Raw genomic sequence first — 57,671 nt, forward strand, 5'->3', positions numbered from 1 at the left:
TGAGGTCCTTATCAAGGGGATAGAGTGTTCTAAGATCGAGGACCTCACAGGAAATCCCTTTGTCCGCCGCTTCCCTGGCTGCTTCCTCCGCTACCTTTACCATCGCACCCCATGCAATGATCGTGACATCCTCACCCTCTGTGACCACTTTGCCCTTTCCGATTTCCACGGTGTACTTCTCTTCCGGTACTTCCTCTTTAGAAGACCTATAACATCTCATGGGCTCAAGGAACAGGACGGGATCCGGGTCCTCAATGGCAGCAATCAAGAGCCCCTTTGCATCATAAGGTGTTGCGGGACATACCACCTTGATCCCAGGCATATGAGTGAAAAGGGCCTCGGTACTGTCGGAATGGATCTCAGGCGCACGGACTCCGGCGCCATAAGGGGCCCTGATGACCAGCGGACAGCTGAAATGCCCGAGGGTACGGGCGCGGATTCTGGAGGCATGAGTCATGATTTGTTCGTAGGCAGGATAAATGAACCCTAAAAACTGAACCTCTGTCACGGGACGAAAGCCGTTCAATCCCATTCCGATGGCCGCCCCGATAAAGCCTGCTTCACTTAAGGGTGTATCAAGAACCCGGTCTTCTCCAAATTCCTGTTGCAGACCGTCAGTCGCTCGGAATACCCCACCATTCGTACCGATATCCTCACCCATCAACAGAACATCTTCGTTTTCCTGAAGCATCACCCTCATCGCATCCGTAATGGCCTGAACCATTGTCAATGTCTTCATTTTCGTTAAGGTGCTCATTCTACTCACCCTCTCAATTGCTCTAGGAGCTTTTCTTTTTGTTCCTGGATCGTCCACGTCGGGGTGGCAAATACATAATCGAAGATCACACTCGGATCTGCTGCCGGAAAGGCTTCCAGTTCCTCAACAGCCTGGTCGACTTCCTTCGCATACTCCGTCTGAACCGAGTTCATCCATTCCTCGTCGAACCAGCCTCTTTCTTTCATGAAGTTCGTTAAACGATCAAGTGGATCGTTATCCTTTCGACGATTCTCGCTTTCCTGCTGATCACGGTACTTCGTCGGATCATCGGCTGTCGTATGGGCACCGTATCTCCATGTCACGGACTCGATCAAGGTAGGTCCGTCCCCGTTTCGTGCCCGCTCCAATGCTTTCATTGTTTCAAAATAAACAGCAAAAATATCATTGCCGTCGATGCGTACGCTTGGAATGTCATAGGCAAGAGCTTTCTGGGCAATGGTTTTTGTTTTCATTTGCTTGTGAATGGGAACGGAGATGGCGTATTGATTATTTTGATTGAAAAAGACGACCGGGGCCTCCCAGACGCTTGCCAGATTCAATCCTTCATGAAAATCACCTTCAGATGTTGCACCGTCGCCAAAATACACAATGGCTGCATTCCGAGTCCCTTTCCTCTTCTCTGCGTAAGCCGCCCCCACCGCATGTGGAAGCTGGGTCGCAATCGGAATGCCTGGAGTGAAGATGTTCTTCCCTTCCGGGGGCACGCAGCCTTCATTGCGACCTTTCCAGAAAAGAAGGATGTGAAGCAGGGAGTGGCCGAACGTCATGGTGGCGCCATGATCCCGGTAGGATGGGAACAACCAGTCCTTTTCCTGCAGGGCAAGGGCGCTCCCCACCTGGGATGCCTCCTGCCCTTCATACGGGGCATATGTCCCGATCCGACCCTGACGCTGAAGGCTTACCGCTTTACGATCAAAGGTGCGGATCCTGATTAGATGCCGGTAAAAGGTTCGGACCAAGTCTTCTGAAATGTCTTTTTCATACTCGCTTTGAATGAGCTGTCCTTGTTGATCCATGACCTGGACCAGTTGAAATTCCTCGATCATTTCATCACCTCTTTGTAGCGCGTTATTGTTGGAGATTTGGGATAGATAAAAACGTGACTTAAATTTACGTTCTCACCGACCACTTCGGACGCTTCGCATGGGAGAAGAAGCTGTTTCTTCTCGTGCGTGCATGGATCCGGTCCTCGCAGAAACGGTTGGCCGCTTCCACCGTGGTCATGTGCTGATTTGCTGACTGCAGATAAATATTCTGCAGACTGTTATAGATAGCACTCGTCTTTTGAAGGACACGTTCTTTGTTCGGCTCGTATAATTCGTCCGCCACCTGGATCAGGCCGCCTGCATTGACGATGTAATCCGGAGCGTACAGGATCCCTTTTTCATGAAGCTTCATGCCGTGTGAAAGATTCAATAATTGATTATTGGCCGATCCAACGACCGCTTTTACTTTTAGCTGATCCACCGTGTGATCATTGATGATTCCACCGATGGCACAAGGAACGAAGACGTCTGCATCGACAGAATAGATCTCTTCCCCTGATACGACCTTGAGGGCCGCTCCCATGCTTTTCGCTTTTGCAACCAGCTGATCGATCGACCTTTGGCTGATATCCGTTACATAAAGATCTGCTCCCTCTTCCAACAGACGCTCGGCTACTTTAAAACCTACTTTTCCAAGACCCTGAATCGCGTAGCTTTTACCGTGAAGATCTTTCGAACCCCACACGTTTTGATTTGTCGCCTGCAAGCCATAGATGACTCCCATGGCTGTCGGGATGGAAGAATCCCCGCTTCCTCCATACTCTTCATTGACGCCCACGATACAATTCGTTTCCTTCAGGGCATAAACGAAATCTTCAGGCGTGGTCCCCATATCAGTCCCTGTATAAAATCGTCCGTTTAGGGATTCTACGAATTGACCGAAGGCACGGAACAGCTCCGGATGTTTGTCTTTTTCCGGATCTCCGATAATGACCGCTTTCCCTCCACCAAAATCCACATCGGCTGCGGCACATTTATACGTCATGCCTTTGGATAGACGAAGGACGTCTTCAAGTGCTTCATCCACTGATGCATAAGGTCTCATCCGGCACCCGCCAAGTGCTGGTCCAAGAGTGGTATTATGTATGGCGATGATGGCTTTGAGCCCTGTTTCTTCATCGTTGCAGAATACAACCTGTTCATGGTTTTGTATTTTTTGGAACATATCCATATCATTTCCCCCTGCAAGCTCTCTATTTGTAACCGCTTTCACTTTTGTCGACACGTTAGCCACTTCGCTTCCTCCTTTTACTGCTGGTTATAAAAGTGAATCTAGCTCTCTTTTATTCTTTCTTTGATTTTCTCTTTAGGGAGTACCACTTGCTTCACTTCCCCTTTACCGATGAGTCTGTCATTCTCTCTATCTCTGACAATCACTTCGGTGATGATGATGTTCCGCTCATATTTCTTGACGTTCGCTTTAATTTCAAGGAAGGAACCCGATTTCGCCGGAGCCATATGCCGGGCGGTTACCTTTGCCCCCATCCCTTCTTCGTGATCTTCCAAATAGGGCAGGATGATTTTCCTCGATGCCCATTCCATGTGATACACCATCGAAACCGTTGAATATACGGGGTGAACCACTTCTCCTTCAAACTGGGCATACATGCCGGGGGTTACTTCAGTCGTGACGACACTTGTATGTCCTACCTCTAATCCAGACTTCATTGCTTTCCCCCTTTAAACCAACGAATCATATATTTTTATATAACGTTAATTCAACGATATAATAACATTTTGTTTTATAAATAGTCAATAAATTGTTAAAATATTTAAAATATTATATTAATATAAGTTATGCAGATGTACCCTTTAGCGCAAAAAAGCAACGGAACCAAAGTCCCGTTGCTTTTTACAGAAGGTTGTTTATTCTTTTTAAGGTTCTAAGAAAGAAGCGCCCGGTCACTTGCCAGTTTACTTCCACGGATCCGCTGGAATTCGTGGAGCAGTCCTTCGACGGTGAGGTGCTTTTTCTCGTCTTCGTTCACTTCCAGAATGATCTGCCCTTTATCCATCATGATCAAGCGGTTCCCGAGATCCAGGGCCTGCTGCATATTATGGGTGACCATCAAGGTGGTGAGCTTATACTTCTCGACAATTTCTTTTGTCAGGTTCGTGATGAGGTCCGCACGCGCGGGATCAAGTGCAGCCGTATGCTCATCCAACAGGAGGATCGACGGCTCTGTGAAAGTCGCCATCAGAAGGGATAAGGCCTGCCGTTCCCCGCCTGACAACAACCCCACTTTTGCATTCAATCTGTTCTCAAGTCCCAAGTGAAGGGTTTCAAGCACTTCTTTAAAGAACACTTTCCGTTTTTTGGTGACCCCCATTTTAAAGGTCCGGGTCCGATTCCGTGAATACGCCATGGCCAGATTTTCTTCGATGGTCATGGAAGGGGCGGTCCCTGCCATGGGATCCTGGAATACGCGACCGATCAGCTTTGAACGTTTATACTCAGAAACCTTCGATACCTCGTGGTCATCGATCAACACATTTCCGATATCAGGGATCAACACCCCTGAGACGATATTCATTAGTGTCGATTTCCCGGCTCCATTACTCCCGATGACCGTCACGAAATCACCTGGTTTCAGAGAGAGCTGAATATCATCGAGGGCGATTTTCTCATCGGGTGTCCCTTCATTGAATACTTTATGAATTCGATTTAATTGTAACACCGCCATCACCCTTTCTCTCTGATATCGGAGCTTTCTTGACCCGCTCTGCCATGCGCAGGGCCTTTCGTTTCTTATCCCTGTATCGATCCATCACCTTAGGCATGACAAGGGCAAGGATGACGATGGTCGCCGTGATCAGCTTCATATCCCCTGTTTCGAGGAAATCCACTCTGAGAGCCATGGATACGACTAATCGGTAGATAATCGCTCCCCCTATGACGGCTAAGGTCGTACGGGCGATCGATTTGGTTCCGAATAACGCCTCACCGATAATGACAGAAGCAAGTCCGATGATGATCATCCCGATCCCCATTCCGACGTCGGCAAATCGGCTGTACTGTGCAATCAAAGCTCCGGACAGGGCGACCATTCCATTTGAGATCCCTAATCCAAGGATGATCATCAGATTCGTATTGGCAGAGAAGCTGCGGATCATCCGCTGATTATCCCCAGTGGCCCTAAGTGCCAGCCCGATTTCCGTTTTCAGGAATGCGTCTGTCAAAAATTTGATCACAAGTGTGATGATCGTCATGATGAATAATATGCTCCACGTTCCCGGAACGGGTTCACCGAGTCCGACGGCGACCCACACTTTATTAAGGGCGGCATCGATCCCCAGTGGGGACCAAAATCCTTCTATTCCTGTAAACGCCGTGTCCTGACTGAGCAGGGGGACATTGGATCTTCCCATGATCCTGAGATTGATGGAATAAAGGGCGATCATCATTAAGATCCCCGATAATAAGGCATTGATCTTACCAAACGTATGAAGTAATCCTGTTATACATCCTGCTGCGAATCCAATCACAATCGCTGTAAGCGTTGCGATAACGGGGTTTACGCCACTGACAATCATGGTTGCAGCGACGGCGGCCCCGGTTACGAAGCTGCCATCGACTGTTAAATCAGGAAAATCCAGTATCCGAAAGGACAGATAGACTCCGAGGGCCATAATAGCGTAAATGATTCCAGATTCAAAGGATGCGAATATTGCTGTTGGCACGAATCATCATCCCTTCCTAATTTTCTTCTAAGAATGTACCAAGGTCAGACCAGGCTTCCTGTACTTCCACTCCTTGTTCTTCAGCAGCCGCTTTATTGAACATCAGCTCAAAGTTTTCGGGAGCCTGTACAGGGATTTCAGAAGGTTTTTTCTCACCCTTCAAGATCTTCACTGCCATTAACCCCGTTTGATAACCAAGATCTTCATAGTTGAATCCACTCGCTGCAATCGCCCCTTTTTTCAACGAATCGAGTTCCCCTACAAAAAGAGGGATGTCCTTTTCATTTGCTACCGTGATGACGGATTCCAATGCTGAGACGACTGTATTATCTTTCGGGATGTAAATGGCATCGACTCTTCCAACAAGGGATTCTGTTGCCTGTTTGACATCCGCAGACGTTGAAACCGTAGCCTCAACCACTTCCACGCCTTTTTCCTTGGCAAGCTTATTCACTTCAGCTACTTGGACGACGGCATTTTGTTCACCGGAGTTATACACAATCCCGATTTTCTTCGCTTTCATTTCATCCGTAATAAAATGGAGTGTCTTTGAAATCGCTTCAGGATGAGTATCGGTCGTACCGGTAATATTCTCACCAGGCTCGTCAAATGACTTAACCAGTTCAGCCCCAACAGGATCCGTAACAGACGTAAAGACGATCGGGATATCTCTGGTTGCATTCAGTGCGTGCTGTGCACTTGGGGTTGAGTTAGCAAAGATAAGGTCGACCCCGTCCCCGACAAAGTTCTTCGCAGCACTTTGTGAGTTACTTTGATCTCCTTGGGCGATTTGAACATCATATTTTACGTTTTCGCCTTCCTTGAAACCGTTTTCTGCCAGAGCTTTCTTAAACCCTTCAAACGCTGCATCCAACGATGGATGTTCCACAATCTGCGTAACACCGATCACATATTGCTTCTCACCATCTCCATCCCCGGAGCTCTTATCACTACCACATCCAGACAGAACCAGCATTCCGAATAACATAGAGATGACAACAAGTAATAAACTATTCTTCTTCACAGAAATCCCCCTTTTTCTCTTCCTGGTATATGATAAGTAGTCTGCAAGACTAGCAAATCCAGATATGATAAAAATACCACTCAACGTAAATACAACGTTATATTATCACTCCTGTCACAAAATAGTCAATAATATTCCGAAAATTTAAAAATTAATACTAGTATAGTCGGTCTTGGGGTGAATATCCAGAGGGATCGGGGAAAATTTTATGGCGGGGTGTCCTGAAATGGTGGGTGGGGGGTTTCTTGTCGGATCGAGATGATACTCTGATTCTAGCGATTTTAATGGGTAACGTAACGGTGAAGGCATCAACGTTTTACAATTCCTGCTTGTTTAATTGTTTTTTCGCTATAGTTTTAATACTTTTTCATGAACTTATGCCACTTTTAACCAAACTCGTGCCACATTGTGAACACCATCAAAAAAAGCGCTACCCGATCAAGGGCAAGCGCATTTTAAAAACTCTATTACTATTCCACTACACTGTCAGACAGCTTTTTGAAAATCCCCCGGGCATCGCTCATCATTCTCTCCAGAAGCTCTGCTACTGTCGGAATATCCGATACGAGACCGGATACTTGCCCCCCGTTTATAAAGCCCTGATCCAGCTTTCCTTCAAGTGCACCTATCCGATGATAATCCTCTGAAGTCATCTGGCTGAACTCTTCAAGAGCGACTCCTTTCTGCTCTTTTTGCAGCAATCCAGCTGCATACGGCGTCTTCATGACCCGTCTTACCCGTCCGACAGACCGTCCTACGATGACGGTGCTATCGTCTTTTGCATCCACAAGAGTAGATTTATAGTTTTCATGAAAAGGAGCTTCCTGTGTAGCGATGAACCTGGTTCCCATTTGCACACCACTGGCACCAAGGGCAAGCATGGAAGCGAGGCCCCTTCCATCACCGATTCCTCCTGCTGCGACGACAGGAATGTCCACTGTATCGACGAGTTGTGGAATAAGGGCAAGCGTTGTCGTTTCCAGATTAGAGTTGATTCCGGCAGCTTCATAGCCTTCCGCCACGATCACATCGGCTCCGGCACCCTCCGCTTTCTTTCCCTGCTTTTTCGAAGCAACCACGCAGATCACTTTTACGTTGTGCTCGTGAAAATAGGGAATGAGGGGGGATGGATTTCCCGCTGATAGGGAAACGACCGGTATCCCATGCGTGACCACCAACCGGACCATCTCCTTCAGGTGGGGTGTGATGGAAATCGGGATGTTCAGGGCGAAAGGCTTGCTCGTTCTCTTTTTCGTTTCCAGGATGATTGCTTCGACCTCCTCCACACCCATGGTTCCGACTCCGATCGTACCAAGTGCTCCTGCTTCAGAGATTGCTGCCGTCAATGGGGCATTGCTGATGTTCCCCATGCCTCCTTGAATGATAGGATAGTTTATATGTAAGACGTTCGTTAGGTTATTCATTATAATCCCCCTTCGTTAAAGTAATGTTATACTTTTTGGAATTGTGTGACAAGTGGTTGCAGAGGTCCGTCCCTCAAAAAAACCACCTGCCGAATGAAACCTGCAGGTGATTTTGTTCAATCCAGTAATAAAGGATGGGTCATGACATTATAGCTCAGATCCTTATTTTTCAGTTCGTTGCCGTCTTCGAATACACTTTCAAAGAAGCGGGATGCCGGTTCTGCGAGTTCTTTGTAGTATTCGCCGAACAGAGTGGCCGCGTGGGCTCCGAGCCATTTTTCCGGCAGGAGTTCTTCCGGCAGGCCTGGATCGACGAAGAGGAATTTCCGGTATTCGTGGACAAGCTTCGTTCTTTCCACGAAGCATTCGGCATCTGTCATCTGCCCTTTCCCGATTTTACTTTTATCAATCATGTATTGTTGGCTATAGCGGGAAATGAATTCCTGGTAACGGTCATTGATTTCGTTCAAGTCCCAGCTTTTTTCAATCAACCGCTGATTTTCATTCGGGCCTTCGTACTCGGCGATGAAAAAGTCGACGTACTCTTTGATATCGTATTTTCCAATCAGGGACTGCACTTGTTTTTCCAGGTTATTGGGAGAAATCCACGTGCTCGTCGATAAGGTCCCGAATCCGCTCCAGACCAGTTCTTTTCTCAGTTCATCCCGTATACTCCTGATTTCTTCGGGAATCGAATACATCAGGATTCTCCATTTACCGTCCCATTGCTCGGGCTTCAACTTAAAGATCCTGTTGGCTGCCTCTTCCATTCGGGTCACACCGCGTTCTGTGAGGGAGTAATAGCTTTTGTTCCCCTGCTTCTCCGCCTGGACCCAGCCCTGCTTATTCATCCTTGAAATCGCGGCCCGAACCGCTTGATCATTATGACCGAATTCGTTCAGCAGACGGATCAAACTGCCAATCCATATTTTATTTCCGTAATGCCGAATATAATCCCCGTATAGTGTAAAGATCATGGATCTCGTATTCATAGCTGCCTCTCCTTTTTATTCATTCCGTTTCTCTATGACGTTAATTTTACGTTTAGTTAATATAATATCACAAATATTCTGTGAAAATAAATGAATATTCTTGTTTGACCGTTTTTAACACAAAAAAATCAGGCTCTAGGGGGAGCCTGATCCTCAATGATACACCCTCAACATCTCCAGCATCTTCACAAAATCATACGTGTTCACTACCTTTTCCTTGGACCAGTTCGCCTCGATCCAATGCACAAGCTCTTCCTGGCTGTTGAACACTTCCCCGCTCGTGTCGGCTTTCCTGATCATGAATCGGCCGTTATCCTCATCTGCGACGACAAGACAGGGAATCTCACTCTCTACTGTCATAATTTCGAATTCCATCTTATTCACCTCATATCTATCTTTTCTAAAAAAGAAACGAATTAATCACAAAAAGCCCTGCAAAAACAGGGCAATTACGATTCTATGTTTTCTACTAAGGTTGCGATTCCCTGGCCCACTCCGATGCACATGGTGGACAGACCGTAGCGCACCTTCCTCTTTTTCATTTCATAGAGAAGGGTGGTGAGGATACGGGCCCCGCTGGCTCCAAGTGGGTGACCAAAGGAAATGGCTCCCCCATTGACGTTGACGATCTCCTCATTCAGGCCAAGCTCCCGGATGCAGGCAATGGACTGTGCCGCGAAGGCTTCATTCAGCTCGACTAAGCCAATCTGGTCAAGGGCGAGACCGGAACGCTTCAGCACCTTCTGAGTGGCATAGATCGGGCCCAGTCCCATGACGGAAGGCTCAAGTCCTGCAGTGGCAGACGTCACGTAGCGTGCGAGTGGTGTAACGCCTAATTCTTCCGCCTTTTCCCTGCTCATGAGTAACAGGGCCGATGCACCGTCATTCACGCCGGAAGCATTCCCCGCCGTTACGGTGCCTCCCTGGAAGAGGGGCTTAAGCTTCTGCAGCTTCTCACTATTTGTTTCAGGCCTTGGGTGTTCATCCATTAAAAAGGAAGAGACATTTCCTTTGCGATCCCTTAATTCCACCGGTACAATCTCTTCTTTAAATCGTTCTTCATCCATGGCCCGTTTCGCCTTCATCTGGCTCCAGTAAGCAAAGTGATCCTGCTCTTCCCGTGAAATGCCGAATTGCTTCGCTACGTTCTCGGCTGTTTCCGGCATGGAATCGGTCCCGTATCTCTCTTTCAGACGGGAGTTGACAAAACGCCAGCCGATCGTCGTATCGAACATTTCCATATTGCCTCTTGGAAAGTCTCTCGAAGGCTTTGCCATAACGTAAGGCGCACGGGTCATGCTTTCCGTCCCCCCCGCAATGAAGACATCTCCTTCATCCGCCATGATGGCTCTCGCTGCATAGTTCACAGCGTCCAGTCCCGAGCCGCATAGACGGTTGATGGTCGTTGCCCCGACTTCAACCGGGAGGCCCGCCAGGAGAGCCGACATCCTTGCGACGTTCCGATTGTCCTCCCCGGCACCATTGGCATTTCCCAGTACCACTTCTTCAATCGTATGCACTGGTACGAGGGGATTTCGTTCTACCAGGGCTTTTATGACATGGGCCCCTAAGTCATCGGGGCGTACCTCTTTTAAGGAACCTTTGTATTTTCCGATCGGGGTACGGACGGCATCGACAATGACAACCTCTCTCATGACTGATGCTCCTTTTCTTTCGATTCGGAGTAGTCATAAACCCCTTTGCCTGTCTTTCGCCCGAGGCGCCCTGCCTTCACATATTTTTCCAACAAAGGAGCCGGACGGTATTTTTCACCAAGCTTTTCATGAAGATATTTCAGATTATTCAACCGTGTATCAAGGCCAACTAGATCTCCAAGCTCAAATGGTCCCATCGGATAATTGAGACCCAGCTTGATCGCTTTATCGATTTCCTCGGGAGATCCGAGTCCTTCCTGGAGCATATAGAAGGCTTCATTCCCGACGAGTGCCGAGATCCTGCTTGTGACAAAGCCGGGGAACTCATTGATGACCACGGTTTCTTTCCCCATCAGGCGGGCGACCTGACCGATGACCTCCGCCGTTTCATCGCTCGTCTCCAATCCCTTTACGATTTCAACGAGTGGCATTTTATGTACAGGATTGAAAAAATGCATGGCAATCACTTTGTCCGGTCGTTTCGTAAAGGAGCCGATCTCGGTCGGACTCATGGTGGACGTATTGGTCGCCAAGTAACAATACTCCGGGGCATGGGCATCCAGCACTTCAAATACGCTGCGCTTGATGTCTGTCTTCTCCGGAACGGCTTCGATCACTATGTCGGCATCCCTGACGGCAATGGATAGATTCGTGGAATAGCTCATCAACTCTTTTGCTTCTACGTACTGCTGCTGAGTGAGCTTGTTTCTTTCAATCCCCTTCTGAAATATGACCCCAATCTCATTTCTCGCATAATCCAACTGTTCTTGTTTAATGTCAACGAGTGTGGTGCGGAAGCCTCCAGTTGCGCTTACATAGGCGATTCCTCTTCCCATCACTCCCGAACCCACTACTACGATATGCTGTGTCATGTTACATTCCCCTTTCTTGCAATAAGGGGTTGACCCTGATCGGACAACCCCTTGCTTGATGATGGTTTCTTATACGCCAAATGGATTTAACGGACGGTTTCCGAAGTACGAAATGATACTCTTCGTTTCTGTGTACAGATCAAGCGTCTCCACGCAGAGCTCACGTCCGAAACCGGATTGCTTGTAGCCTCCGAACGGAGTACCCGGGAATGCAGAGAACGGACAGTTCACCATGACGATTCCTGCCTGAATCGCTTTCGATACTCTTGTTGCACGGCCATGGTTTTGCGTCCACACGGCTGAACCCAGTCCATATTCAGTGTCGTTTGCCAGTTTGATCGCTTCTTTTTCATCCTTGAACTTCATCACGACCACGACCGGTCCGAAGATCTCTTCCTTCACAACCTTCATATCATGATTCACATCTGTGATGATGGTTGGCTCATACCAGTAGCCATTTTCGAACCCTTCCACTTTGGCAGTACTTCCTCCTGCTAAGATCGTTGCCCCTTCTTCTTTGGCGGACTGAACATATCCATCGATCGTATCCAGCTGACCCTGGTTAATGATGGCCCCGATGTGAGTGCCTTTATCATGTGGGTCGGCAAGCTTCAGCTTCTTCGTTTTCTCAACGAATTTCTCCATGAACTCATCATAGATGTCTTCATGTACATATAACCTTGAACGCGCTTCACAGGATTGGCCTGTATTATAGAAGATTCCGAACAGGGAACCGTCAACGGCCGCATCCACATCGGCGTCTTCAAACACGATATTAGGGGATTTTCCGCCTAATTCGAGCGTGACCCTTTTTAAGGTTTGGGATGCTTTTTCCATAATGTTTTTACCGATCGGAGTGGAGCCAGTGAAGGCCACTTTATCCACCTTTTCGTGTTCCACTAAGTAATTACCTACTGAAGAACCCGCACCCGGGATGATGTTGACTACCCCCTCAGGGACTCCCGCTTCAATACAGATTTCACCTAGTACAATGGCCGTCAGAGGTGTAAGGGTCGCTGGTTTCACGACAACCGAGCAGCCTGCGGCAATGGCAGGGGCGATCTTCCACGCTGCCATCATCAACGGATAATTCCAAGGGATGATCTGGGCACAGACACCCACGGGCTCTTTTTCTGCGACGTTCGTAAATTGTCCCGGTACGTTATTGACCGTTCCACGGTGACCCACGATGGCACCTGCATAAAATTCAAAATCTTCGATTGCCTGCATGACTTGACCTTGTGCCGCGGATAGCGATTTCCCACTGTCCATGATTTCAAGGGAAACAAGCTCATTGAAACGGGATCTCATAATGCCGGCAATTTTATTAAGGATCCGTGAACGCTTATTGATCGGGAACTTCTTCCACTTACCGTAATCAAATGCGTTTCTGGCTGCTTCAACGGCTTTTTCAGCATCTTCCACTGATGCAAGTGAAACGGTGGCAATAGCTTCACCCGTTGCCGGATTGTACGTCGTGAACGTTTCTCCCGACGTGCTTTCCATACGCTGACCGTTGATCACCAATGAATAATGCTCTCTTTTCATTTCAAGGACTTCAAAGCTCTGCTCTTTTACTGTAGACATAATTCCATCTCCTTTTAGGTTGGTTTATTTTCCGTGAAAGGCTGGTTTTCTTTTCTCCATAAAGGCTGTCACACCTTCGCGATGATCCACAGTCATACCTGCGATCCGCTGGGCACAGGCTTCTTTTTCTAAGTATTCGTTGAAGGATAGATCCGCGCTGCCTTTTAATAAGCGCTTCATCAAACCGATTGCCTTCGTTGGCATGGAGGCGATCCTTTCGGCGAAAGCTGACGTCTCTTCCTGCCACTCATCAACTGAGATGAGTTTCGTGACAAGGCCCAGTCTTTCTGCCTCATCCGCTTTTATCTTTTCTCCAAACACGGCAAGTTCCAATGCCTTTGCGTATCCAACAATTTGAGATAAGTAATACAGATTCCCTGAATCCGGGACCAATCCCACATGGACAAATGCTTGCACAAAGCTTGCTTTCTCTGACACAAGCCTGAAATCACATGCAAGGGCCAGGCTGAACCCCGCTCCTGCCGCCACTCCGTTGACGGCGGCGATGACCGGCTTTTCACACTGCTCGATTTCCTTCACCATCGGCCCATAGTTGTTCCGCAGTACTTCACCGTGATCCATGCTTTCATCCACTTCACTCAGATCCTGTCCCGAGCAGAAAGCCCTGCCTTCCCCCGTGATGACGATGGCCCGAACGTCTTCATTTCGCGAAGAATCTTTTACCGCCTTTTGAATTTCCAGATTCAGTTGACGGATGAATGCGTTCAGCTTATCGGGACGATTCAGGGTGATCCAGGCTACGTTATTTTTCACTTCATACTTAATGGTTTCGAACATGCTGCAGCCTCCTTATTTTCCTTTGAAATCAGGTTTGCGTTTTTCCACGAAAGCCTTCATGCCTTCTTTCTGATCTTCAGAGGCAAAAAGAAGATAAAAATTCTTACGCTCATATTGCATTCCTTCATAGATTGAAGAATCCACTGCTTTATGAACGGACTCCTTGATCAGGCGAAGGGAAAGCGGTGGCTTTGCAGCTAATTTCCTCGCAAATTTCTCGGTTTCTTCTATTAATAACTCTTTCGGAATCGTCCGGTTGATGACTCCCCATTCGAGGGCATGGGTCGCAGTGAACATATCTCCCGATAACAGCCATTCCATGGCACGGGATTTCCCGATCAGCTTCGTGAGCCTTTGAGTCCCGCCAGCTCCCGGCATGACCCCAAGATTCACTTCCGGAAAACCGAAGCTCGCATCCTCCGTCGCGAATAGAAGATCGCAGCACAGGGCAAGCTCGAACCCCCCACCCAGGGCAAACCCCTGGACCGCGCCGATGATCGGTTTCTTGATCCAGGCAAGGCGGTCCCATTCGGTGAATTGATTCAGTAGTTCCAAGTCGATGGCGCCGTCCTCTGCCATTTCATCGATGTCGGCTCCAGCAGCAAACGCTCTTCCTTTTCCAGTCAGGACGATGACTCTTACGCTGTCATTTCGATCAAACGCCTCGAAAGCATGGACCAGCTCCGATACCATGGGACGATTGATGGCGTTCAGGACTTTCGGTCGGTTCAATTCAATGAAACCGAGTCCGTCCTTCTCCCTAACCTCTATATATTCGTATCCTTTACTCATTCACTTCTTCGCCGATCATAAGGGTGACAAGATCTGCGGCAAAGCCCATAAGGTCCTTCCCGGAAGCTTTTCCTTCGTCGGATTTCATGGCTGCCTTCAGTGCTTCATGGCTCTCGTAATACATTTCACACATTAAGTAATATTTGCCTTCCCCGCCCATCGGTGAACCGACGATCCGTGTGACGTCCATCTTTTTCAGACCTGGGATCTTAGATGTGATCGGACCGTGGGTATTGAAGTAATGCTCATCAAATTTCTCTTTGTTTTCAGGATGTTTATATAATGCGATCAGTTTTACCATAGTGGAATCTCTCCTTTGATTTTCAGTAGTTTACTAGATTTTTTCACATCATCGTGGATATAGGCTTCATGGCTTCGAACGGATTGCGGCACTGTTTGCAGTAGAGGATGCTTCTGCAGGCGGTCGGCCCGAACAGGTTCTCCATGGAGGTATAGGGGGAATCACAGTACGGGCACTGAATCTCCCAATTTTCTTCCCCAGTGAAGTGTTCAGGCGGCGGAGCGATGCCGAACTCCTTCAGCCTCTCCCGTCCATTTTGGGTCAATCGATCCGATGTCCATGGCGGAGAGTAGACGAAATCCACCTGTACGGATGAAATTCCAAGCTGCTCCCTGCATGCTTTTTCCACATTTCCTTTAATGATGTCCAGTGCAGGACAGCCGACAAAAGTGGGAAGAAGCTCGATTATGAGTGTTTCTTCCTGATGGCCGACCCGATTGACCATACCAAGGTCCACAATGCTGATGGAATCAATTTCAGGATCTTTCACGGTTTGAAGAACTTCTAAAACGGTTGCAGTCATATTCCCTCATCCTTTACCAGCTTGCTGCGGGATTTGTGTTATATACTTCGCTAAGTGTGGAAAGTGCCGTATCGAGTTCAGGAGTGTGTTCACCTAACCGTCCATTCCCCTTCTTCATGCTTACTTTAGGCGGAAAGGCAAGCTGAGTGGTTTGGAAGACCGGTTGAAGAGCAAGCTCCCACCGTTTCGTTAAGCTTTCCTCCCCTTCGATCAGAGCCATAAGAGACATTTCCTTCCCCATCGGCCCCAGTGTCAGGACTCCGCCGAATTCATCCAGCACCCGGTCAATTGCCTGGTTCATTCGCTGCCTTGCTTCCCCACCTGAATTCATCAACTGGATGAACCACGTTTTCCAATGGAGCAGGTGATAGTATAATTCTGTGTTGATCTTGACGGCCATATCGGCAAGGGGTCCATAGGAAGAATTCTTTAATGCATCGATCCTCACCTTTTTCGCCACGCTGTAAAAATAATGTCTCACGACAGCAAAGGCCCAATCGTAGCGGGGTTCCTCCATATAGTTTCCAGGTCCATTCACTTCTTCCAGTATGATGGCATTTCGTCTTTCTGACGCTGTCCGCCCGTGTGCAAGGTGGTCTTGATCGCCTTCACCCAATTCTTCAAGAAGCTGATAAAACATCGTGGCGTGCCCCATTGTGTCCTGGTTGATGGACGAAAATGCGACGTCTTCTTCAATATGCGGAGCGAGCCCCAGCCATTCAGAACCCCGGTAAGCAAGGATAAAATCGTCATCGGCCAGTTGATAAAGGAGGCTCAAAAGGGCTTCCTTATAATCTGCATTCGGAATGTCCTGTGGACTTTTCACATTCATTTCTTCTTCACCAACTCTCCCCATGACATGATTTCTTTCTCATCCAGCATTTCCTGTTCGTACTGTCTCCACTTCTTTTTCAAATAGCCGTAGCCTTTGGCATTCCGGTAATCTTTATTATCAAGGCGCGAGACACTTTCCCGTTCTTCGGGTGTCATCATCCGGACATCCGACCGCTTCACGACCCATATATCCGAAACAGGCTCCCGTCTCATGAAATTCTCCTGAGCCATCACCATGGCCAGTTCATGGTTGGGGGCGAGCAGGCTGAACTGATGCTGCATCTGCGCCCCATCCGATCGTTTGCTGAACACTTCAAATTCCTGATAAAAGTTCTGACTCTTATCTGACATACCTTCTCAATCCCTTCCTAGCTTACTTGGTCACCAGGGCTTAACGCTTCCCGGACCCATGCATTGTTATCATAGGATAACTCCCTCAAACGGAGGCGGTCCTTCGATTTCGGCCCGTTATTGCGGATGATTTCCTTGAAGCGGCTCCAGTCGGGCTGCTTGTAGATCCATATATCCTTTTCTTCATCGAAGTACATCGTTTCATCCGGAAGGGTGAGCCCCAGCGAGAGCATTCTCGGAACATATTTCGTGAAGAAGTCCTGACGGAGCTGTTCATTCGTTTTCGTCCTTATGTTGTATTTGATGGTGATATCCTGCTTTGAAGAACCAGTCGTCTTCGCATCACCCGGTCCAAAGAACATAAGGAGCGACTCCCACCAGCGATCCACGGCGTCCTGAACCAATGCCTTCTGGTCCGGGGTTCCTTCTGCGAGAGCCATGATGATCGCCTCCCCATGCTGAGCGTGGAATACCTCTTCCGCGCAAATCCTTTTCAGGGCCCGGGCATATGGCCCATAGGAAGCATGAAGCATATTCGTTTGCGTGATGATCGCGGCGCCATCCACGAGCCAGCCGATCAATCCTGCATCTCCCCAGGTCGGCGCTTCCATGTGAAAGACGTTATGAAACTTTAAATCTCCCGAAAACAAATCTCTCATGATATGCTCTCTCGTTTTCCCATAAGGCTTCATCAGATCTTCCGCTACACGAAGCAGCAGCTGTCCGTGGCCCATCTCGTCCTGTACCTTTGCCATGATCCCCAGTTTCCTCCTGAGTGTCGGTGCTTTCGGGACCCATTCCTTTTCGGGGAGTGCCCCCATGATTTCACTGATCCCGTGCATGGAAATCAATTTAATCAGTGCATTCCGGTACTCATCCGGCATCCAATCATCGGCTTCGATTTTTTCGTCATTCTCGATCTTTTTCATGAAATGAGCCATACGCTCATCTTCCGTCAATGGTTGATTTGTCAATACGTCACTCATTGCAGGTCCTCCTTTATCACGTCATTACCACGTTGCGGTAAATTCGTGTGATAACTATTTTTCTCAAAAAAATTTATTGAAGCATGGCTTCTCCTCTGAGATCGACAATCCGGATCGCTTTTCCCTCTGAGCGGGGAATTTCCCTCGGTCCCCTGATCTTCACATCCATGGAAACGTAGCAACGATCTTTCATCAGGCTCTTCACTTTTCCAGCCAATTCATTCAGGCGGTCATGCTGTAAGTCTTCTGATACTCCATGAAAGCATTCATCCGTGACCTCCACCTGGAGTTCCACTAGATCGAGTGCCCCCTTTTTCTTAAGATGAACCTGATAATGGGGCGCCAATTCACTTACCTGAAGCAAAAAGTGCTCCATTTCGGAAGGAAACACGTTCACACCCCTGATGATGAGCATGTCATCGACTCTCCCTTTCACCCGTGACATCTTCACCGTCGTCCGTCCACATGAACAGGTCCCATGCTGGATCGAAGCGATATCCCCGGTTCTGTAGCGGATGATCGGGAAGGCTTCCTTCGTTAAGCTCGTAAACACAAGCTCACCGACTTCCCCTTCCGGCAGAGGCTCGAGCGTATCGGGGTTTATGACTTCAACAAGGAAATGATCCTCTGCAATGTGAAGACCGTCCCGGGCCTCATGACATTCCATCGCAACCCCGGGTCCAATGACCTCACTTAAACCATAAATGTCGCAAGCTTTAATATTCATCTTACGTTCCAACGTCTTTCTCATCGTATCCGACCAGGGCTCTGCCCCGAATATCCCGTATTGCAAGGAAAGGGAAGCGGGATCCTTCCCTTGGGCCTCCATGGATTCAGCTAAATTAAGGACATAAGACGGAGTACCACAGATGATGGTCGGCTTGAAATCTTCCAATAATGTGATCTGTCTCGACATGTTCCCGCCTGACACCGGTACCGTAATCATCCCGAGCTTTTCACTTCCATAATGAAGACCCAGTCCGCCGGTAAATAATCCATATCCGTAAGCATTATGCAGGACATCCCCCTGTTTCCCGCCTGCCATGGCGATTGCACGGGCGACGATCCCTCCCCACATATCGATATCATTCTGGGTGTAGCCTACGACCGTGGGCTTCCCGCTCGTACCGCTTGATGCGTGGACCCTGACCATTTCCTCACGCTTTACCGCAAACAAGCCGAACGGATAATGATCACGAAGATCCTTCTTGATTGTAAGCGGTAACATTTTCAGGTCCGACAAAGACTTTATATCCTCAGGTCTGATGCCCCTTCTCTCAAACTGTTCCCGGTAAAAGGGAACTTTCTCATACACTACGGAAGCAACCTGCTGAAGTCTCTCTAGTTGAAGGCGTTCCATTTGCGCTCGACCGGCAGTTTCAATCTCATGCAAAATCAATGTATCGGCCTCCCTGTCATCATATAAAAATATATTTATATAACGTTATTAATTCGTTTATGTAATTATGTGTTATATTTATCTACTCAAAAGATAACGTGTCTGTTGAAAATTGTCAATATATTTTCAGAAAATTTAATAATTAGTTAATAAGGGTAAATGGGTTTCGCTGATATACCTAATGGAGCCTCCTTCATGCTACTCAGTAAGAATAGTAAGAACTCATAGCAAAAAGCCTGCTTTGAAATCATTCAAAGCAGGCTTGGTTTGCGATTATTCAGTAGCCGGCTTAAGGATTGTCTCTTCCTTCTCCGCTTCTTCCTGTAACTCTTTATCACGTTTGATCTTCCCGTTTCCAACCGACAGGGCCACTCCCACGCCGATGGCAATGAAGATCAATCCTGTTAAGAACACCGTAGTGAACGCATCGGACCACGCGGTTTCAATCGAAGAAATCACGATGCTGCCGATTTCTTTCGGCACTTCCAGTAAGCCCGGCGTCACCAGCAGTCCGAACAGGGCATCCGTTTTTTCGCTTAGTCCGCTAAGGATCTGACCGGCTGCAGGATTTTGCTGCTGTGCCGCAACATCTTTCATATTCTCTTGAAGAGATTGATTCATGACTGCGTTTAATACGGTGATCCCGATCGTACCCCCGATGGAACGGAAGAAGGTTGCTGAGGACGTGACAGCCCCGAGCCGGGATTTAGGGAACTCGTTTTGTACCGCAATCATGAGTGTCGGCATGACTAATCCCATTCCGAACCCCATGACGATCATATACATATACGCCGTATATTCCTTCGATTCAGGACCCATCGTACTCATCAGGAAGAATCCGACCACGGTGATCAGCATCCCTGCCGTCAGCACCGTACGATATCTGAGTCTTAATAATAATCTACCCCCGATGATACTGGCCACTATCAGTGAAATCATCATTGGTGTCATGGTAGATCCCGCTTGAGTCGGTGTCACGCCGAGGATTCCCTGCATGAACATCGGCACGAACATGATCGCACCGAACATTCCTAAACCGAGAAGGAATCCCAACGCATTCGTTGTGGCGAACACCCGATTCTTGAACAGGCTTAAATCAAGGATCGGTTCCTTCGCTTTGTTTTCAATGAACCCAAAGACCAGAAGTAATGCAACGGACCCGCCAAAGAGCATGAAGCTCGTTCCTGAAACCCACTCGAATTTATCCCCTCCGAAATTCAGTCCTAGCAATAAGAGGACCAGTGCCGGAATCAACGTGACGATCCCGAGGTAATCAATACTGATTTTATCCGTCGGACGACCGACATTTTCATACTTCAGACCGATGAATAATAAAAGGGCGGATAATAAACCAAAGGGTACGTTAATCAAAAAGATCCAGTGCCAGCTGATTGTGTCGACGATGAAGCCTCCTATGAACGGCCCGATCACGGAGCTCAGTCCGAATAAAGCCCCGAACACACCCTGCCATTTCGCCCGCTGCTCAGCCGTGAAGATATCCCCGATGATGGTTTGGGACAATGGCATGATCATCCCGCCCCCGATTCCCTGAAGTCCGCGATACAGGACGAGCTGCTCCATGGAAGTGGCCGTGGCACAAAGCCCCGATCCGATAATAAAGATGATGACGCCGATTAAATATAATAATCGCCTGCCATATAAATCCGATAGTTTCCCCACGATCGGTGTAACCGTAGTGGAAGTGATTAAATAAGCGGTGGTGACCCACGCAAAGATGGAAAATCCGTTCAGTTCTGCGATGATCGTCGGCATCGCCGTCCCTACCACCGTTTGTTCAAGGGCACTAAAGAACATCCCGATGATCAAACCGGTCAGGACTAAACGTCTATTGATTCCTGGTTGTACTGACATATGTTTCTCTCCTTATTCTTCTGTATAGTTCTCGATTGCTGCTGCCAGCTTTTCGTAAATCGCGACAAGCTGTTCGACATCGTCGTGATCAAGATAAGCGAGGTAACGGGAGAATATTTCTCTTCTCTTCGTTTTCGCCTTATCGAATGCCTCGCGTCCTACAGTTGTAAGCTCGAGCTTTACAATCCGGCGGTCGTTTTCGTCCCTAAGTCTTGAGACAAAATGATTCTTCAGGAGCCGATCAATCATGACGGTGATTGCACTCGGCTTCACCTCTAATTTCTCCGCCAGTTCCGTCGATTTCATCTCCCCTGCTGTCGACAAGAGATACAGGATGAAAAACTGAGGACCTGTTAGGTTCATCTCTTTCAATGCAACCGACATTTCCTGCTGAATGTGACGGTTTGAAATGTGAAAGGCGGTAAATAATCGATCGATATATGAATGTTGGATTGGTCCAGGGTTCAATTTTACCCTCCATTTCTTTTCATTCGTTTAATAAATTTAATATTTAACCTGTTTAAATATTAATCACCTGATGTAAAAAAGTCAATCACTTTTTCTCCCTGAATTTCGCGTGAAAAAATGTCAGAAAACATCCATTATAAAAACTTTTATACGTAAATGCTTTCATAAGAATTTATCATTTACATGGGATTCCTCACTCTTTATAATCGGGTTGATTGTTTTTCAAACTACCGATGAAAAAGGAGCGTGCTCCATGATGAAACAAGTTCAATCTCTATTAAATATAGCGCTTGGTGCTTTTTTGATCGCACTGAATATACATTTTTTCCTCTCTCCCAATAAAGTGGGCACGGGTGGTACGAGCGGGGCAGGCATCGTGCTGTCAAAATTTATGGACCTTCCTGTCGGGGTCATCATGTTTTCACTGGATATGTTGTTATTTCTTCTCGGATTGCTTTTGATCGGTCCAAGTTTCGGATTTAAGTCTGTATTCGCAAGCCTTTTACTCAGCGGAATGGTCTGGGGGCTCGAGGTATTTCACCCCCTCACTAACCCGATCGGGCATGATGTTCTCATTCAAATTGTCATCGGGACGCTTATCGGGGCCATCGGGGTCGCCATGATCTTTAATCAGGAAGCTTCCGCTGGAGGGACGGGGGTCCTTGCGAAAATCATTCATACATTCACGGGTCTTGAACTGGGACGTGCCGTTCTGGCGTCGGATATTCTCATTGTCCTGGCATCTGCGTGGTTGTTCGGACTTCAGGTGGGATTGTATGCATTCTTCGGACTGCTGCTGAAGGGTATGATGATCGACCGCACTCTTCAATTCTTTAATGAAAACAAAGAAGTCGTGATCATCAGCGAGCACAGTGAAGAAATAAAGGAGTTTATCGTGGATGACTTGGAAAAAGGAGCCACCCTGCATTCAGCAAAGGGGGCCTTTTCCGATGATCAAAAAGAAGTCATCACGACCATCCTTGGCCGCAAAGACTTCGCAAAACTGAAGTCATATATTCAATCAACAGACGATAAAGCCTTCATCACCGTTCACAGCATGAACGAAATATGGGGACATAATTTTAAGTCTTTCGCTTAATGGGCTGATCCGGATCAGGTGCCTTACAGCTCCTGTTTTGGATCAGCCTCTTTTTCATATATGATAGAAGATAGGAAATTTTAGATTGAATGGATGATGATCGTGAAAAAGAGACAAACCGCAGAGTTAAGAGTATATGGACGCTTGAAGGATGCCTTGCTGGCACGAAAGATCGCCCCTGGTACACAGCTTATCGAGCAGATCATATCGGAGAGAATGGAAGTGTCCAGAACCCCGATCCGTCATGCGTTGAAGCGCCTGGAAGCAGAAGGGCTCGTTCAGATCATCCCGAATCGGGGTGCCTTTGTCGTTCATCCTACCAGAGAAGAAATCATCTCTTTCTTTGAATTAAGAAAAGAACTGGAATTCCTTACCGTGAAGTACGGCCTCCCAAAGGTGAAAAAATCAGATTTATCGAGGCTTCATGCCTTTCTTGAAGATGAACAGGAAACGTATAAGCAGAAGGATTTGTTGAAATATGTAGAGTTGAATAAACAGTTTCACTTGTTCTTGGCCGAGGTCAGCGGCAATAAATTCTTGATGCGCTATATGGACGAAATGCTGACTCAATCCAATGTCTACCTATTTTTATTCGATGTTTTCTATCATGTGGAGCCGGGTGAAAATGTCCGTTTCCGTGAACACGAAGACATGGTGAAGGCCATCGAAAACAAAGACCGGCAGACCCTGCTCGAACTGATCGACCTTCATATGAAGCACAGCTTTGATGATTTACGGATGGATGATAAGGGGTATTCGTCCCTCGAATCCGTTTTGTTAAAGTAACATTATCAGAAAAGCCGATCCCCAAATGATTCGGGGATCGGCTTTTTCACATCAGAATAATTTAGTCGTCCAGTTTTCACAGTTCCAGACTTCCGTCGCCACATCCTGATAGAATTCAGGTTCGTGGCTGATCAGGAGGACGGTGCCTTTGTACTCTTTAAGGGCACGCTTTAATTCTTCTTTGGCTTCTACGTCCAGGTGATTGGTCGGTTCGTCAAATACGAGGACATTCGATTCTTTGTTCATCAATTTACACAGGCGGACCTTGGCTTTTTCCCCACCGCTCAGCACTTCCACCTTGCTTTCGATATGTTTGGTCGTCAGTCCGCATTTGGCAAGGGCTGCACGCACTTCCGCCTGGTTCATGGAAGGAAACTCATTCCACACCTCTTCGATGCAAGTATTATTGTTCTTTGTTTTGATTTCCTGTTCAAAATAACCGATATGAAGATAATCACCCAGCTCCACTGAACCTGATATCGGTTTGATTTCTCCAAGGATGCTCCGTAATAAAGTCGTCTTCCCGATTCCATTGGCTCCCGATAGAGCAATCTTCTGACCGCGTTCCATTTTGAGGTTGAGTGGTTTTGATAATGGTTCATCATAACCGATCACAAGATCTTTCGTTTCAAAGATGACCCTTCCTGCGGTTCTTGCTTGTTTAAAATGGAACTCAGGCTTCGGCTTTTCTGCAGCCAGTTCGATCATGTCCATCTTATCAAGCTTCTTCTGACGGGACATGGCCATGTTCCGGGTCGACACACGTGCTTTATTACGGGCAACGAAATCCTTCAGTTCTGAAATTTCCTGCTGCTGTCTCTTGAAGGCCGACTCCAACTGCTGCTTCTTCATTTCATGGACCCGTTTGAATTCATGATAATCTCCGGCATAGCGATTCAGCTCTTGATTTTCCATATGATAGATCAAATTAATGACACTGTTTAAAAACGGGATATCATGTGAGATTAGGATGAATGCATTTTCATATTCCTGCAGATAGCGTCTCAACCAGTTGATATGCTGCTCATCAAGATAGTTGGTAGGCTCATCGAGTAATAGGATGTCCGGTTTTTCGAGTAATAGCTTGGCGAGCAGAACTTTCGTCCGCTGTCCCCCGCTTAGGTCGTGGACATCTTTATCCAATCCGATATCGTCCAACCCAAGGCCGCGGCCGATTTCTTCCACCTTGGCATCAATGATATAAAAATCATTATTCGTCAGGGCATCCTGAAGGGTCCCTGTTTCCTCAAGCAGTTCTTCAAGCTCTTCAGGGGATGCTTCCCCCATCTTGGCAAAAAGCTCATTCATTTCCGTTTCCATATCAAACAGGTATTGAAAGGCTGTCTTTAAGACGTCACGGATCGTCATTCCCTGCTTCAACTGGGCATGCTGATCAAGGTACCCGATACGGATCCGCTTTGCCCATTCCACTTTTCCTTCATCAGGCTCAAGCTTTCCTGTAATGATGTTCATAAAGGTAGACTTTCCTTCTCCGTTGGCACCGATCAAGCCGATATGCTCGCCCTTTAACAACCGGAAGGAAACGTAATTAAAAATCGCACGGTCACCGAAGCCGTGAGTTAAATTTTTGACTGTCAATAAACTCATATTGTAAACACCTTTTCTTCCTAAACTAAATTTCGCTCCCTCTATTATAAGGGTCATTCCCCTTAGAAGATAGGGGGAAATGAGCTGGTGCATTTTTCTTCTTATCCGATCGCCCCGGCTACATCATAGTCCGACGGATCGAGTTCCGTCGGTTCACCCATGACCAATTTTGCGAGCTCTGATCCCAGATATGGACCGACCGTCAAACCCGATGCCCCGAGACCATTGGCCACCCACACACCATCCAGACCCGGCATGGCACCGAAAACCGGCAGGAATCCCGGAGTGAACGGACGAAATCCGACTCTCGTCTCCACTACCGTCCCCTCTCCGACACCTGGGGCAACTTCCATTGCCTTGTGAAGGATTTCGTGGAGGCCACCCGCTGTGACGCGATGATCAAAGCCGGCATCATTTTCATGAGTCGCTCCTGCCACAATTCTCCCCTCGGGAAAGGCAAGAAGATATTGATCATTCGGAGGCATGACGACCGGCCATTGATCCGTCTCTCTCCCCTGTGCTTCCAAATGGAGGATTTGTGCTTTTTGAGAGGAGACGAGAAAGTCAATTCCAAGGGGATAAAAGAGTTCCTTCGCCCATGCACCGGCCGTCACGATCACGCCGTCCGCCCGAAGTACTTCGTCTCCAATTTTGACACCAATGACCTGATTGTCTTCGTTTAACAACCTGGCATCCCCTTGTCGTAGTGATGCTCCGTGCTTTACGGCCCCGTTCAAAAGGGCATTTTTCATCGCTCTTCCGTCCACCCTGGCTGCACCACTGACATAAACAGACTGATACTCTTCAGAAAGAAGTGGAAAACGCTGCCTTGTTTCTTCTGCCGACAGCATGGTGAGCTCACCGATTTCCGGTGCGTCCTCCCTTCGTTTCTCCGCTCGTTCCACCATCTTATGCAGTTTCTGTTCATCCGTATGGAGGCTGATCGCCCCTACACGTTTATAACCCGTTTCCGTTTCTCCATCTGCTTCCAGCTGTCGGATGATATCCGGATAATACTTCGCTCCGCCTTTTGCCAGACGATACCAGACTTTATTCCTGCGTTGTGACAGCCAAGGACAGACGATCCCTGCCGCCGCATCCGTTGCCTGTCCTGGGTCCCTGCGGTCTACAACGGTGATATCCGCTCCCGCTTTCGCAAGATGATACGCAGTTGAAGCCCCCAGAATGCCGGCACCAATGATAATATATGATTTCATGCAAAACACCTTTTCACCTATTTTTCTTTCATTTTACTTCAGTGGAAGGATGAACTCAATGGAATGAGGCTTCTGGGTGGCGTGTGTACCAGGGACAAATTGTGTGTTCGGTTCCTGGTACACTTCGGATGTTTGGTACCAGGTACAAATGTACTTTTGGTGCCTGGTACACTTTTGGGATTTGGCGCCTGGCACTATCACTACTTTTCGTGCCCGGCACCATCCCGTACCATACCAAAAACCACCATCGATCCCAGAACATGTCCACTCCTTTTCCCGAAATAGATTGACAAGTTGTTTTGATTCATGATAAAAATTGTATAACCTAATATTGAATAAGCTTAGAAGGAAACAAGTAGCGAGCATTTCCCTGTTAAAGAGAGCCGGTGGTCGGTGTGAACCGGTACAAAGATGATGAGCGAATTTCGATTCCGGAGCTTCTTTTGACGAGATCAAAAGACGGTCAAGGCCGTTATGTGTGAAGAGTGATGAGAAAATATTTCTCATAACTAGGGTGGTACCGCGATATCCAAATCGTCCCTACGATATGTAGGGGCGATTTTTTTATTTGTCTCACCCACCACACATGAATAAAATCAGAAAGGAGAATGAGAATGAGTCAGCGTGAACAATGGTCATCGAAAATCGGCTTTATCTTAGCTGCAGCGGGATCTGCCATCGGGTTGGGGGCCATATGGAAATTCCCTTATATTGCCGGTGAAAATGGAGGCGGAGCATTCTTCCTGATCTTTATCCTATTTACTTTACTACTCGGCCTTCCATTGCTTTTGGCAGAATTCTCAATCGGACGAACCGCAGGAAGCAATGCGGTAGATTCGTACCGGAAGATCGCTCCCGGGACAAAATGGCACTGGGTCGGGATTCTTGGTATGGTCACATCCTTTATCCTGCTTTCCTTCTACAGTGTGATCGGAGGATGGATCGTCGTTTATTTATTTAAAGCCTTAACAGGTCAATTAAACGGCCTTTCATCCGATCAGTATGCCGAAGTGTTCGGGGCGACGATTTCGAACCCCATGATAAGCGTTTTCGTTCAACTCCTCTTCATCTTGATGACCATCATTGTGGTGGCCAAGGGGATTGAGAAGGGAATTGAACTGGCGAGTAAAATTATGATGCCGGCATTATTTATTCTTTTCATTTTGTTAGTCGTCCGCGCTGTCACCCTGGACGGGGCAGCTGAAGGAGTGACCTTCTTACTTCAGCCCGATTTCTCTAAAGTAACATCACAGACGATTTTAGAAGCGATGGGACAATCGTTCTTTACGTTAAGTGTCGGGGTATCGGTCATGGTGACGTACAGCTCCTACCTTCCGAAAACACAGAGTCTCCCCCGCTCGGCGATCTCGATTGTGGCGATGAATATTTTCATCGTATTATTGGCCGGACTTGCCATTTTCCCGGCAGTCTTTGCCTTTGATTTGGAGCCGGGTGCGGGTCCTGTACTGCTGTTCAATGTATTACCTACCGTATTCAGTCAGCTTCCTTTCGGGATGCTCTTCTTCATCGCATTCCTGGTGCTGTTCTTGTTCGCAGCCTTGACGTCCGCCTTCTCGATGCTTGAAATCATCGTTTCGGTCATTTCGAAAGGAGAGCCTGCAAAACGAACGAAATGGTCGTGGATCATCGGTCTTGCCATCTTCGTTTGCGGCATTCCATCAGCGTTATCGTTCGGGATTCTTGGAGATGTCACGCTGTTTGGCAAAACCATTTTCGACCTGGCTGATTTTGCTGTAAGCAATGTACTGCTTCCAATCGGATCACTGCTTATCGCCCTATTCGTTCCGATCAAAATGAAGAAAACAGCGCTATATGAAGAGTTGAAACAAGGAAGTGGATTGAAGCGGGGATTATTTGAAACCTGGTTCTTCCTGATCCGCTTTGTGGCACCAGTGTTGATACTTTTCGTGATGCTTGATGTGCTGGGTGTATTTTAAACCCACACAAAAGGGTTGACCCGCAGATTGGGTCAACCCTTTTCTTTATGATATCCCGTACCCCATGATCACTCCGCAGGCCAATCTCTTTCCGGCATCCCCTGAAGGCTGGGACCTGTAGTCATCCGGACTCTGATGGATGATGACACCCTTCCCGATCACATCTTTCACTTTGAATTTATTCGTAAAAAAGGACATTTTAGCATAGCCGTCATTCGAAAAGAGGACAGGAAAATCCCCCGCATGATTACCGTGTGGCTGATTGGTCGGATTCCAATGTCCCCCTGCAGAAGAGAATGGTTCCTTTGGGTCACCGATTTCACAGACACCCTTTTCATGGAGGTGAAACCCATGGGGGCCGATCGGTTTTTGGTCGCCTTTTCCTTCCTTATAGGGTGGTAAACCTGTCACTTCGGCAAATACCTCCACACCATTTGGCACTTCCCGGAAAAAGACATATCCCTGCAGCCCTGGGGCTAGTGGCCCCCCCTGTATTTGAGCGTAGGCCATATTAGGCGCATTTCGATAATAGGAATAAGCAGGATAGCCATATTGATAATAATTCATCCGTAATCCCCCTTCCTTCAACACATTTTATGTTGAAAGCCGGGGTGACATGCTGAAAAACGTGAGGATCGCTTTTAACCAGAACTTGTTTGACCCCGGAGATCCTTTTCCTATAAGAGGTAAGACCACTAATCAAACGTTTGTTTAACTTCACAAACCCCTTTCCTATCAGGGGTTTATCCAACTAATCAAACGTTTGTTTAAATTTCACACCCCCACGAAAAAGGTGTTTTTTGTCCTCGTGGGAGCCTTTGTCTATAGGAACCTTCCCCGTATGCACGTGCAGGTAAATAGATACTTGGTTTTATTTTCCTATTACCATTATCCCTTTTCATTTTGTCCAAAAAATGTTATATTTTCAGAAACTTCAGATTTCTATTCTACTTCGCAACACTATTTTAGGAGGGATTGATATGCAAGGTGAAATAAGGCTTATTCCATATTTCATGGACGAAATGGTTGTTGATGCAAATGAAATTCCTAAAGGCGTTGATTTAATCCAAGCTCCTAGTATGTGGAAGAATGGATATAAAGGAAAAGGCATCACCATCGCCATCCTTGATACAGGATGCGATATGAACCACCCGGATCTTACGGGCAAGGTGAAGGGCTTCCGCAATTTCACCGACGATGATGACGGTGCGGAGGATAATGTGACGGATTACAGCGGACACGGCACCCATGTGGCGGGCACGATTGCCGCAAGTGAAAATGGTGATGGTGTGATCGGCGTGGCTCCGCAGGCTGAACTGCTTGTGATTAAAGTTCTTGCCGGCAGCCGTGGAAGCGGGAAGTACGATTGGATCGTGAACGGAATCCTGTATGCCATTGAACAAAAGGTGGATATCATCTCCATGTCCCTCGGAGGACCTACAGATTATGAGCCTCTCCACGAAGCGATTCAAAAAGCGGTGGATGCCAATATTCTGGTGGTCTGCGCTGCCGGAAATGAGGGGGACTCCAATAGCGGCACCGATGAATTTTCTTATCCTGCCTGCTACAATGAAGTCATCTCTGTGGGGGCCATCGATCTTCAAAGAAAGTCTTCCTACTTTACGAATTCCAACAATGAAGTGGACTTGGTGGCCCCGGGTGAACAGATTCTTTCGACCATCCCGGGTGAAAAATACGCCAAGCTAAGCGGCACCTCCATGTCGGCTCCCCATATTTCGGGGGCATTAGCGCTGATCAAAGAATTTGAACAGGCCTCCTTTGACCGGAAACTATCGGAATGTGAAGTATACGCCCAGCTCATCAAACGAACGGTTCCACTGGGCTTTCCGAAAACCCTCGAAGGAAACGGACTGATCTTCCTAACGGCACCCGACCTCCTCAGAGAGCACTTGAGAAACCAGCCCCTTGCACAGATTGGGTGATCCCTTAACTAGATGATTTTTGGCTCATTCGCATGAAACGTATGTTTCATGCGCCTTTTAGCAAAGCTGAAAGGTCGCCAGTATGTAAAGAACCCNNGGGTTCTTTACATACTGGCGGAAATGAGCCAAAAATCGTACACTCACTAATATTATTTTGCTAACAAAAAAACAGCCATCCATGACTGTTTTTTTGTGCAGTAGATTATTGCAGTCTGCTCTGTACTTCCTCGCAGATTTGATCGGCACTTAGTCCGCTTGCTTCGATGACCGGGCCTTGTGTAGCTACATTCTGGATACCCATTACATTCGTATCTATTCCTGTCACGACACAGCAGTCACATCCGTTTGCATCTGACTCCTGCTTTAGCTCCACTACTTCATGCCCCTGTGCACGTAAGGCTTCTACAACGTTTGTTAAGGATTGTTCAACACCAATTCTCATGCCTTTACACCTCCTGTTTCTACATATAGGTTTTTCTTTCGTCGAAAAAGATATTCGTCATTTATTTTTTATTTACTTGTGTGCCGCTTTTTTTCTGACTTTGCCCTTTAGCGTTTCCTGTCTGGGTATCAGATGCAAATTCCACATCATTTTTGGCCTTTTGTTTCGCCAATTGTTCAGAAGTCTGGTCCATACTCTTTCTTCCCTGTTTAGACATGCTCATCCCTCCTCCGACTTTTATAGAATTAGAATCCCCATTTACAGACAAAATATTTGAAGGGCATTCGATTCCCGCCGGAATGTTTATTTCTTCACTGACCGGGGTAAATGTTCTATATAACAACAAACAAAAGGGTGGTATTTACATGGATGAAGCAAAATTACATGAGTTAATTGATGGATTAAATGAAGATTTGGCAAATGAATATGCCGCAGTGATCCTTTACACAAACTACGCTGCTGTTGTGAGCGGCTTATATCGTCAAGTATTGAAGCCTTTCTTTGAACAGGAAATTCCTGATGAGCAGGGACACGCTTTATACCTGGCTGAGAAGATCAAAACATTAGGCGGGCAGCCGACAACGACTCCGGCCTCCGTTAAACAAACAGATAATGTGAAGGAAATGCTGGAAGAAGGCCGCAAAGCCGAAGCAGACACAATCGAACGTTACAAGAAGCGTAAGGAACAGGCTGAGGAATTAGGGCTTGTCGAGCTTGGAATCAAGCTTGATGATATGATTGCGGATGAAACCCATCACCTTGAAGAATTTGACCGCCTGTTAAAGGATCCTTCCTTCAACTAATTGATAAAAGACCGCTTTTTCAGCGGTCTTTTTTACGTTATCACACGATAATCCTTCCATTCATCAAGCAGGAGGGACCGGTATTTAGGGGTCAAATATCGATCATCGATCAGCTTCAGGACCCCTCGATCCGCTTCTGTCCGGATGAGCCTTCCACCCGATTGAAATACTTTGTTCAACCCAGGATATACATAAGCATAATCATACCCGTTCATCCCCGACTCATTAAAGTAATCCTTGATGATTTCCTGTTCCACAGAAGGCTGGGGCAGACCCACTCCGACCACGATCACACCCTTCAACCGATCTTCTTTCAGGTCGATCCCCTCTGAGAATATCCCTCCAAGGACCGCTAAACCGATTACAGGCTGCTCCCTGTCACTCTGAAACTGGGCGAGATATCCCTCTCTATCCAGCTCGTTCATATTTGGCTCCTGGATGATGATGGTTGCATCCAGGGATCCCTTATTCATCATGTCATAAGCTTCCTGCATATAGGCGTAGGATGAAAAGAATACCAGATAATTCCCTTTGTACCCATTGAACGTTTTTTCGATGGAACGCGTAATCAAGGGAAGGGTGCGTTCCCTATCCTTGAATCGGGTCGAAATCGGGTGGATACCAACCTGCCACTGGTTATTCTCAAATGGTGAAGGAATCAGGAATCGATAATCTTCTTCACTCCCGCCAAGCTGTTGAAAATAGTACGAAAATGGATGGAGGGTGGCGGAGAAGAACACCGATGAATGGTAGGGCTGTGATACCTGTCTAATAAGCTTGGATGGATCAATACAATAGAGTTTCACTTCTAATTCATTGGAGCTTCGACCGATTACGAAGCGATGTTCCTCAGAGAAGAGATTCGATATTCTCACAAAACTGATGCTATCAAAATACAACTGCATGAATTCCTCTGACCACTCACTGCCGGATTCCCCCAGGCACTTTTCAGCTATTTCAATGAAGCTTACTACCGACTCAACCAATGGTACATCCAATTCATCCCGGGAGTCAGCACCATCTTCTTTTTTTATACGCAGGAATTGCTTATTAACGTTGGCAATACTCTGCTTCAATGCATCATGGTCAGGATACTGCTTTTTGATTTGCAAGAAAGCAGACTTCTTTAATGAAGCTGAATACATCTCTCTTCCCCGTCCTACCAGATTGTGGGCTTCATCTATAAGCAGCGTCGTCTTTTTCTTCCCCTCCTCACTCATTCTTTTCAGGGATACCCTAGGGTCGAAGATGTAGTTATAATCGCAGATGACCCCGTCCACCAGATAGGAGAGATCAATCGAGTACTCAAATGGGCATACCTTATGTTTTCTGGCGTATGTTTCGATGACCGGGCGGGTGATGATGGTTTCGTGTGTCAAAAGATCGATCAGCGCTCCATTAATACGATCATAATAGCCGTTTGCAAACTCACAATATTCTTTTTGACATATCGTTTCTTCTTTAAAACAGATCTTGTCTTTCGCCGTGATCGTAACGGTCCTGTGCGCTAATCCTTCCCGTTCCAAAAGGAGCATTGCCTCTTCAGCCACCGTGCGGGTGATCGTTTTTGCCGTCAGATAAAACCACTTGGAACTACCATTTCCCATCGCCTTTATGGTTGGAAACAGGGTGGAAATGGTTTTGCCGGTTCCCGTTGGTGCATTGGCATACAGGGATTTGGATTGGGATATTGTTTTATACACCGCTCCTGCCAGTTTTTTCTGCCCTTTTCGATAGGAAGGATATGGAAACGTTAAATCGTGTATGCTATTCATTTTCCTTTCTTCATTGGCCAGCAGCACAGTGGCGAACGGTGTATAGGCCTCCAGGATTTCGTTGACGATCTGTTCAAGCTCTTCGATTGAATAGGTTTGCTTGAATGACTTCGTTGTCTCTGATTCAACCTCTATATAGGTCAGCAGCACGCCGACATGGGAGAGCTGCCTTTCCTTTGCCAGCAGATAGGCATAGCATTCACCCTGGGCCCAGTGGACGCGACTTCCTTCTTCGATGAAGTCCAGGCTCCTTGCCGTTGACTTGATCTCCTCCACGGTCACTTCTCCGTCGTCATAGTGAATGCCATCACAACGACCCTCCAGTTGATAGAGCACCTCTCCACACTCTTCCTCCCCTTTCAGAAAGACTTCCTTCTCGTCACCATCTTTATATTCTTTCTGCAGCTTCTGATGAAGTCTTGTTCCGATGGTCATGGAGGAACGTGCCTGGAACCTAAGGTCTATGCTTCCTTCTTTATAGACAAACTCGACCAATTCCCTGATCGATCGCTTTATGGTCTTCTTCACGGACATTTCACCCCCTGCTTTCAAATGGAAATGATGATTCTAACTTTTTTTCTACGGACATATATATTAGACAAGCTGTTCGGAACGGAGGATTCGGGGGAATGAAGGCAAGATTCGTCTTTTACTGCGTTGGATTACTGGCCCTATCATTAGGTGTTTCACTCATCATCAAAGGGGATCTGGGTGCGGCTCCCTGGGATGCGCTCGCCGTCGGGGAAGCTACCCTGCTTCACCTTTCAATCGGGACATGCATCTTCATGAATGGATGCATTCTCATCCTCATAAACGCGCTCTTATTAAAAGAAGGTATTCAGTGGTTAGCCGCCGTCTCCATTTTTGTCATCGGGATGATGGTTGATTACTGGATTACGATTGGTCTTAAAACGCTTGAGCCGGTTGGATTTACTCAACAATTATCGTTTGTATTGATCGGTATCCTGCTCCTTGGGATCGGCATCTCCATTTATCTTCAAGCCAAGCTTCCTTCAAGTCCAATGGATACCTTCATGGTAGCGATCCATCAGCGATTTGGATTGAACTTGCGCAATGCCCGCCTGTTAAATGAAGCGATTGCCATCACCCTTGCCATGGTCTTCCACGGGGCTGTCGGCATCGGGACAGTCATTGTCGCCTGTCTGTTAGGATTTATCATTCATATCTTCTATCCTATCATGGAACGTATGTACGGGAAATGGAGTTGAGTGGGTTTCCATAAAAAAAACACTTAGTCCCTTCCCTAAGCGTTTTAATTATTCATATAAGAGCTCGCGGCATTCGAGTCGAATTGAGCTACTTTCACACTATTCAACGGCAGGCTGATCGTTGCCACCGTCCCTTTATTCACGATGCTTGAATAATGGACATGTCCTCCCATGGCCCCGATGATCCGGATGGACACGGATGTACCAAGTCCTGTCCCCTGATCCTTGGTCGTGAAAAACAGCGTCCCGAGTCTTGCAATCTGCTCTTTTGTCATTCCTTTTCCCGTATCCGTCACCGTAATGATCGCCTGGGTATGGGTCACTTCCAGCTTTACGGTGACATTGCCTTGGGAAGGGGTTGCCTCTATGGCGTTCTTGATGATATTGACGAAGGCTTGCTTCAATTTATTCCGATCTGTTAATAAATATCCGTCTTCACGCAGGTCGGCTTCGAGGTGAACCCCTTCCTTCAATGCATAGGCGTTGAGGAGAACCGTGACATCGGAGAGGACTTCTTTCACGTTGATTTTTTCGACCTTTTCGAACTCAGGCTTGGCAAAGTTCAAATAATCATTGATGATTTCCTCTGCCCTGCCCAATTCACTTAATACAATTTTTAAATATTCATCATGGTCGCCTGTAACCTGTTTTTTCATCAGCTGAAGAAACCCTTTCACTACGGTAAGGGGATTGCGCACTTCATGCGCGATGGAAGCAGCAAGTTCGCCGAGTGTATTAAGCTTTTCCGATTTCATGATTTCTTCACGCAATAACTTCTTCTCAATCATCCATTCATTCAGCTGAGCTGCAATCCCTACTCCCAACACTTGGATTCCACCGAATATCAGAACATAGATGCCCATCTCCTGGTTGCCCGACACGGGGACACCGGATATGAAAGCAAAGGAAAGAAGGATGCCGAGCATGACCAAAGCCGGCCAGAATCCCAGTAACACAGCAAATGTCACCCGTTTTCTTGGAGGGAATGACCAGAATCGATTGGAAATCAAAAAAGGCAGGAGTCCCGCTAAAAACGCACTGATGAATCCGAAGACGATGGCATCACCGCCATTGATGACACGTGCCGACAAAATAAATACAAAGACAATGACACCTGCCCTCCTCCCACCATAAAGCATGGAAAGGACCAGAGGAATATACCTGAAGTCCCAGTACAACCCAAAGCTTTCATAAGCGAAAATCAAACACATGAACGCTGCAATCCCATGCAATACACCGATGAAGACAGGGGATTTCCCAAGCTTATGGTTCTCAAGGAGCGAGGTTTGAATGAGAACAGGGGCCAATATTATCAGTACATGTAATAATAACTTCTCAATCAGCATCGAACTTATCTCCCAAAATAAATAGTAATACTTAAACACATACGACAAAAATCTGTTAAATCCTCTTTCACCCGCCAAATAATCACGAAAAAAGTCATAGATAAGGGACGGATCACGGACATTACTGTCCGAGGTCCGTCCCTCAAAAATATCAGCTTAGTTTTCCTTGGTAGGTGAGGTCTTTGGGTGACAGGTGGTTGCAGTGGCCCTGGAGTATTTTTTGGATGTCTCCGATGGTTTGCTGGATCGGCACACTTTGGCCTTTTACCTTGGTGAATTCCTCCGCTACGAAGAAAGGCTGGCTCAAGTATGCTTCAAGTCTTTCCCCTATTTGAAAAATCTCAAGATCCGTTTCCGGTATTTTCCCCTTACCGATCGTGTTCATCAGGACGCGGATTTCTTTATACCGCCTCAATACTTTCTTAGCCTTCTTATGAGTAGTTGTATGGCTGGCATCCAATGCATCGTCTTCCAGAAGGACGGAGGTGGATTGAACCGGATGAATGGCCGGATACATCCCACGTGTAGCCAGATCAATATCAAAATAACAAAGGGTATCCAGTGGACCGAATGGGTCGTCTTCATCGACTGCCTCTCCGCTTGGATCAAATAAAATCGTAGTGATGTCCGGGAGGCCCTCTGCTTCGAATCGCTCCCTCAGCTCATACAAGTCCCCGGACACAATATACGAACGATCGACATATAAAAGAATGCTTTCCTTGTCATCAATCATGGAAACCTCTGCAAAGGCATCCTCGACATTGTGGCATTTCGCATGGACGAATCCTTCAAGATCACTTAAACCCGGATAGGTTTGATCCGGTGTCAGTAAAACGGATCGATAACCTTTTCCCTTCAATAGTTGCGTCATTTCAGCAAGGACGACAAATTGACCGACCTGAGATCTGGCAACGAAGCCGTTGGTTCCCCCCTGAACAATGGGTGCAAATAAGTCAAGCGGTTTAATTCCGGTTTCAATCATACTTAATTTCCCTCCTTGAATGATTAATTCGTCCAATGTGCAGTTCGCCAGGTTCGCAAGTGTCACGATGGTTTTCACTTCAGCACGGCCGACAGATATCTTTCCTGTGCATAAATTTGAAACCGTGGCAGGCCTTAACCCCACCGTCTTGGCCGCTGTTGTCAGATTTGGCACACGCTTACGGAGCAATGACACATTCAATCTTAAATGTTCTTTCATGGTAAATATCCCCCCCTTACTTTATAAGGTAATCTATTTTACCTTTAAAAGCAATAACTTTTTTAAATTTAAAGGTAATTTTTTTACTCTATAAAGTAATTTCACAATAAAACACCTCTCCTCCTTCTAACTATAATTCTAAAATCCTCTTATTTTATTGTCCTAAATAAGCAGGGTCGTACCTATAATAAAAGATAAGAATCTTTTCATTAAAAGGATGAAAGTGAATGAAAAATACGAATCTACCTGAAACATCTAAAAAGCAGCGCCTCATCCTCATCATGCTGGTGATTGCTTTCTTTGTCTCGTTTTCGAGCATTGTCTATTGGCTGCCTGTAAAAAGAGCCGTCGCGCCCCCTTTCTTGCAAAAAGAAAATGAGCGTCCCCTGGTCATCGCCCATCAGGGTGGGAAACTTCTTGCACCCGGAAACACCATTGAAGCGTTCCAAAATGCCGCCAGTTTGGGAGCCGATGTAATTGAAACGGACATACATATTACCAAAGACGGCCACTTGGTGACGATTCATGATCCTACAGTCGACGCCACAACGGATGGACATGGATATGTAAAAGACTACACATTGAAAGAGCTCCAACGACTTGATGCGGCATACAATTTCCAAGACCTCAAGGGGGACTATTCCTATCGTGGAAAACATATATATGTCCCCACCCTTGAAGAAGTATTTCAGCGATTTCCACATATGAGGATCAATATTGAAGTGAAAGACGATAATCCACAAGAGCGAACGGAAGAGATCGTACAAAAATTAATGGCGCTTATAGAAGAATACGATATGGAGGATAAGGTGCTCATCGCTTCATTCGACCAAAACATTATTAATTCATTTGAAACATACTCCAAAGGGCGGGTTGCCACTCAAGGGGGGAAACAGGAAGCAAGGAAATTCGTCATTCTCCACAAACTGTTCTTACGAAATCTTTATAAAACAGATGTCGACGCGTTTCAGCTCCCCGTTCAAGAAGGGAATTTCGACCTGACCCAGCCGATTCTGCTCTCAGGGGCCCACCGCATCGGCCTCCATGTCCATTATTGGACCATTAACGATCCGGAAACCATGGAAAGACTCATCAACCTCGGTGCAGACGGCATCATCACCGACAGACCCGATCTATTATTGAAAATACTTAGAAAAAACTGATTGTACTTAGATTTATCCGACTGAGCTATATATTTCACATTTGAATTTTATTCGTGAATCTAATTAGGTAATTAAGATAATCTGAGAAAAACTTTTTTTCCAAGTCAAAAAGAGCTTGATCTTTTGCTCCTTCGTAAAGAGAATTTTTTTGGGGAATAAGAAAAATTTCTACAATGGGGATTCTTCTGTGTTTATCTATATGTAATTAGCTTGTCATAATGCAAAAGCACTTAGTGGATTGTAGCGGAAGGCACTTGACTCCTGCGGGTAATAGAGGAAAGGTCGAGACCCCACAGGGCAACGCCCGAGGAGGCTCGACTTCCTCCCCGCGGAAAGCAAGTGCCTGGAGCGAAAAGGAACGGTCCACATATGACTTAATCACGACTTTTTTCTCTAAAAACATATCAATCCATAAAGACTTTTCACCAAAAACCTACAAAAAAATTACAAATATAATGGTAATATTCATACTATTTACCTATATAAGTATTTGTCAATGTCTGTTAGGCTTAAATTAAGTCAAATGACGAAAGAAGAATAATATGACAGTAAATGTATTTTTAGACGATTATCGACACTGTCCCCAAGGGTACATTCTCGCGAAGGATATCGACGAATGTATTGACCTGCTTCTTAACTGTTCTATCGCTCATCTTTCATTGGATCACGACTTAGAGAGTAAGACACGTAATGGCTTAATGCTCGTCCACTACATGGTGGAAAAACAGTTATTTGCAGAAAGGATCACGATCCATTCCGCAAACTCTGTTGCCGGCAAAAAGATGTTTAAGTTTTTAAAAGAGGCACAGCACGACCGGAAGATGCCTCAGTCCATTCAAATCCTATTACGGCCCTTACCCCTAAGATGAGTTATCATATATATAGAACTGTTCCCTGAACAGTTCTTTTTTTGTCCATTTATTTAAATTGGTTTTTTCTTACTTTATAATGGTGTAAGAGACAGTATTTTATTAAAGAGGGTTAAATAATGGATTTTCTGAAAAAATTTCAATTTGTCGGCGGCAGGATCGCCAAAACGGGGATTGCCGTTTTTCTTACTGCATTCATATGTGAGCTGATGGACTGGCCGGCGACCTTTGCCGTCATCACAGCCATCGTCACGATTGAACCGACTGCTGCAAATTCAATCAAAAAAGCATTCATCCGCTTTCCTGCATCGGCAATAGGGGCTTTATTCGCCGTGATCATCACCCATACATTGGGCGATCACGCCATTACCTATGCACTGGTCGCACTCCTGACGATCATCACCTGCCATAAGCTTCATCTCGAGGCAGGGATCTTGGTGGCTACCTTAACGGGAATCGCGATGATTCCGACGATACATGATCATTATGTAGCGACATTTTTCATACGTCTTGGAACGACAACAATCGGATTGATTGTATCGACGCTGGTTAACCTGTGGATTCTTCCACCCAAATATGCCAAGACGATTTCAACCAACATCCATAATCTTTATTTCAAAACCGGGAACTTATTAGAAAAAAGGGGATCTGAAATCCTTCAGAACCACTCCCTCCACAGGGAAACGAAGCTGATATTCAATGATATCTTAAGAGAAATCGAATCGACGGACATCCTATGTGAATATCAGAAGGAAGAGTGGAAGCTTCATCGCTCCAATCGACAGGAAATGCGATGTTTCCATTACGAGTACAAAAAGCTTAACATTTTAAGACAAATCCTTTTTCATATTGGAAACTTGATCTACCTGCCCGTCCAATATGCATTCAGTGAAGAAGAAAAGGAGCGGATCATGGATGCAACCCTTAGTTTAAAGGGAATCATGCATCACCCGTCCTTTCAAATACCGGAGCAGCATTTCACCCTGATGAAAAACCTGTTGGAAGAATTTTGGGAAGATCATGAGGGGCTTCATACGAAACCCTTTCAATCCATGAAGCATCACTTTTCCTGCGAAACCATCATGCTTTACGAACTATTATCGATTCATGATTTAATGGAAGAACTGAACGAAATTCACATCCTGGAAACGCAGCATCAAAATGTACTGGAAAAAACATTGCACCCTGAGTAAAAGGGCTGGAGAAAATACCCAACCCAAAAAGGGATAGACATGGCAGTCTATCCCTTTTTCGGTTCTAAATATTTATTTCAATGCGTTTTTCGCTAGCATCCCGATGACCATATCATCCATGGGAGGGTTATGAAGCCCTGCCCGCACATCACGATAATATCGCTGCATGGGATTTGAACGGAAAAGACTCTTTGCTCCGACCACTCTCATAGCGGTATCGACGACTTGAAAGGCACTGTTTGTCACCACATGCTTAACAGAAGCAAGCTCTGCAGCCATGTCCCTCCGCTTATCAGGCTCCTTTACCCACTTATCCGCCACTGAATAAAGGATCTGCCTTGCCTTAAACAGCTCTAATTCTATTTCACCAATTTTCCGCTGCACTTCGGGCACATCCTTGATCGGTCCCGGCAAGCTGTTCGGAGAGTAGTCTTTCGCAAACTGAATGGCGTAGTTTCGTGCCGCGATAGCCACTCCTATATAGCAGGCGGGTATATGAAGAAGCCATGCTTTAGGAAGGTCATTCCCTTCAGTAGGGATACTGTCCCTCTCCACAAGGGATGAATCCGGTAAATGGACATCTGTAAGAACGAGGTCATCACTTCCCGTGCCCTTCATGGAAATCGTATCCCATGTCTCCTCAATGCTTACGCCTTCCACATGATGGTTCACGAGGAAGAAGCCTTTCTCCTCTGTGTCCCCGATCACGGCCGATACTAAGGAATAATCCAATACTCTCGCCATGGAAGTAAAGGATTTCCTGCCGGTCACTTTCCAGCCCTCTTCGGTTTTCACTGCCTTGGTCTGTGGAAGCCCTCCACGGGTCGGACTACCTGTTGCAGGCTCTGTAGCCGCACGATTTATGAGAGCATTGTTTTCCACAATTTCTTCACATAGATCCTGGAAAATCTGTTCATCCCATGCCCGGGTCTCCGTAAGCTCCATCAGCCCTCCCAGATGCCAGCCGATGGATAACGCCGTAGCAGCATCCCCTGTGGCAAGTCTCTCCTGAATCATCACCAGCTCATACAGGCTGATCTCTTCCCCTCCGTACTCTTCTGGAAGGGATAATGTCCCATACCCGCTTTTTCTTAAATCATGGAAATTTTCATAAGGAAACCGATCTTCCCTGTCAAACTCTTCCCCTCGTTCAGAAAACACATCAGCCAGTTTACCGGCCCGTTCCACCAGCTTCCTTTGACGTTCGTTTTGTATATATGGTTCATACAAGTTCATGAAACAGCACCTCCAGTTGGATGAATGATTGACGTTTCTTCTTCATTCATCATAATCAATTTCGCTCTCCGACTCAAAGATATTGTTTACTAATCAGATCGGAATACACTTTTACCGTGATCCGTATATTTTTCTTCGAATGAATCATCCTAAAGATAAAATCGTCAGTCATCCATCCATTAAGGGGGAAATCACCTTGAGCCACAGCAAAAACAAACTTTACATACTGATTCTAATGCTCATTTCATGGGTCTTTCTCTTACTGGCAGGAAAAGAGTCCTTAAAAAAATACTTACCCGCCGCCTCGTTCATGTCCCTCCTCGTTTATTCAGAGAATGTGTTGGCTGAACGAATAAAGTGGTGGAGCATCACGACAAAAATTTTCCCGAAAGTAAACGGTATTTTTCCATTTGTCATCGGGGTCTTCCTGACGGGGTCCGTATGGATCCTGAAATTCACCTATAAAAACATCTATCTTTATGTGTTCGTCAATATTCTGGTTGATACATTCTTTACGTACCCATTTTACTCCGTATTCAAAAAACTCGGTGTGTGGAAATTGACTCATCTAAAACAATATCAGCTATCCGCTTTGTTTTTCATTAAATCATTGCTTATGTATGCTTTTCAGAAATATATCGGGGATCGGCTTTATTCCAAAATAAAGGGCACCCCTTCCTAAGTGAACAGTAAAAAACCTGCTGCCCATTCAGGCAGCAGGTTTTTTACTATAGGTTATGATGCATTTTCTTTATCTTCCACTTTATACTCCTGCTCCCAGAACTCTGCATTTTTGATACCGAGTTTTTTCGAGTTGAAGACTGGATCAAGCCCCTGCTTCTTCTGTTCTTCGTAATCCTTCAACGCTTTAAGTGCCGGTTTGGCAAGGATGAGGATCGCGATCAGGTTCAGCCATACCATAAGTCCAAGTCCGATATCTCCCAACGCCCACGCAAGAGCCGCTTCTCTTACCGCTCCGTAGAAAGTGGCTCCAAGAAGGACTACCTTCAGAATCACCATGGCCGCCTTTGTATTCTTGCCTCTCAACAAATAAGCCACATTCGTCTCAGCCATGTAATAGTATGCCATGATCGTCGTAAAGGCAAAGAAGAATAAAGCGATTGCTACGAATGATGCTCCGAATCCAGGAATGACGGATTCAATGGCAGCCTGTGTATAGCCAGGACCCGCTTCGATACCATCCAAATTGTTTGCAAGCATCTTCCCGTCAGGACCTTCTGTATTGAATGAGCCCGTAAACAGGATCATGAATGCCGTTGCCGTACAAACAAGAAGGGTATCAATATAAACCGAAAATGCTTGAACCAAGCCTTGTTTCGCAGGATGGGAAACCTCTGCAGCAGCAGCAGCATGGGGTCCTGTACCCTGACCTGCTTCGTTGGAATAGATTCCGCGTTTCACTCCCCACGATACAGCCATACCGATGATACCGCCGAATACTGAATCTGTTCCGAAGGCACTTTTAAATATAAGGGCAAAAACAGCCGGTATTTCAGCAATATTCATACCGACGATGATAAGGGAAAGAAGAATATACGCAATGGCCATGAATGGCACCACGTAAGAAGCCACTCCCGCAATACGTTTGACTCCACCAAAAATGATGACCCCGATTAACACGACAAGACCGATACCCGTGACGGTTGTGCTAAGGCCAAATGCATTTTCAAGTCCTAATGCGATGGAGTTTGACTGAATCCCCGGCATCAAGATGCTCATTGCAAGTAATGTCGCAAATGAGAAAAGTACGGCATACCATTTCCAGCCGATTCCTTTTTCGATGTAGTATGCAGGTCCCCCACGGTATTCCCCGTCCTGCTTCACTTTATAAATCTGGGCAAGCGTCGATTCAATAAAGGCACTGCTGGCACCGATGAAGGCAATCGTCCACATCCAGAAAACCGCTCCCGGACCACCGAAGGCAATCGCCGTAGCTGTACCGGCGATATTCCCTGTACCGACACGTCCCGATAATGAAAGAGCCAAAGCCTGGAATGACGAAACCCCTGCACTGGAGCTTCCCCCCTTGAACATTTGAACTACCATATCTTTAATCAACCGGACCTGTAAAAACTTCGTTAAAATAGAAAATAGTAAGCCTACACCTAAACAAAAGTAAATCATGACAGGAGACCAAAGGATCCCTACCAGCTTGCCAACGAATTCTTCCACGGCGTTTCCCCCTTTTTCTTTTTAAAAATTTTCTAACTATTAAGAATTATATTTTATTTGACACAGGATAGACAATCTTTTTTTGTGACGATTTTTTCGCACACGTAGAAAAACCCTTATATGACAAGACTTTATACTTACAAAAAAATTTTGGGGCAATCTAAAAAAGGGGTGATAAAATGTCGAAAAGAAAACTTCTTGTACCTGAATCACGAGCTGCCATGGATCAGCTTAAAGCAAAAGTATCGGGTACCCGGGATCCAAACGAAGCCAAATATGAAGTTGCAAGGGAACAAGGCATTCCTCTTCAAAGGGGATACAATGGAAAATTGACGTCTGAACAGGCAGGAAAAGTCGGCGGGTCGATCGGCGGGAGTATGGTGAAGGAGCTTGTCAGGATGGCTCAGGAGAATCTGTCAAAAAAATGATATGAAAAAGCTGACATTCACACAGGATGTCAGCTTTGCTGGTTGTGGAGAAGTATTTCTTTCAAATGGTCAAGATCACTGTAGATCTCTTTTTCCAGCGAGCGGTTATAAAAGATCGAGGCAGGATGAAAGGTCGGGAAAATGGAGTACGTTTCTTCACTCAGTGTCCATTCATTGGTATCAAGATCTTTAAGCTTCCTCACTCTGGAATGGATCAACCGGCCATGGACGTCCGAAATGGTATATTTCCTTCCCAACAATCTTTGCAATCCTATATTCCCTAATGTGACAATCTGTTTCGGCTTCACATGCCCGAGCTCATAATCCAAAATCGGGGCATGGGCAAACTGTTCTTTAAGAGTCGGGGCCCTGTTATATTTCTTTTCGACCATTTCATTCTCCTTTGATTTCTTTTGAACCCTTTTGTAAGGTCTGCTTCTGACCGTGGAGGTGAAGTAGATATCATCCCTCGGGACCCCCAGATAATCAAAGAACCCATCCAGCACCTTTCCCGCTCTCCCGCTAAACGGTATCCCATTATGGATTTCCGTTTCCCCGGGGGCCTCCCCCACAATCATGATCGTGGGGGTCACCGGTCCCCTCCCATAAACGAATCCTTCACAGGCGTAGGGTTCCATCCGTTTCTTACATATTTCGATCAGTGTTTTTGGTATCATTCCCATCATCCTTCATCTCTTGTTATATCCGTTATTCCCGATGAGCATATGCTCTACACATTCCCATGTTTATTTCATCCTGAGAAAAGGAATAGTATGGGTAAATGAATCATTAAAGGAGATGGATTGTGTGTCACAAGCCGAACTGAAGCAACAAATACTGAAGGTTCTTGATGAAAGTAAAGTGGGTACGCTGGCGACTGTGAAGAAGAATAAGCCACATTCCCGCTATATGACGTTCTCACATGACGACCTGACTCTATATACCCCAACAAGCAGTGAAACGCATAAAACCGATGAAATCGAAGATAATCCCAATGTTCATATCCTCCTTGGGTATGAAGGAGAAGGATACGGAGACACCTTCGTGGAAATCGAAGGGCGCGCTTCGATAGAAGACTCCGCCCATTACAAAGAAAAACTTTGGAATGACCATATGAAAAGATGGTTTGAAGGTCCGGACGACCCGAATTATATCGTCCTGAAAATCCAGCCTGTTGCCATCCGCCTGATGAACGATGAAGAAGATTCACCGCAGTCGCTTGAATTATAAGTAAAACGATTCCTTGACATGTTATAAGATAAGTGGTATATTTAGTTATTGTAATCTTGTAACATACATTGAAACGATAGAGAAGATAATTCGTAATTCTATTCTGTTTTGATTTAACAACTTATTCACACTGGATCGGCTTCGGAGCCGTTAGGATGTAAGAGAGGTAGGGCTTACGTCGTTTAGGTATATCAAACGACTCAAGGAATTGCCCGCGGCTGTTTATTATCTGCAAACAACGTTCAAGATATAAATATATTACTTGTGATGTTGCAAGTTACAGAATTGCCTTTATCCGATTAAGGGCAATACAGAAGGGATCGCTAACGGGATGATTAGCCCCTTCAAAAGGAAAAACACCTCAAAAGTGCTGACTTTTGAGGTGTTTTTTTATGGTGCAGAGGAGCCACGGTCATGCGCACATGTTTATTCAAATCCTTATGTCCCCCATCAGCCACTTTCCTTCAACTGACTATGATACAACCCATGATAAAACCCCTTCTGCTTCAGCAGCTCATCATGAGATCCACGTTCGATGATCCTGCCTTGATCAAGGACGAGGATTTGATCAGCCTGCCGGATGGTGTTGAGGCGATGGGCCACCACTACGCTCGTTCGTCCCGTCATCAATCGCTTGAGGGCATCCTGTATCTTCAGCTCCGTAATCGTATCGATGCTGCTCGTGGCTTCATCGAGAATCAGGATGGACGGATTTGAGAGGATCGCCCTTGCAATGGACAATAGCTGCTTTTGCCCCTGGCTGATCCCGCTTCCATCAGCCCGTAACATGGTATCGTACCCGTTGGGCATCTTCTCGATGAAAGTATGGGCATTGGCAAGCCTTGCCGCATCCTTTACCTCATCATCGCTTGCTTCGAGCCTGCCGTAACGGATATTGTCTGCTATCGTCCCCTGGAACAGGAAGCTATCCTGCAGGACGAAGCCCATCTGCTGCCGAAGACTTTTCCTTTTAATCGTCTGGATGTTCAGGCCGTCGATCTCTATGCTTCCTTCATTCAGCTCATAAAACCGGGACAGGAGATTGGTGATCGTTGTTTTCCCCGCTCCCGTCGGTCCAACGAGGGCAACAGTCTCACCCGGCCGTATGGATAAGGATACATCCTCTAGCGTTTGCTCTCCTTTTTCATAGGAGAACGAAACATGCCGGAATTCGACCTTCCCTTCAACGGATTCGATATCGACGGCATCTTCCTCGTCCTTCGCTTCTTCCTCTTCATCTAAAATTTGAAACACCCTCTCGGCACCTGCAATCGCTGAGAGCAGCGTATTATACTGATTGGCTAACTCATTCAATGGACGCGTGAACTGCCTTGCATACTCAGCGAAGATGACGATGACACCGATTGTGATCATGCCGTTCAGGGCAAAAATGCCTCCCACTCCGGCAATGACGGCAAAGCTGAGATTGTTCAATACATTCATAAGCTTCGGGATGAATCCCGAATACGTATCCGCCCAATAGGCAGCCGTCTTCAAACGTTGATTCTTTTCGCCGAAATCCTTGATCGCCGTTTCTTCCCTGGAAAAGGTCTTGATGATGCTGTGACCTGAAATCGTTTCCTCAATGTACCCGTTCAACTCTCCGATATTCTGCTGATATTGTTTAAACAAACGCCCTGTCCGTTTTGTGATCCACTTCATGCCGAAAACCATGAGGGGGACAATGGTCAACGTAATGAGCGTGAGCAGAGGACTGAGCCAAAGCATGATGGAGATCGTTCCCACCAACGTAAGGACACTGGAAATGATCTGGATGAACGAGCTATTCAAGGTGGCACTCACATTATCGATATCATTGGTCACCCTGCTCATGAGCTCCCCATGCTTCCGTTTATCGAAGAAAGGGATGGAGAGTTGATGCAATTGGTGGAAAAGATCTTTGCGCAACCGGTAAACCGTGTCCTGTGCGACGCCGATCATCCAATAATTTTGGAACCATATGGACAGAGAATGCAGGATATACACCGCAACCAGGCCTATGATCAGTCCCACTAAACCCGATGTCTCCTTCGTGACGATATATTCATCAATCGCCTTCCCGACAAGAAACGGTCCCAGCAGCGCCGCTGCAGAACTGATGAACACCATAAGTATCACAAGATACAAAATCACTTTCATTTTGGAAAGATAGTTCCATAATCGGCGCAGCGTCCCTTTTGCATCTTTCGCTTTGTCGTTTTCCCCTAATTTCTTGCGCATATGTCTAGACATGATGGATTTCCCCCTCTCCGAATTGAGATTGATATATACGTTGATATAGGGAGGAATCTTCAAGCAGGGACTCATGGGTCCCCTCACCGATCAATACTCCGTCCTCTAGAAGCAGTATCGCATCGGATTCCATAGCGGTACTGACTTTTTGAGTGATGATCATGGTTGTGCACTCATATTGCTTCAAAGCCTGAAGGAGTCTCGATTCTGTTTTCAAATCCAGCGCACTTGTACTGTCGTCCAGCAATAGGATCTTTGGTTTCCGGATCAGGGCCCTTGCAATGGAGAGCCGCTGTTTCTGACCTCCCGAAAGATTGACCCCTTTTTGACCCAGGACCGTATCGTATCCGTTGGAAAGATTCAGGATGGTTTCATGTATTTGGGCATCCTTCGCGGCCTGAATCATCTCTTCCCTTGTCGCATCTTCCTTCCCCCATAGGAGGTTTTCAGAAACGGATCCGGAAAACAGGATTACTTCCTGGGGGACGTATCCGATATTCTTTCTGATCTCACTCAAGGAAATGGAGCGGATGGATTGCCCATCCAATTCAATCGTTCCCTCCGTTGCATCGTATAGACGGGGTATGAGCTGAAACAGGGAGGACTTCCCCGCTCCCGTAGCCCCCAATATGGAAACGGTTTGGCCCGCCCCCACCTTAAAGGAAACATCTTGAAGCACATATCCCCGGGTAGAGGGGTATTGAAACGAAACATCATTAAATGTTATCTCTCCATCCGCTACTTTGTTCTTTTGATTTACTTCTTCATCTTTTAAATCAATCTCCGTTTCAAGCACTTCCTGTACCCGATCAGCTGAAGCCCTTGCCCTTGAGAAGCTCGTGATGATAAATGAGAAAATGGAGAAAACAGAAGAAATCCTCGTGACATATGTAACGATCGCTACCACTTCCCCTACCTTCGCTCCACCCGAGGCAACATCTATACTTCCGAACCACAAAACGGATAGGAGGGCCAGGTTCATCACGAGCATCAGAAGGGGCATGATGATTTCCATAAAACGAAGAGCCCGGACAGTCCGATCCTTCAAATCTTCATTCGCACCATGAAATCGGCTTTCTTCATACCTGCCTCTGGTATACGCTTTAATCTGCCTCATACCGGAGAGGTTTTCCTTCATGACTTCGTTTACTCTGTCGAGACGGGATTGAACTTTTTCAAAAAGGCTCCATCCACGTTTCAACACCCATAACAGGAACAGCCACAAAACCGGGATCACGATTAATAATATCAGGGCAAGACGAACATTTACGATAAGGGCCATGATGGTTGATCCGACAACAAGCAGCGGGGCTCTCAGCATAATGCGCAAACTCATGAAGATCGTGTTTTGCAGCTGCCTTACATCATTGGTCATCCTCGTGATCAGGGAAGAAGCCGGGAGTTTGTGAAAACTCGCAAAAGAAAACGACTGTACCTTCTTATACAGGCTTTCCCTGACATCATAACCAAATCCCTGACTCGTGTGAGCAGCGAAAAATGAATTCGTCACGCCTGAAATGAAAGCGACCAGGGACATCCCCACCATGATGAACCCCCATTTCAGAACGACGTCCAAATCTTTATTCAGTATGCCTTCATCGATGATCCGCGCCATAAACAACGGATTCAATAGTTCAACTGTGAGCTCTACCAGCATTAAACTCCAGGCAACCGCCATGGCAGCACGGTAAGGCTTTAAAAAATGTATCACCTTCAAATGAACACCCCTCTGACAAAAAGCTTCCATTATGTTTATATGTATCATCATATCGTTTTTTTATGCCGTGCGGTAGTTGGAAGTGTTCCGCTTGTCTCCTCCTCCACCAGGACGATTAACCATGCCCAGGCCTCTGTCATATACTGACGGAGACATTTAGTTGAGAGATAAGGAGCTGACGTGATGGAAATCCAAATGTCTACTTTAACCGATCCCTATTTGTATCAAGCATTGCTGAGTATGATGAATGAACCCCTCGTCGTACAGACGAGTGAAGGCTCTGTACGGGGTAAGCTTGTAAGTATCTTACCTGACCATATTGTCATTGACGTGAGCGGAACGCCATTCTATATTCGAGTTCAACAGATCGTATGGTTCTTCCCCGGTTCTTAAAGAGGCTGGCCGATAGAAACCAAAAAGGAGGATGACCCATGTTTAAACGAATGAATAAGCTGCTCATCGAACTCCCCATCCCTGAACACGGTGATAAGAATGCGGCAGCTGCCGTTCAGGAATTACTCGGTGGAAAATTCGGGGAAATGTCTACGTTAAACAACTATATGTTTCAGTCCTTTAATTTCCGTCAGAAAAAGAAGCTCAAACCCTTTTATGATATTGTTGCAAGTATAACGGCAGAAGAGTTCGGTCATGTTGAACTGGTCACGAATACGATCAATCTTCTGTCTGTCGGAAACACCTTCCCGGGTGACCCTAATATCGCACCTCTCCAAAATGGGCTCGATGCCAGAAATACGTATCAGTACATCGCCACAGCCCAAACGGCATTGGCGGGCGACTCCATGGGAAGGGCATGGACGGGGGATAATGTGTTCAGCTCCGGGAATCTGGTATTGGATCTGCTCCATAATTTTTTCCTGGAAGTGGGAGCGAGAACCCATAAAATGCGGGTGTATGAAATGACAGACCATCCTACAGCAAGAGAAATGATCGGGTACTTACTCGTACGGGGCGGCACACATGTATTGGCGTACGCAAAGGCTCTTGAAATTGCAACAGGTGTCGATCTGACCAAGATGCTTCCGATCCCCGACCTTGATAATTCCAAATTTGACACAGCGGTGAAATTCGAAGAAAAAGGGATTAATAACGTTCTATATACATGGAGTGACAACGACTACAAGGACATCGCACAAATCTGGAAGGGAACGAACCCTGAAAACGGGCAGCCACTAAGGGTTATCGAAGGCACACCTGTAGGAGCCCCGATTCCTAACCTGGATGACCTGCCGGAAGAATTTGCTCCTGGTATTTCAAAGGATGATTATGAGCTGATTGCGAAGAGGTTGTTGAGGAACTTATAAAGCTGATTGCTCATCATCAACAAGGATAATAAAAAAAGAAACCACATGGCCCCATAAGGACCATGTGGTGTTTTACTATTATTGATTAAACGGCGGGGTATCGGTTCCGCCATTATGAGGTCTATTCTTTTCTTCCTCGATTTTCCTATCCAGTTTAGAAAGATATTTTTGAGCAAAGTCCTTTCCACCCAGACCAAAGGCTAAACCGAAGGCGAGTGCCAATCCACCCAGAATGAGCATGAACGCAATATTAACGATGGAATCAGCCACTTTTAATTGATCCAGTGCCATAAAGAAGCTTAGGGCAATGATTGCATATTTAGTAATAGTCGAAAGAACTCGGAAGTTATCACTCAATACGTTTGATATGATGCTCTTGACCAAGTTACCTAAGTATAAGCCTGCCCCAAGAATCACGATGGCTGCTAATACATGTGGCACATATGCAAGGACACCCGTCGCCAGAGCGACCAGGAATTCCAATCGCACAATTTCCAGGGCTTCTACTACAAATAGGAAAACAATGATGATCTGAACGATTCTACCTACAAGTCCTGATAGATTCATATAGGAAGTACCCGTTGGTTCATACGGATTCTTATTGACGTTCATACGTCCAATACCCATATTACGTAATAGAGAATTGAATCCTACCCGGTTCAATAGACGTGCAACCATGGCTCCAACCCATTTACCAACCCAGATCCCTGCAAGAATGAGCAGAATCGCAATCGCAATATTCGGAAGCATCATAAGGACCTGATTCAGCATGTTAATCGCCGGTTCTGATATCCCGCGAATGTCCAGCTGATCCAATGCAGAAATGGTAACCGGAATCATAATGAGCACGAATACAATCGTACCAATGACCGATGAAACTGTTGTGCCTTGAAAGAGCTTGCCAATGCCGAATCGTTCAGCGACTCTCTCTGTTCCAATCGCCTGCAAAAAGTTCGTGACAATATCCCGGACGATTTTGGCTACAAACCAGCCAACAAGGAGAATGATAACTGCGGCAAACAGTTTAGGAATAAACCCTAGGAAGTTTTGGAGCATTTCCGTGAAAGGCCCTGAAACCCCTGTGATATTAAGAGCTGCTAATACTCCCGGTAAGAATATGAGAAGCACGAGATAGAATACAATTCTAGCAGCTGTATAGACATATCGATGTACATCCTTTTCATCTTTTGCTAATTTAGATTTTACCAGCGTGCTTTTTACTGCAGGTCTTGTACCCAGTTTCTCAATCAATACCTTCAGTACAGAAGCAACTATCCATGCAAATAATAGAATAAGTGCCGCTTTTAATACATTTGGAATCGCTGCCGCCATCGTATTCAACATACCGACTAACGGTGAAGCAATGAAGTTCAAGTCAAGCATATTGAAGAAGGCAATAAACACGAACACAAGCAGAATGAAGTACACTATTTTACTAATGACTTTCTCCGATGTCCATTTCCGTTCCTCGTTCCTGTCGCCAAAATAAAGATGATCATCAATCTTTACTCTCTTCAAAATTCCGTAAACGGCTTTTTCAACAGCCTTTGCTATGATCCACCCGATCAATAACACTAATAGAGCTATTAACAGATCAGGAAGCTTCCCTAAGTACCCGTACCATTCTTGCGTTATATCATTGTTCATTCGATGTTCTCCCTTCAATTATGGAAATTGTATATTGCTAATACTTAACTACCCATAGAATTCTTTTCAAAACCTGACAAAAAAAGATAGTCTAAATGATCCAGCAGGGTGTCTTAAGTTATAGGAGGGCAAGCTGTTGATCGGGAGAGGAGGTTTATCACAGCAAAAAAAATAGACCTCACAAAAGTAAGGTCCGTCCCTCTATCTCATTCGTCTTGCGCTGGCGTTCAGGCGTGCGTTCCGGATGACCTGGTTGATGACTTCAGAGAATATGAGCCCGATGGCGATGGAGCCTGAGATCATGAAGGCTTTGGCTGCCAGGTTGATGGCGGCATTGTAATCGTTTTGAACGAAGTTTCTCATGGCATCGTACGCAAGCCCCCCGGGTACGAGAGGGATGATCCCGGCTACAGAGAAGATGATGACCGGGGTTTTGTACATTTTCGCAAACACCTGACTGACCACAGCCACGACAAACGAGGCAAGTAACGTGGCAAGGACGGTATCGGCTTCATTTAAACTCATGAGTATGTAAATGATCCAGCCCAGCATTCCGACAATTCCGCATTTGAAAAGGGACTGCTTTGGAGCATTGAAAATGATTCCGAATGCAGCGGCGGAAATGAAGCTGGTCACTAATTGTTCGATGATGAGCATTCCCTTTCCCCCAATCGATTGAATGATAAATACTTTACGTTAATGTAAACACGACCGCAATGCCCGTCCCAATGGCAAATGCCGTTAGAAAGGCTTCCGCGCCCTTTGACAGACCCGAAACCAAGTGCCCCGCCATCAAGTCCCGGACGGCATTGGTGATCAGGAGACCGGGAACCAGGGGCATCACGGATCCAATGATGATCTTGTCCAATTCATGACCGATACCAAGCTGGACAAATCCATAGGACACCATGCCGATGATGAAGGAAGCCAGAAACTCTGCGAAGAACTTGATCGGAACGAGACGATGTAAATAAATCAGGCTCGTAAACCCGACGCCGCCTGTGATCAGAGCCGGTATGAAGTCATTCCATATCCCCTGGAACATAATGAGAAAACATCCACTGGCAATCGCAGCGGCCACCACTTGAATCAGAAAAGAATACGATAAATCGGACTGATCCAGCTTCTCAAGGGCATTGTATGCTTCTTCAAGGGTCAGATGCCCTTTACTGATCTGTCTTGAAATACTGTTCACGAGGGTGACTTTCTCAAGATCCGTTGACCTTTCATTTATTCTGATCAGCTTTGTTTTCGTTGGTTCAGAGGTTTCAATCGAGAAGATGATCCCCGTAGGAGTCACGTAGCTGTGGGATTCCGATATCCCATAAGAAGCGGCGATTCGCATCATCGTATCCTCGACTCGATACGTCTCCGCACCGCTTTGCAGCATAATCTTACCCGCCAGCAGGCTGACCTCCATAATGTCGTATCTTCTTATCATTTTTGCTTCCATACGATCTCTCCACACGTGCTATTTTTTGAATAGGTCTAGTGTATAGGAAAGCAGTGGTGTAAGCAATGAGGAAAGGGATGATTTTACGTAGATTTAATCTAAGGAACCCAGCTCCTTATCTTCTGAGTATAAACCTCTTTTCCCCTTCCTTTTAAAAATCATATACAGTACCGTAACCATCATAAATCCAATAAAGACTGCCACTTGATAGTCTTCGATCACTTCAAGGATTACTTCTTTTTTCCCATCATATAACTTTCCTATACTCAACAAAAGGAAAGTGGACGGGGCAATACCAAGCATGGTGAGAAGGGAATATACCTTCACATTCATTTTCGCCATTCCTGCAAGAAAGGGGATGACATTCCCTAAATGAAGTGGACTTCCAATCGCCACGCTCCATATCCCGTAACGATTGAACTTTTCCCTGGCAGCTTTAAGCTTCTCGAGCTTCCCGGGTTTGAGCTTCTCTTCCATCTTATCTCCCAGCTTTAAACAGATGTAGTAAGGAATATAGCTTCCGGCCGTATAAAGAAGGCTTCCCACTAATGAAATGATACCTATCTCCATCCACGTCAAATCTAAGATGAATCCCATGGTTACGATAAAAAATGTACCAACAAAAGGAAAAGCACTTCCTTCAATCAATAGAGAAAACAATACACCCCAAATCCCCCACTGTTCTGCTATATTCAAGATCCATTCTGACATCCCACTCACTCCTGCATATTATCGTATCATCAGTATAAAAAAGATCTTGAAACTCCAACAGAAGCCCCGGAAGTAATTCCCTCTAAGACTTGGGGTGTAGTGACAGAAAAAAAGACCGGCCATGAATAAGACCGGTCCAAATAATCTTATGATGCCCTTCGGTTGATTCCCTGCCGGAGCGTCCCTGCTTTGATGAGTCTTGGTGCCATCGTGATGATGAACCCCATTACAACGGAACACAAAAAAGCCGAGCCAAGCATCGTGATTCCATTTGTGATAAAAGAGAAGAGCAATGGGGACATATCATCCGGTGCATATTCGGCAAAGAACACAAACCCGGCGATGAAGTGCCAGAAATAGCGGGCGAGGCTTCCTACAAATGTGGCGACCACTACCCATAGAATCGTTTTGAACTGTCGGCTGCTCCCTAATGCAGCTTGTATCCTCCCGGCAAAAATTCCGGCGAAACCGATAAAAGCAAAGGCGATGAAGTACTCAATCACCATTTGGACCGGCGTGACAATCCAGGCGTCCCCGAGGGCAATCTGGAGGATCCCCCATACAAAGCCCCCTATCAGTCCCGCTCTCCACCCTCTTCGATAGGATAATAGAAAGATCGGGACCATCGCTATTGAAATAGAGATACTTGGTGACAGTTTAATAGAAGGCAGCATATCAAGGATGACAGCGAAGGCTGCCATCAATGAGGCTTCCAGCAAAACGACAAGTCGAGCATTTTTCATAAAAAAATCCCCCTTAGGTAATCAAACGAAACCATAAGGAGGGTGAATGCATCTATCGAAATAAGCACAAAAAGGCTTATCTTCCACATCCCTACGCTAGTCCTAACTAACAGGTTCAGAGGGTCAGAACAGTTTGTTCACTCTCAGCTTTCGCTCCCCTTGTGGTAACGTTTATAAAGTTTGTTATGATTTATTATACATGAAGATGGCTATTTTAAAAGTGCGAAATGTTTTTTCTTAAGGTGTCTCACTCAGAGGGTCATGAAGGATGATGACAGGCATTGACTTAGGGGTGACCATGAATCCATAGACTTTTCCGTCCTTGTCCTTATATGCTACAGAGTAATCTCCAAACTGGGGTGAGAATTCAACGTTTTGGTATTCAAGGTCAAGATCCTGGTACTTCAGGCTCACATACAGGTTAGTGGCGATTCTTGCCGTCAGGTGCTGGACACTGGAAATCCGGTTGGCTACTATTATGAGGATGATGGCTATACCAAGTAACATGACTTTCTTTGTACTGGACAATCTGATCATTCATCTAGCCCCCTTTTATTTCTTCATAACTACTATACTCTTATACTTTCTATTATATACCTATTCACCGATGCATGACAAAAGAGCTACTCTAATGGCATGTGTCAAAATACCCATTTTCAGCAGCTCTTTTTTGCCTATTGAATTCAGTTCACTGTCAACTACTGGATAGGTATAAACCCTACGCTCCAATAGCCGTCCTCATCCTTTATCATTTGAAATCCCATTAAGCCTTCTCCACCGTTATCATACTTTATATATCCACCAATATCGCTTGTTTGAATGAATTCACCGTTTTCAATTCCTTTGAAGGTATTGAGGATATTTTCCTTTGTTCCCCTGTCCTCTTGTGGAATCTTCTCATCTTCTTCCTTTGTCCAGCGTATATAATCCGGTCTGTCCGTGTACATTTCATAAACTAGGTCGTGGCGTTCGTCCAACGATGCCTGAACATAAACCTTCACTATGCTGAGTGGTGATAGCCCGTGCAAATGTTCTTCCATTGGATCTTCGGAAAACTTCCGGTAGGCCTCCTCTTCTTCTGGGGTCAAAGAGAAATTCCACTCATTGCTCTCTTTCTCTACTTCACTAAATGAGAATGGCATCACCACACTGAACTTCCACCCGTTATCATAAATCAGCCTGAAGCTTTGGACATTCACTTCCTGGGAACCTCCTGAAATAGGAACCTCATAGGTCACATCGCTCATTGTTTCGGAAGTTCTTACTTTGATTGCAGTCGTACCGGTCCAAAGATCGTTTGTTTCATAAAATACATCGGGCTGGGCCAGTTTTCCTTTGTAAACGATAAAGGGGTGATCCGCAATCAGCTGTCGAGCCGCATCAGGCGTAAAGCTTTCTGCCAGATAATGAACCACTTTATCTTTCGAGTCGAATTCTGTACTCATATACCGGTAAGGCTCGCCTTTATAATCGAAGCTTTCACCAGTCCCCTCATCGTTAAGGATGTTATCATATCGTGTGAACGCTTCTCCAATCAGTTTGTCGGCTGTGGGTTCATCCAGCTCAGTCGGTTCCTGCGACGTTGACTCTACCTGTTTTATGGTGTCTTGCTCCTGTGAAGCATTTTGACCGTCCATTTCAGTTCCAATCAGCTCGATGGTCAACAATATACCAGCCAATATGAAGGCCGCAGCCAGTATATTCGGAACTAAACTCCTCATTTTGCCCCTACTCTTTTTTTGATCACCCATTTCTTCAAATAGTCTGTTTTTCAACTGTCTCTTAAACTCTTTTCGCGGAGTAAGGTCTGGTCGTTTTTTCAAGGATTGTAGTAAGTCATCATCGAATTTTTCGTTCATTTACCAGCACCGCCTCTTCATTGGAATTCACTAATGATTTTTTTAATAGCTTCATCGCTCTGTGATAGTCCACTTTTACCTTTGAAGGCTTCCAATCGAGGATTTCAGCTGTTTCTTTAACCGAGTATTCTCTTAATCCCCTTAATATGACGACATTTCGATAATCAGGCTTCAACTTTGAAAGGGCAGCTTGCACCAGTTCCCACTCTTCATTCTTTTCCATCTCCTCTTCCGGTATGCCCTCCTCACTTTTCCCTAAATTCAAGATGACGTCCGGGAGAAGGGAGATAAGCTTTCTCTTTCGATAATGATCGATGGCCGTGCGTTTCGCTATGGATATGATCCATGTTTTCTGAGAGGATTGATGTTTGAAGCTGTGATAACTCTTGAACACTCTCATAAATGTATCTTGAGTCAGATCCTCTGCTTCGGATGAATTATTTGTAAAATATAATAAGTACTGATATACGTCATGAAAAAATGTTTCATAAAGCTCTTCCAATCGGTCTTGATCCTCATTCAAAGCCATCCCCCCTTTACTGTATCTATTAGTCGTCGCAAGGTCTGAAATGGTTTCAATCCCTTTGAAAAAAATCACTCATAAGAAAAAAGAGCCGTTTTGATCACAGCTCTTCGTTTAGATGATTTTACCATATTTTTATGATCCCTAAACGACCGTTTAGCCCGTTTAAGCTTGTCAGGTAAGCCCTTTTCACGTTTAATCAAACGTTTGTTTAGTTGTCTAACATCTTCGTGAGACGGCTAATTTGACTGTGCAGCTCGTCGATTGGAACGAAACGTGCCTTTCTGAACATTTCTTTCCCATCAACGAAAACGATGATGACCGGCACTGTGAAGATGGAGAATTCACCAGCGATTTCCGGG

Annotated in this window: 59 protein-coding genes, 1 riboswitch and 1 other annotated feature (2 of these 61 cut by a window edge); of the genes, 14 read left to right on the forward strand and 45 right to left on the reverse strand. The window is 46.0% G+C overall.

Going from position 1 to position 57,671, the window contains the following annotated elements; genetic code table 11:
- The 23 genes from CN378_RS07190 to CN378_RS07300 all read right to left on the reverse strand — a co-directional run.
- On the reverse strand, positions 1–757 hold the 5' portion of the coding sequence (locus CN378_RS07190; protein ID WP_098351216.1) for an alpha-ketoacid dehydrogenase subunit beta. Its footprint begins 239 nt before the window's first position; 757 of the gene's 996 nt are visible here — the first part of the coding sequence; the start codon lies at positions 755–757; its stop codon lies off the left edge, out of view.
- Between the two features lie 5 nt (positions 758–762).
- Positions 763–1,824 (reverse strand): pyruvate dehydrogenase (acetyl-transferring) E1 component subunit alpha, encoded by a 1,062-nt coding sequence (gene pdhA / locus CN378_RS07195; protein WP_098351217.1) that lies wholly within the window; start codon positions 1,822–1,824, stop codon positions 763–765.
- A 64-nt stretch (positions 1,825–1,888) separates the two neighbouring features.
- The gene (locus tag CN378_RS07200; RefSeq protein WP_098351339.1) at positions 1,889–2,995 is read right to left on the reverse strand and encodes a Leu/Phe/Val dehydrogenase; all 1,107 of its coding nucleotides are present in this window, start codon (positions 2,993–2,995) and stop codon (positions 1,889–1,891) included.
- A gap of 101 nt (positions 2,996–3,096) precedes the next feature.
- Positions 3,097–3,492, reverse strand: a complete 396-nt coding sequence (locus CN378_RS07205; RefSeq protein ID WP_098351218.1) for a thioesterase family protein — start codon at positions 3,490–3,492, stop codon at positions 3,097–3,099.
- 215 nt (positions 3,493–3,707) lie between these two features.
- Positions 3,708–4,502, reverse strand: coding sequence for an ABC transporter ATP-binding protein (locus CN378_RS07210; RefSeq protein ID WP_098351340.1), 795 nt, complete (start codon positions 4,500–4,502; stop codon positions 3,708–3,710).
- The gene (locus CN378_RS07215; protein WP_098351219.1) at positions 4,477–5,505 is read right to left on the reverse strand and encodes an ABC transporter permease; all 1,029 of its coding nucleotides are present in this window, start codon (positions 5,503–5,505) and stop codon (positions 4,477–4,479) included. Before CN378_RS07215 ends, CN378_RS07210 begins: the two co-directional genes overlap by 26 nt.
- Positions 5,506–5,521: 16 nt before the next feature.
- Positions 5,522–6,493, reverse strand: coding sequence for an ABC transporter substrate-binding protein (locus CN378_RS07220; protein ID WP_098351341.1), 972 nt, complete (start codon positions 6,491–6,493; stop codon positions 5,522–5,524).
- A gap of 506 nt (positions 6,494–6,999) precedes the next feature.
- Entirely contained in the window at positions 7,000–7,953 is a 954-nt protein-coding gene (locus CN378_RS07225) for an NAD(P)H-dependent flavin oxidoreductase (RefSeq protein WP_098351220.1), read from the reverse strand.
- Positions 7,954–8,069: 116 nt separating this feature from the next.
- Entirely contained in the window at positions 8,070–8,945 is an 876-nt protein-coding gene (gene paaX / locus CN378_RS07230) for a phenylacetic acid degradation operon negative regulatory protein PaaX (protein WP_098351221.1), read from the reverse strand.
- A gap of 153 nt (positions 8,946–9,098) precedes the next feature.
- Positions 9,099–9,320, reverse strand: a complete 222-nt coding sequence (locus CN378_RS07235; RefSeq protein WP_098351222.1) for a hypothetical protein — start codon at positions 9,318–9,320, stop codon at positions 9,099–9,101.
- Positions 9,321–9,394: 74 nt separating this feature from the next.
- Positions 9,395–10,600 carry a thiolase family protein gene (locus CN378_RS07240; protein WP_098351223.1) on the reverse strand — a complete coding sequence of 402 codons (1,206 nt, stop codon included), beginning with the start codon at positions 10,598–10,600 and terminating at the stop codon, positions 9,395–9,397.
- Complete coding sequence (locus tag CN378_RS07245) at positions 10,597–11,472, reverse strand: 3-hydroxyacyl-CoA dehydrogenase (protein WP_098351224.1); 876 nt, start codon at positions 11,470–11,472, stop codon at positions 10,597–10,599. Before CN378_RS07245 ends, CN378_RS07240 begins: the two co-directional genes overlap by 4 nt.
- Positions 11,473–11,541: 69 nt before the next feature.
- Positions 11,542–13,059, reverse strand: coding sequence for an aldehyde dehydrogenase family protein (locus tag CN378_RS07250; RefSeq protein WP_098351225.1), 1,518 nt, complete (start codon positions 13,057–13,059; stop codon positions 11,542–11,544).
- A gap of 24 nt (positions 13,060–13,083) precedes the next feature.
- On the reverse strand, positions 13,084–13,857 hold the full coding sequence (locus CN378_RS07255; protein WP_098351226.1) for an enoyl-CoA hydratase-related protein: 774 nt from the start codon (positions 13,855–13,857) through the stop codon (positions 13,084–13,086).
- 12 nt (positions 13,858–13,869) lie between these two features.
- Positions 13,870–14,649 (reverse strand): enoyl-CoA hydratase/isomerase family protein, encoded by a 780-nt coding sequence (locus tag CN378_RS07260; protein ID WP_098351227.1) that lies wholly within the window; start codon positions 14,647–14,649, stop codon positions 13,870–13,872.
- Positions 14,642–14,950: an EthD family reductase gene (locus CN378_RS07265; protein WP_098351228.1), complete on the reverse strand. Its 309-nt coding sequence runs from the start codon at positions 14,948–14,950 to the stop codon at positions 14,642–14,644. The genes CN378_RS07260 and CN378_RS07265 overlap by 8 nt, the downstream gene beginning before the upstream one ends.
- 43 nt (positions 14,951–14,993) lie before the next feature.
- The gene (gene paaD / locus CN378_RS07270; protein WP_098351229.1) at positions 14,994–15,473 is read right to left on the reverse strand and encodes a 1,2-phenylacetyl-CoA epoxidase subunit PaaD; all 480 of its coding nucleotides are present in this window, start codon (positions 15,471–15,473) and stop codon (positions 14,994–14,996) included.
- A gap of 13 nt (positions 15,474–15,486) precedes the next feature.
- A complete protein-coding gene (gene paaC, locus CN378_RS07275) occupies positions 15,487–16,305 on the reverse strand; it encodes a 1,2-phenylacetyl-CoA epoxidase subunit PaaC (protein WP_098351230.1) in 819 nt (272 codons plus the stop codon).
- Complete coding sequence (gene paaB, locus CN378_RS07280; protein WP_098351231.1) at positions 16,302–16,658, reverse strand: 1,2-phenylacetyl-CoA epoxidase subunit PaaB; 357 nt, start codon at positions 16,656–16,658, stop codon at positions 16,302–16,304. Before paaB ends, paaC begins: the two co-directional genes overlap by 4 nt.
- 17 nt (positions 16,659–16,675) lie before the next feature.
- Positions 16,676–17,644, reverse strand: coding sequence for a 1,2-phenylacetyl-CoA epoxidase subunit PaaA (gene paaA / locus CN378_RS07285; RefSeq protein ID WP_098351232.1), 969 nt, complete (start codon positions 17,642–17,644; stop codon positions 16,676–16,678).
- Between the two features lie 73 nt (positions 17,645–17,717).
- Positions 17,718–19,043: a phenylacetate--CoA ligase family protein gene (locus CN378_RS07290; RefSeq protein ID WP_098351233.1), complete on the reverse strand. Its 1,326-nt coding sequence runs from the start codon at positions 19,041–19,043 to the stop codon at positions 17,718–17,720.
- 273 nt (positions 19,044–19,316) lie between these two features.
- Positions 19,317–20,915 (reverse strand): MDR family MFS transporter, encoded by a 1,599-nt coding sequence (locus CN378_RS07295; RefSeq protein ID WP_098351234.1) that lies wholly within the window; start codon positions 20,913–20,915, stop codon positions 19,317–19,319.
- Positions 20,916–20,927: 12 nt separating this feature from the next.
- Positions 20,928–21,383, reverse strand: coding sequence for a MarR family winged helix-turn-helix transcriptional regulator (locus CN378_RS07300; RefSeq protein WP_098351235.1), 456 nt, complete (start codon positions 21,381–21,383; stop codon positions 20,928–20,930).
- Positions 21,384–21,636: 253 nt separating this feature from the next.
- On the opposite strand from CN378_RS07300, the gene CN378_RS07305 reads away from it, so the two are divergent.
- Together CN378_RS07305 and CN378_RS07310 are read left to right on the forward strand one after the other, a co-directional pair.
- Positions 21,637–22,482: a YitT family protein gene (locus CN378_RS07305; protein WP_098351236.1), complete on the forward strand. Its 846-nt coding sequence runs from the start codon at positions 21,637–21,639 to the stop codon at positions 22,480–22,482.
- 102 nt (positions 22,483–22,584) lie between these two features.
- Positions 22,585–23,268 (forward strand): GntR family transcriptional regulator, encoded by a 684-nt coding sequence (locus CN378_RS07310; RefSeq protein ID WP_179884836.1) that lies wholly within the window; start codon positions 22,585–22,587, stop codon positions 23,266–23,268.
- A gap of 51 nt (positions 23,269–23,319) precedes the next feature.
- On the opposite strand, the gene CN378_RS07315 is transcribed toward CN378_RS07310, so the two are convergent.
- Together CN378_RS07315 and CN378_RS07320 are read right to left on the reverse strand one after the other, a co-directional pair.
- Positions 23,320–24,876, reverse strand: coding sequence for an ABC-F family ATP-binding cassette domain-containing protein (locus tag CN378_RS07315; RefSeq protein ID WP_098351238.1), 1,557 nt, complete (start codon positions 24,874–24,876; stop codon positions 23,320–23,322).
- A 101-nt stretch (positions 24,877–24,977) separates the two neighbouring features.
- Positions 24,978–26,093 (reverse strand): NAD(P)/FAD-dependent oxidoreductase, encoded by a 1,116-nt coding sequence (locus CN378_RS07320; protein WP_098351239.1) that lies wholly within the window; start codon positions 26,091–26,093, stop codon positions 24,978–24,980.
- Positions 26,094–26,426: 333 nt separating this feature from the next.
- Positions 26,427–26,638 (forward strand) — a binding site (T-box leader).
- A gap of 69 nt (positions 26,639–26,707) precedes the next feature.
- Here CN378_RS07320 and CN378_RS07325 point away from each other — a divergent pair.
- Complete coding sequence (locus CN378_RS07325) at positions 26,708–28,051, forward strand: sodium-dependent transporter (RefSeq protein ID WP_098351240.1); 1,344 nt, start codon at positions 26,708–26,710, stop codon at positions 28,049–28,051.
- Positions 28,052–28,096: 45 nt separating this feature from the next.
- On the opposite strand, the gene CN378_RS07330 is transcribed toward CN378_RS07325, so the two are convergent.
- Entirely contained in the window at positions 28,097–28,618 is a 522-nt protein-coding gene (locus CN378_RS07330) for a superoxide dismutase family protein (RefSeq protein WP_098351241.1), read from the reverse strand.
- A gap of 413 nt (positions 28,619–29,031) precedes the next feature.
- Here CN378_RS07330 and CN378_RS07335 point away from each other — a divergent pair, with 413 nt between their 5' ends.
- Positions 29,032–29,994 carry a S8 family peptidase gene (locus CN378_RS07335; protein ID WP_098351242.1) on the forward strand — a complete coding sequence of 321 codons (963 nt, stop codon included), beginning with the start codon at positions 29,032–29,034 and terminating at the stop codon, positions 29,992–29,994.
- Positions 29,995–30,196: 202 nt separating this feature from the next.
- Here CN378_RS07335 and CN378_RS07340 read toward each other — a convergent pair whose 3' ends face one another.
- Both CN378_RS07340 and CN378_RS22565 read right to left on the reverse strand, forming a co-directional pair.
- Positions 30,197–30,436, reverse strand: a complete 240-nt coding sequence (locus tag CN378_RS07340; RefSeq protein ID WP_098351243.1) for a YkuS family protein — start codon at positions 30,434–30,436, stop codon at positions 30,197–30,199.
- A 61-nt stretch (positions 30,437–30,497) separates the two neighbouring features.
- Complete coding sequence (locus CN378_RS22565) at positions 30,498–30,653, reverse strand: hypothetical protein (protein WP_179884837.1); 156 nt, start codon at positions 30,651–30,653, stop codon at positions 30,498–30,500.
- A 148-nt stretch (positions 30,654–30,801) separates the two neighbouring features.
- On the opposite strand from CN378_RS22565, the gene CN378_RS07345 reads away from it, so the two are divergent.
- Positions 30,802–31,239: a ferritin-like domain-containing protein gene (locus tag CN378_RS07345; RefSeq protein ID WP_098351342.1), complete on the forward strand. Its 438-nt coding sequence runs from the start codon at positions 30,802–30,804 to the stop codon at positions 31,237–31,239.
- Between the two features lie 32 nt (positions 31,240–31,271).
- Here CN378_RS07345 and CN378_RS07350 read toward each other — a convergent pair whose 3' ends face one another.
- On the reverse strand, positions 31,272–33,542 hold the full coding sequence (locus CN378_RS07350; protein WP_098351343.1) for a helicase C-terminal domain-containing protein: 2,271 nt from the start codon (positions 33,540–33,542) through the stop codon (positions 31,272–31,274).
- Between the two features lie 101 nt (positions 33,543–33,643).
- Between CN378_RS07350 and CN378_RS07355 the strand changes: the two genes are divergently transcribed.
- Complete coding sequence (locus tag CN378_RS07355) at positions 33,644–34,243, forward strand: YczE/YyaS/YitT family protein (RefSeq protein ID WP_098351244.1); 600 nt, start codon at positions 33,644–33,646, stop codon at positions 34,241–34,243.
- 44 nt (positions 34,244–34,287) lie between these two features.
- Here the strand turns inward: CN378_RS07355 and CN378_RS07360 are convergent, their stop codons facing one another.
- Entirely contained in the window at positions 34,288–35,535 is a 1,248-nt protein-coding gene (locus tag CN378_RS07360; protein WP_483295064.1) for an ATP-binding protein, read from the reverse strand.
- A 205-nt stretch (positions 35,536–35,740) separates the two neighbouring features.
- Positions 35,741–36,790 carry an ATP synthase beta subunit C-terminal domain-containing protein gene (locus CN378_RS07365; RefSeq protein ID WP_098351246.1) on the reverse strand — a complete coding sequence of 350 codons (1,050 nt, stop codon included), beginning with the start codon at positions 36,788–36,790 and terminating at the stop codon, positions 35,741–35,743.
- Between the two features lie 227 nt (positions 36,791–37,017).
- Between CN378_RS07365 and CN378_RS07370 the strand changes: the two genes are divergently transcribed.
- The 3 genes from CN378_RS07370 (at position 37,018) to CN378_RS07380 (ending at position 40,015) form a co-directional block, all read left to right on the forward strand.
- On the forward strand, positions 37,018–37,953 hold the full coding sequence (locus CN378_RS07370) for a glycerophosphodiester phosphodiesterase family protein (RefSeq protein ID WP_098351247.1): 936 nt from the start codon (positions 37,018–37,020) through the stop codon (positions 37,951–37,953).
- 542 nt (positions 37,954–38,495) lie between these two features.
- Positions 38,496–38,822 carry a cyclic-phosphate processing receiver domain-containing protein gene (locus CN378_RS07375; protein ID WP_098351248.1) on the forward strand — a complete coding sequence of 109 codons (327 nt, stop codon included), beginning with the start codon at positions 38,496–38,498 and terminating at the stop codon, positions 38,820–38,822.
- Positions 38,823–38,941: 119 nt separating this feature from the next.
- The gene (locus CN378_RS07380) at positions 38,942–40,015 is read left to right on the forward strand and encodes an aromatic acid exporter family protein (RefSeq protein ID WP_098351249.1); all 1,074 of its coding nucleotides are present in this window, start codon (positions 38,942–38,944) and stop codon (positions 40,013–40,015) included.
- Between the two features lie 72 nt (positions 40,016–40,087).
- On the opposite strand, the gene CN378_RS07385 is transcribed toward CN378_RS07380, so the two are convergent.
- Complete coding sequence (locus tag CN378_RS07385) at positions 40,088–41,251, reverse strand: acyl-CoA dehydrogenase family protein (protein WP_098351250.1); 1,164 nt, start codon at positions 41,249–41,251, stop codon at positions 40,088–40,090.
- Between the two features lie 196 nt (positions 41,252–41,447).
- Here CN378_RS07385 and CN378_RS07390 point away from each other — a divergent pair, with 196 nt between their 5' ends.
- Positions 41,448–41,933 carry a hypothetical protein gene (locus CN378_RS07390; RefSeq protein ID WP_257141060.1) on the forward strand — a complete coding sequence of 162 codons (486 nt, stop codon included), beginning with the start codon at positions 41,448–41,450 and terminating at the stop codon, positions 41,931–41,933.
- Between the two features lie 53 nt (positions 41,934–41,986).
- Here the strand turns inward: CN378_RS07390 and CN378_RS07395 are convergent, their stop codons facing one another.
- Positions 41,987–43,444 (reverse strand): alanine/glycine:cation symporter family protein, encoded by a 1,458-nt coding sequence (locus CN378_RS07395; protein ID WP_098351251.1) that lies wholly within the window; start codon positions 43,442–43,444, stop codon positions 41,987–41,989.
- Between the two features lie 179 nt (positions 43,445–43,623).
- Between CN378_RS07395 and CN378_RS07400 the strand changes: the two genes are divergently transcribed.
- On the forward strand, positions 43,624–43,872 hold the full coding sequence (locus tag CN378_RS07400) for an alpha/beta-type small acid-soluble spore protein (RefSeq protein ID WP_098351252.1): 249 nt from the start codon (positions 43,624–43,626) through the stop codon (positions 43,870–43,872).
- Between the two features lie 29 nt (positions 43,873–43,901).
- On the opposite strand, the gene CN378_RS07405 is transcribed toward CN378_RS07400, so the two are convergent.
- The gene (locus CN378_RS07405; RefSeq protein ID WP_098351253.1) at positions 43,902–44,558 is read right to left on the reverse strand and encodes a uracil-DNA glycosylase; all 657 of its coding nucleotides are present in this window, start codon (positions 44,556–44,558) and stop codon (positions 43,902–43,904) included.
- A gap of 121 nt (positions 44,559–44,679) precedes the next feature.
- Between CN378_RS07405 and CN378_RS07410 the strand changes: the two genes are divergently transcribed.
- A complete protein-coding gene (locus CN378_RS07410; protein ID WP_098351254.1) occupies positions 44,680–45,102 on the forward strand; it encodes a pyridoxamine 5'-phosphate oxidase family protein in 423 nt (140 codons plus the stop codon).
- Positions 45,103–45,552: 450 nt separating this feature from the next.
- Here the strand turns inward: CN378_RS07410 and CN378_RS07415 are convergent, their stop codons facing one another.
- Both CN378_RS07415 and CN378_RS07420 read right to left on the reverse strand, forming a co-directional pair.
- Positions 45,553–47,334: an ABC transporter ATP-binding protein gene (locus tag CN378_RS07415; protein WP_257141061.1), complete on the reverse strand. Its 1,782-nt coding sequence runs from the start codon at positions 47,332–47,334 to the stop codon at positions 45,553–45,555.
- Entirely contained in the window at positions 47,327–49,081 is a 1,755-nt protein-coding gene (locus tag CN378_RS07420; protein WP_098351255.1) for an ABC transporter ATP-binding protein, read from the reverse strand. Before CN378_RS07420 ends, CN378_RS07415 begins: the two co-directional genes overlap by 8 nt.
- A gap of 153 nt (positions 49,082–49,234) precedes the next feature.
- Between CN378_RS07420 and CN378_RS07425 the strand changes: the two genes are divergently transcribed.
- Complete coding sequence (locus CN378_RS07425; RefSeq protein WP_257141063.1) at positions 49,235–49,444, forward strand: YuzF family protein; 210 nt, start codon at positions 49,235–49,237, stop codon at positions 49,442–49,444.
- Positions 49,445–49,482: 38 nt separating this feature from the next.
- Positions 49,483–50,373: a manganese catalase family protein gene (locus CN378_RS07430; protein WP_098351256.1), complete on the forward strand. Its 891-nt coding sequence runs from the start codon at positions 49,483–49,485 to the stop codon at positions 50,371–50,373.
- 78 nt (positions 50,374–50,451) lie between these two features.
- Here CN378_RS07430 and CN378_RS07435 read toward each other — a convergent pair whose 3' ends face one another.
- From CN378_RS07435 to CN378_RS07475, 9 genes are all read right to left on the reverse strand, one after another.
- The gene (locus tag CN378_RS07435; RefSeq protein ID WP_098351257.1) at positions 50,452–52,020 is read right to left on the reverse strand and encodes a mechanosensitive ion channel; all 1,569 of its coding nucleotides are present in this window, start codon (positions 52,018–52,020) and stop codon (positions 50,452–50,454) included.
- Between the two features lie 201 nt (positions 52,021–52,221).
- Positions 52,222–52,677 carry a threonine/serine exporter family protein gene (locus CN378_RS07440; protein ID WP_098351258.1) on the reverse strand — a complete coding sequence of 152 codons (456 nt, stop codon included), beginning with the start codon at positions 52,675–52,677 and terminating at the stop codon, positions 52,222–52,224.
- Between the two features lie 34 nt (positions 52,678–52,711).
- A complete protein-coding gene (locus CN378_RS07445) occupies positions 52,712–53,473 on the reverse strand; it encodes a threonine/serine exporter family protein (RefSeq protein ID WP_098351259.1) in 762 nt (253 codons plus the stop codon).
- 93 nt (positions 53,474–53,566) lie between these two features.
- A complete protein-coding gene (locus CN378_RS07450) occupies positions 53,567–54,184 on the reverse strand; it encodes a DedA family protein (RefSeq protein WP_098351260.1) in 618 nt (205 codons plus the stop codon).
- A gap of 146 nt (positions 54,185–54,330) precedes the next feature.
- On the reverse strand, positions 54,331–54,927 hold the full coding sequence (gene thiT, locus CN378_RS07455; protein WP_098351261.1) for an energy-coupled thiamine transporter ThiT: 597 nt from the start codon (positions 54,925–54,927) through the stop codon (positions 54,331–54,333).
- 71 nt (positions 54,928–54,998) lie between these two features.
- Positions 54,999–55,097, reverse strand: a riboswitch (TPP riboswitch).
- A gap of 67 nt (positions 55,098–55,164) precedes the next feature.
- On the reverse strand, positions 55,165–55,464 hold the full coding sequence (locus tag CN378_RS07460) for a hypothetical protein (RefSeq protein ID WP_098351262.1): 300 nt from the start codon (positions 55,462–55,464) through the stop codon (positions 55,165–55,167).
- A gap of 161 nt (positions 55,465–55,625) precedes the next feature.
- Positions 55,626–56,786 (reverse strand): DL-endopeptidase inhibitor IseA family protein, encoded by a 1,161-nt coding sequence (locus CN378_RS07465; protein ID WP_098351263.1) that lies wholly within the window; start codon positions 56,784–56,786, stop codon positions 55,626–55,628.
- The gene (locus CN378_RS07470) at positions 56,767–57,315 is read right to left on the reverse strand and encodes an RNA polymerase sigma factor (RefSeq protein WP_098351264.1); all 549 of its coding nucleotides are present in this window, start codon (positions 57,313–57,315) and stop codon (positions 56,767–56,769) included. Before CN378_RS07470 ends, CN378_RS07465 begins: the two co-directional genes overlap by 20 nt.
- A 205-nt stretch (positions 57,316–57,520) precedes the next feature.
- Positions 57,521–57,671, reverse strand: partial view of a thioredoxin family protein gene (locus tag CN378_RS07475; RefSeq protein WP_098351265.1) — the 3' end only. 176 nt of this gene lie beyond the right edge of the window; 151 of the gene's 327 nt are visible here — the last part of the coding sequence; its start codon lies beyond the right edge, outside the window; it ends in the stop codon at positions 57,521–57,523.

It is taken from the genome of Bacillus sp. AFS015802, from assembly GCF_002561455.1.
Taxonomy (GTDB): Bacteria; Bacillota; Bacilli; order Bacillales; family Bacillaceae_B; genus Rossellomorea.

Coding starts and splice junctions, on each gene's coding strand:
- CN378_RS07205 (WP_098351218.1), bottom strand. CDS start 3,492: ATGAAGTCTGGATTAGAGGTAGGACATACAAGTGTCGTCACGACTGAA.
- CN378_RS07225 (WP_098351220.1), bottom strand. CDS start 7,953: ATGAATAACCTAACGAACGTCTTACATATAAACTATCCTATCATTCAA.
- CN378_RS22565 (WP_179884837.1), bottom strand. CDS start 30,653: ATGTCTAAACAGGGAAGAAAGAGTATGGACCAGACTTCTGAACAATTG.
- paaD (WP_098351229.1), bottom strand. CDS start 15,473: ATGACTGCAACCGTTTTAGAAGTTCTTCAAACCGTGAAAGATCCTGAA.
- CN378_RS07330 (WP_098351241.1), bottom strand. CDS start 28,618: ATGAATTATTATCAATATGGCTATCCTGCTTATTCCTATTATCGAAAT.
- CN378_RS07355 (WP_098351244.1), top strand. CDS start 33,644: ATGAAGGCAAGATTCGTCTTTTACTGCGTTGGATTACTGGCCCTATCA.
- CN378_RS07375 (WP_098351248.1), top strand. CDS start 38,496: ATGACAGTAAATGTATTTTTAGACGATTATCGACACTGTCCCCAAGGG.
- CN378_RS07335 (WP_098351242.1), top strand. CDS start 29,032: ATGCAAGGTGAAATAAGGCTTATTCCATATTTCATGGACGAAATGGTT.
- CN378_RS07450 (WP_098351260.1), bottom strand. CDS start 54,184: ATGTCAGAATGGATCTTGAATATAGCAGAACAGTGGGGGATTTGGGGT.
- CN378_RS07255 (WP_098351226.1), bottom strand. CDS start 13,857: ATGTTCGAAACCATTAAGTATGAAGTGAAAAATAACGTAGCCTGGATC.
- CN378_RS07445 (WP_098351259.1), bottom strand. CDS start 53,473: ATGGAAGCAAAAATGATAAGAAGATACGACATTATGGAGGTCAGCCTG.
- CN378_RS07315 (WP_098351238.1), bottom strand. CDS start 24,876: ATGAGTTTATTGACAGTCAAAAATTTAACTCACGGCTTCGGTGACCGT.
- CN378_RS07400 (WP_098351252.1), top strand. CDS start 43,624: ATGTCGAAAAGAAAACTTCTTGTACCTGAATCACGAGCTGCCATGGAT.
- CN378_RS07305 (WP_098351236.1), top strand. CDS start 21,637: ATGATGAAACAAGTTCAATCTCTATTAAATATAGCGCTTGGTGCTTTT.
- CN378_RS07435 (WP_098351257.1), bottom strand. CDS start 52,020: ATGAACAATGATATAACGCAAGAATGGTACGGGTACTTAGGGAAGCTT.
- CN378_RS07440 (WP_098351258.1), bottom strand. CDS start 52,677: ATGCTCATCATCGAACAATTAGTGACCAGCTTCATTTCCGCCGCTGCA.
- CN378_RS07380 (WP_098351249.1), top strand. CDS start 38,942: ATGGATTTTCTGAAAAAATTTCAATTTGTCGGCGGCAGGATCGCCAAA.
- CN378_RS07200 (WP_098351339.1), bottom strand. CDS start 2,995: ATGGATATGTTCCAAAAAATACAAAACCATGAACAGGTTGTATTCTGC.
- CN378_RS07220 (WP_098351341.1), bottom strand. CDS start 6,493: ATGTTATTCGGAATGCTGGTTCTGTCTGGATGTGGTAGTGATAAGAGC.
- CN378_RS07365 (WP_098351246.1), bottom strand. CDS start 36,790: ATGAAAGAACATTTAAGATTGAATGTGTCATTGCTCCGTAAGCGTGTG.
- CN378_RS07340 (WP_098351243.1), bottom strand. CDS start 30,436: ATGAGAATTGGTGTTGAACAATCCTTAACAAACGTTGTAGAAGCCTTA.
- CN378_RS07235 (WP_098351222.1), bottom strand. CDS start 9,320: ATGGAATTCGAAATTATGACAGTAGAGAGTGAGATTCCCTGTCTTGTC.
- paaB (WP_098351231.1), bottom strand. CDS start 16,658: ATGTCAGATAAGAGTCAGAACTTTTATCAGGAATTTGAAGTGTTCAGC.
- paaC (WP_098351230.1), bottom strand. CDS start 16,305: ATGAATGTGAAAAGTCCACAGGACATTCCGAATGCAGATTATAAGGAA.
- CN378_RS07370 (WP_098351247.1), top strand. CDS start 37,018: ATGAAAAATACGAATCTACCTGAAACATCTAAAAAGCAGCGCCTCATC.
- CN378_RS07420 (WP_098351255.1), bottom strand. CDS start 49,081: ATGGAAGCTTTTTGTCAGAGGGGTGTTCATTTGAAGGTGATACATTTT.
- pdhA (WP_098351217.1), bottom strand. CDS start 1,824: ATGATCGAGGAATTTCAACTGGTCCAGGTCATGGATCAACAAGGACAG.
- CN378_RS07250 (WP_098351225.1), bottom strand. CDS start 13,059: ATGTCTACAGTAAAAGAGCAGAGCTTTGAAGTCCTTGAAATGAAAAGA.
- CN378_RS07295 (WP_098351234.1), bottom strand. CDS start 20,915: ATGTCAGTACAACCAGGAATCAATAGACGTTTAGTCCTGACCGGTTTG.
- CN378_RS07320 (WP_098351239.1), bottom strand. CDS start 26,093: ATGAAATCATATATTATCATTGGTGCCGGCATTCTGGGGGCTTCAACT.
- CN378_RS07385 (WP_098351250.1), bottom strand. CDS start 41,251: ATGAACTTGTATGAACCATATATACAAAACGAACGTCAAAGGAAGCTG.
- paaA (WP_098351232.1), bottom strand. CDS start 17,644: ATGAGTGACGTATTGACAAATCAACCATTGACGGAAGATGAGCGTATG.
- CN378_RS07425 (WP_257141063.1), top strand. CDS start 49,235: ATGGAAATCCAAATGTCTACTTTAACCGATCCCTATTTGTATCAAGCA.
- CN378_RS07470 (WP_098351264.1), bottom strand. CDS start 57,315: ATGGCTTTGAATGAGGATCAAGACCGATTGGAAGAGCTTTATGAAACA.
- CN378_RS07465 (WP_098351263.1), bottom strand. CDS start 56,786: ATGAACGAAAAATTCGATGATGACTTACTACAATCCTTGAAAAAACGA.
- CN378_RS07325 (WP_098351240.1), top strand. CDS start 26,708: ATGAGTCAGCGTGAACAATGGTCATCGAAAATCGGCTTTATCTTAGCT.
- CN378_RS07240 (WP_098351223.1), bottom strand. CDS start 10,600: ATGAGAGAGGTTGTCATTGTCGATGCCGTCCGTACCCCGATCGGAAAA.
- CN378_RS07430 (WP_098351256.1), top strand. CDS start 49,483: ATGTTTAAACGAATGAATAAGCTGCTCATCGAACTCCCCATCCCTGAA.
- CN378_RS07460 (WP_098351262.1), bottom strand. CDS start 55,464: ATGATCAGATTGTCCAGTACAAAGAAAGTCATGTTACTTGGTATAGCC.
- CN378_RS07260 (WP_098351227.1), bottom strand. CDS start 14,649: ATGAGTAAAGGATACGAATATATAGAGGTTAGGGAGAAGGACGGACTC.
- CN378_RS07245 (WP_098351224.1), bottom strand. CDS start 11,472: ATGACACAGCATATCGTAGTAGTGGGTTCGGGAGTGATGGGAAGAGGA.
- CN378_RS07405 (WP_098351253.1), bottom strand. CDS start 44,558: ATGATGGGAATGATACCAAAAACACTGATCGAAATATGTAAGAAACGG.
- paaX (WP_098351221.1), bottom strand. CDS start 8,945: ATGAATACGAGATCCATGATCTTTACACTATACGGGGATTATATTCGG.
- CN378_RS07265 (WP_098351228.1), bottom strand. CDS start 14,950: ATGGTAAAACTGATCGCATTATATAAACATCCTGAAAACAAAGAGAAA.
- CN378_RS07345 (WP_098351342.1), top strand. CDS start 30,802: ATGGATGAAGCAAAATTACATGAGTTAATTGATGGATTAAATGAAGAT.
- thiT (WP_098351261.1), bottom strand. CDS start 54,927: ATGAAAAATGCTCGACTTGTCGTTTTGCTGGAAGCCTCATTGATGGCA.
- CN378_RS07415 (WP_257141061.1), bottom strand. CDS start 47,334: ATGTCTAGACATATGCGCAAGAAATTAGGGGAAAACGACAAAGCGAAA.